This window comes from Burkholderia cepacia complex sp. TUM26381, assembly GCF_057439935.1.
In genome coordinates this window covers 1-57,028 of the sequence record NZ_CM172007.1, presented here as the reverse complement: position 1 = coordinate 57,028, position 57,028 = coordinate 1, and the positions used below count along the sequence as shown (strand labels likewise).

Annotated in this window: 51 protein-coding genes and 1 pseudogene (1 of these 52 cut by a window edge); 29 read left to right on the top strand and 23 right to left on the bottom strand. The window is 66.5% G+C overall.

Annotated features, from left to right (window positions below; genetic code table 11):
• Positions 1-365 carry the 5' portion of an IlvD/Edd family dehydratase gene (locus tag ACWMMN_RS17095; RefSeq protein WP_256087035.1) on the bottom strand. Its footprint begins 1,387 nt before the window's first position, so only the first 365 of its 1,752 coding nucleotides appear in the window; it begins with the start codon at positions 363-365; its stop codon lies beyond the left edge, outside the window.
• Positions 366-479: 114 nt separating this feature from the next.
• Here ACWMMN_RS17095 and ACWMMN_RS17090 point away from each other — a divergent pair, with 114 nt between their 5' ends.
• Positions 480-1,430 carry a LysR substrate-binding domain-containing protein gene (locus ACWMMN_RS17090; RefSeq protein ID WP_059238380.1) on the top strand — a complete coding sequence of 317 codons (951 nt, stop codon included), beginning with the start codon at positions 480-482 and terminating at the stop codon, positions 1,428-1,430.
• A gap of 97 nt (positions 1,431-1,527) precedes the next feature.
• On the opposite strand, the gene ACWMMN_RS17085 is transcribed toward ACWMMN_RS17090, so the two are convergent.
• Entirely contained in the window at positions 1,528-2,172 is a 645-nt protein-coding gene (locus tag ACWMMN_RS17085) for a glutathione S-transferase family protein (protein ID WP_340625561.1), read from the bottom strand.
• 28 nt (positions 2,173-2,200) lie between these two features.
• Positions 2,201-2,677 (bottom strand): OsmC family protein, encoded by a 477-nt coding sequence (locus tag ACWMMN_RS17080; RefSeq protein ID WP_059240867.1) that lies wholly within the window; start codon positions 2,675-2,677, stop codon positions 2,201-2,203.
• Between the two features lie 131 nt (positions 2,678-2,808).
• Here ACWMMN_RS17080 and ACWMMN_RS17075 point away from each other — a divergent pair, with 131 nt between their 5' ends.
• Positions 2,809-3,450 (top strand): GntR family transcriptional regulator, encoded by a 642-nt coding sequence (locus tag ACWMMN_RS17075; RefSeq protein WP_174991698.1) that lies wholly within the window; start codon positions 2,809-2,811, stop codon positions 3,448-3,450.
• A gap of 21 nt (positions 3,451-3,471) precedes the next feature.
• Here ACWMMN_RS17075 and ACWMMN_RS17070 read toward each other — a convergent pair whose 3' ends face one another.
• Complete coding sequence (locus tag ACWMMN_RS17070) at positions 3,472-4,497, bottom strand: LacI family DNA-binding transcriptional regulator (RefSeq protein WP_174991699.1); 1,026 nt, start codon at positions 4,495-4,497, stop codon at positions 3,472-3,474.
• Between the two features lie 189 nt (positions 4,498-4,686).
• On the opposite strand from ACWMMN_RS17070, the gene ACWMMN_RS17065 reads away from it, so the two are divergent.
• The 5 genes from ACWMMN_RS17065 (at position 4,687) to ACWMMN_RS17045 (ending at position 11,027) form a co-directional block, all read left to right on the top strand.
• Positions 4,687-5,835 carry an ABC transporter ATP-binding protein gene (locus ACWMMN_RS17065; RefSeq protein ID WP_486423686.1) on the top strand — a complete coding sequence of 383 codons (1,149 nt, stop codon included), beginning with the start codon at positions 4,687-4,689 and terminating at the stop codon, positions 5,833-5,835.
• Between the two features lie 8 nt (positions 5,836-5,843).
• The gene (locus ACWMMN_RS17060; RefSeq protein ID WP_486423685.1) at positions 5,844-7,835 is read left to right on the top strand and encodes a beta-galactosidase; all 1,992 of its coding nucleotides are present in this window, start codon (positions 5,844-5,846) and stop codon (positions 7,833-7,835) included.
• Between the two features lie 64 nt (positions 7,836-7,899).
• On the top strand, positions 7,900-9,159 hold the full coding sequence (locus ACWMMN_RS17055; protein WP_059238369.1) for an ABC transporter substrate-binding protein: 1,260 nt from the start codon (positions 7,900-7,902) through the stop codon (positions 9,157-9,159).
• Between the two features lie 54 nt (positions 9,160-9,213).
• Positions 9,214-10,158 (top strand): carbohydrate ABC transporter permease, encoded by a 945-nt coding sequence (locus ACWMMN_RS17050; protein ID WP_059238367.1) that lies wholly within the window; start codon positions 9,214-9,216, stop codon positions 10,156-10,158.
• Between the two features lie 17 nt (positions 10,159-10,175).
• Positions 10,176-11,027: a carbohydrate ABC transporter permease gene (locus ACWMMN_RS17045; protein WP_174991704.1), complete on the top strand. Its 852-nt coding sequence runs from the start codon at positions 10,176-10,178 to the stop codon at positions 11,025-11,027.
• 174 nt (positions 11,028-11,201) lie between these two features.
• On the opposite strand, the gene ACWMMN_RS17040 is transcribed toward ACWMMN_RS17045, so the two are convergent.
• The 3 genes from ACWMMN_RS17040 to ACWMMN_RS17030 all read right to left on the bottom strand — a co-directional run bounded on the left by ACWMMN_RS17040 (position 11,202) and on the right by ACWMMN_RS17030 (position 14,827).
• A complete protein-coding gene (locus ACWMMN_RS17040; RefSeq protein WP_486423684.1) occupies positions 11,202-12,515 on the bottom strand; it encodes a DUF3944 domain-containing protein in 1,314 nt (437 codons plus the stop codon).
• Between the two features lie 209 nt (positions 12,516-12,724).
• Entirely contained in the window at positions 12,725-14,338 is a 1,614-nt protein-coding gene (locus tag ACWMMN_RS17035) for a hypothetical protein (protein ID WP_486423683.1), read from the bottom strand.
• Between the two features lie 309 nt (positions 14,339-14,647).
• The gene (locus ACWMMN_RS17030; protein ID WP_059238360.1) at positions 14,648-14,827 is read right to left on the bottom strand and encodes a hypothetical protein; all 180 of its coding nucleotides are present in this window, start codon (positions 14,825-14,827) and stop codon (positions 14,648-14,650) included.
• A 318-nt stretch (positions 14,828-15,145) separates the two neighbouring features.
• On the opposite strand from ACWMMN_RS17030, the gene ACWMMN_RS17025 reads away from it, so the two are divergent.
• Both ACWMMN_RS17025 and ACWMMN_RS17020 read left to right on the top strand, forming a co-directional pair.
• A complete protein-coding gene (locus tag ACWMMN_RS17025) occupies positions 15,146-16,198 on the top strand; it encodes a helix-turn-helix transcriptional regulator (protein ID WP_059238359.1) in 1,053 nt (350 codons plus the stop codon).
• Positions 16,199-16,321: 123 nt separating this feature from the next.
• A complete protein-coding gene (locus tag ACWMMN_RS17020) occupies positions 16,322-16,576 on the top strand; it encodes a hypothetical protein (RefSeq protein ID WP_486423682.1) in 255 nt (84 codons plus the stop codon).
• Positions 16,577-16,741: 165 nt separating this feature from the next.
• Here the strand turns inward: ACWMMN_RS17020 and ACWMMN_RS17015 are convergent, their stop codons facing one another.
• The 3 genes and pseudogenes from ACWMMN_RS17015 to glcC all read right to left on the bottom strand — a co-directional run bounded on the left by ACWMMN_RS17015 (position 16,742) and on the right by glcC (position 19,662).
• Entirely contained in the window at positions 16,742-18,169 is a 1,428-nt protein-coding gene (locus ACWMMN_RS17015) for a DEAD/DEAH box helicase (RefSeq protein ID WP_486423681.1), read from the bottom strand.
• Positions 18,170-18,216: 47 nt separating this feature from the next.
• A pseudogene (locus tag ACWMMN_RS17010) lies at positions 18,217-18,639 on the bottom strand (DUF6306 domain-containing protein); the annotation flags it as partial.
• Positions 18,640-18,891: 252 nt separating this feature from the next.
• The gene (glcC, locus tag ACWMMN_RS17005; protein ID WP_059238354.1) at positions 18,892-19,662 is read right to left on the bottom strand and encodes a transcriptional regulator GlcC; all 771 of its coding nucleotides are present in this window, start codon (positions 19,660-19,662) and stop codon (positions 18,892-18,894) included.
• A gap of 218 nt (positions 19,663-19,880) precedes the next feature.
• Here glcC and glcD point away from each other — a divergent pair, with 218 nt between their 5' ends.
• The 11 genes from glcD to ACWMMN_RS16950 all read left to right on the top strand — a co-directional run bounded on the left by glcD (position 19,881) and on the right by ACWMMN_RS16950 (position 32,414).
• The gene (glcD, locus tag ACWMMN_RS17000) at positions 19,881-21,380 is read left to right on the top strand and encodes a glycolate oxidase subunit GlcD (protein WP_059238352.1); all 1,500 of its coding nucleotides are present in this window, start codon (positions 19,881-19,883) and stop codon (positions 21,378-21,380) included.
• On the top strand, positions 21,380-22,456 hold the full coding sequence (glcE, locus tag ACWMMN_RS16995) for a glycolate oxidase subunit GlcE (protein ID WP_486423680.1): 1,077 nt from the start codon (positions 21,380-21,382) through the stop codon (positions 22,454-22,456). The genes glcD and glcE overlap by 1 nt, the downstream gene beginning before the upstream one ends.
• 24 nt (positions 22,457-22,480) lie before the next feature.
• Entirely contained in the window at positions 22,481-23,701 is a 1,221-nt protein-coding gene (gene glcF, locus ACWMMN_RS16990) for a glycolate oxidase subunit GlcF (RefSeq protein WP_486423679.1), read from the top strand.
• 20 nt (positions 23,702-23,721) lie between these two features.
• Positions 23,722-24,126 (top strand): GlcG/HbpS family heme-binding protein, encoded by a 405-nt coding sequence (locus ACWMMN_RS16985; protein WP_059238346.1) that lies wholly within the window; start codon positions 23,722-23,724, stop codon positions 24,124-24,126.
• A gap of 42 nt (positions 24,127-24,168) precedes the next feature.
• Positions 24,169-26,343: a malate synthase G gene (locus tag ACWMMN_RS16980; RefSeq protein ID WP_256087023.1), complete on the top strand. Its 2,175-nt coding sequence runs from the start codon at positions 24,169-24,171 to the stop codon at positions 26,341-26,343.
• 563 nt (positions 26,344-26,906) lie between these two features.
• Positions 26,907-28,472, top strand: coding sequence for a sensor domain-containing diguanylate cyclase (locus tag ACWMMN_RS16975; protein ID WP_174991711.1), 1,566 nt, complete (start codon positions 26,907-26,909; stop codon positions 28,470-28,472).
• A 154-nt stretch (positions 28,473-28,626) separates the two neighbouring features.
• Complete coding sequence (locus tag ACWMMN_RS16970; RefSeq protein ID WP_256087022.1) at positions 28,627-30,009, top strand: cache domain-containing protein; 1,383 nt, start codon at positions 28,627-28,629, stop codon at positions 30,007-30,009.
• Positions 30,010-30,041: 32 nt separating this feature from the next.
• Positions 30,042-30,686, top strand: a complete 645-nt coding sequence (locus tag ACWMMN_RS16965; RefSeq protein ID WP_059238338.1) for a response regulator — start codon at positions 30,042-30,044, stop codon at positions 30,684-30,686.
• Between the two features lie 206 nt (positions 30,687-30,892).
• Entirely contained in the window at positions 30,893-31,456 is a 564-nt protein-coding gene (locus ACWMMN_RS16960; protein WP_256087021.1) for a PAAR domain-containing protein, read from the top strand.
• Complete coding sequence (locus ACWMMN_RS16955; RefSeq protein ID WP_486423678.1) at positions 31,456-32,082, top strand: type VI secretion system amidase effector protein Tae4; 627 nt, start codon at positions 31,456-31,458, stop codon at positions 32,080-32,082. Before ACWMMN_RS16960 ends, ACWMMN_RS16955 begins: the two co-directional genes overlap by 1 nt.
• A gap of 11 nt (positions 32,083-32,093) precedes the next feature.
• Positions 32,094-32,414 carry a hypothetical protein gene (locus ACWMMN_RS16950; protein ID WP_174991714.1) on the top strand — a complete coding sequence of 107 codons (321 nt, stop codon included), beginning with the start codon at positions 32,094-32,096 and terminating at the stop codon, positions 32,412-32,414.
• 23 nt (positions 32,415-32,437) lie between these two features.
• Here ACWMMN_RS16950 and ACWMMN_RS16945 read toward each other — a convergent pair whose 3' ends face one another.
• A complete protein-coding gene (locus tag ACWMMN_RS16945; protein WP_486423677.1) occupies positions 32,438-33,961 on the bottom strand; it encodes an MFS transporter in 1,524 nt (507 codons plus the stop codon).
• 145 nt (positions 33,962-34,106) lie between these two features.
• On the opposite strand from ACWMMN_RS16945, the gene ACWMMN_RS16940 reads away from it, so the two are divergent.
• Entirely contained in the window at positions 34,107-34,745 is a 639-nt protein-coding gene (locus ACWMMN_RS16940; RefSeq protein WP_059238332.1) for a TetR/AcrR family transcriptional regulator, read from the top strand.
• An 83-nt stretch (positions 34,746-34,828) separates the two neighbouring features.
• On the opposite strand, the gene ACWMMN_RS16935 is transcribed toward ACWMMN_RS16940, so the two are convergent.
• Positions 34,829-35,425 carry an MlaC/ttg2D family ABC transporter substrate-binding protein gene (locus ACWMMN_RS16935; RefSeq protein ID WP_059238330.1) on the bottom strand — a complete coding sequence of 199 codons (597 nt, stop codon included), beginning with the start codon at positions 35,423-35,425 and terminating at the stop codon, positions 34,829-34,831.
• Positions 35,426-35,735: 310 nt separating this feature from the next.
• On the opposite strand from ACWMMN_RS16935, the gene hpnN reads away from it, so the two are divergent.
• A complete protein-coding gene (hpnN, locus tag ACWMMN_RS16930) occupies positions 35,736-38,369 on the top strand; it encodes a hopanoid transporter HpnN (RefSeq protein WP_256087019.1) in 2,634 nt (877 codons plus the stop codon).
• Positions 38,362-39,357, top strand: coding sequence for an MlaA family lipoprotein (locus ACWMMN_RS16925; protein ID WP_059238326.1), 996 nt, complete (start codon positions 38,362-38,364; stop codon positions 39,355-39,357). The genes hpnN and ACWMMN_RS16925 overlap by 8 nt, the downstream gene beginning before the upstream one ends.
• Before the next feature lie 109 nt (positions 39,358-39,466).
• On the opposite strand, the gene ACWMMN_RS16920 is transcribed toward ACWMMN_RS16925, so the two are convergent.
• The 5 genes from ACWMMN_RS16920 to ACWMMN_RS16900 all read right to left on the bottom strand — a co-directional run bounded on the left by ACWMMN_RS16920 (position 39,467) and on the right by ACWMMN_RS16900 (position 44,869).
• Positions 39,467-40,123: a phosphorylase gene (locus ACWMMN_RS16920; RefSeq protein WP_059238323.1), complete on the bottom strand. Its 657-nt coding sequence runs from the start codon at positions 40,121-40,123 to the stop codon at positions 39,467-39,469.
• Between the two features lie 54 nt (positions 40,124-40,177).
• Entirely contained in the window at positions 40,178-42,151 is a 1,974-nt protein-coding gene (gene shc, locus ACWMMN_RS16915; protein WP_226196136.1) for a squalene--hopene cyclase, read from the bottom strand.
• Between the two features lie 11 nt (positions 42,152-42,162).
• Positions 42,163-43,416, bottom strand: a complete 1,254-nt coding sequence (hpnE, locus tag ACWMMN_RS16910) for a hydroxysqualene dehydroxylase HpnE (RefSeq protein ID WP_486423676.1) — start codon at positions 43,414-43,416, stop codon at positions 42,163-42,165.
• A gap of 13 nt (positions 43,417-43,429) precedes the next feature.
• Complete coding sequence (gene hpnD / locus ACWMMN_RS16905) at positions 43,430-44,278, bottom strand: presqualene diphosphate synthase HpnD (RefSeq protein ID WP_059238317.1); 849 nt, start codon at positions 44,276-44,278, stop codon at positions 43,430-43,432.
• A 258-nt stretch (positions 44,279-44,536) separates the two neighbouring features.
• Positions 44,537-44,869, bottom strand: coding sequence for a hypothetical protein (locus tag ACWMMN_RS16900; protein WP_059238315.1), 333 nt, complete (start codon positions 44,867-44,869; stop codon positions 44,537-44,539).
• 192 nt (positions 44,870-45,061) lie between these two features.
• On the opposite strand from ACWMMN_RS16900, the gene ACWMMN_RS16895 reads away from it, so the two are divergent.
• Complete coding sequence (locus tag ACWMMN_RS16895) at positions 45,062-45,946, top strand: alpha/beta fold hydrolase (RefSeq protein WP_059238313.1); 885 nt, start codon at positions 45,062-45,064, stop codon at positions 45,944-45,946.
• 16 nt (positions 45,947-45,962) lie between these two features.
• On the opposite strand, the gene ACWMMN_RS16890 is transcribed toward ACWMMN_RS16895, so the two are convergent.
• From ACWMMN_RS16890 to ACWMMN_RS16880, 3 genes are read right to left on the bottom strand one after another with little or no spacing between them, the layout of a single operon-like run.
• Positions 45,963-46,901 (bottom strand): GGDEF domain-containing protein, encoded by a 939-nt coding sequence (locus ACWMMN_RS16890; protein ID WP_059238311.1) that lies wholly within the window; start codon positions 46,899-46,901, stop codon positions 45,963-45,965.
• Positions 46,898-47,524 carry a chemotaxis protein CheC gene (locus ACWMMN_RS16885; RefSeq protein ID WP_059238309.1) on the bottom strand — a complete coding sequence of 209 codons (627 nt, stop codon included), beginning with the start codon at positions 47,522-47,524 and terminating at the stop codon, positions 46,898-46,900. The genes ACWMMN_RS16890 and ACWMMN_RS16885 overlap by 4 nt, the downstream gene beginning before the upstream one ends.
• A complete protein-coding gene (locus ACWMMN_RS16880) occupies positions 47,517-47,885 on the bottom strand; it encodes a response regulator (protein WP_011548759.1) in 369 nt (122 codons plus the stop codon). The genes ACWMMN_RS16885 and ACWMMN_RS16880 overlap by 8 nt, the downstream gene beginning before the upstream one ends.
• A gap of 471 nt (positions 47,886-48,356) precedes the next feature.
• On the opposite strand from ACWMMN_RS16880, the gene ACWMMN_RS16875 reads away from it, so the two are divergent.
• Entirely contained in the window at positions 48,357-50,606 is a 2,250-nt protein-coding gene (locus tag ACWMMN_RS16875) for a hybrid sensor histidine kinase/response regulator (RefSeq protein ID WP_059238307.1), read from the top strand.
• A gap of 61 nt (positions 50,607-50,667) precedes the next feature.
• On the opposite strand, the gene ACWMMN_RS16870 is transcribed toward ACWMMN_RS16875, so the two are convergent.
• Positions 50,668-51,222 (bottom strand): NADPH-dependent FMN reductase, encoded by a 555-nt coding sequence (locus tag ACWMMN_RS16870; RefSeq protein ID WP_059238305.1) that lies wholly within the window; start codon positions 51,220-51,222, stop codon positions 50,668-50,670.
• Between the two features lie 367 nt (positions 51,223-51,589).
• Here ACWMMN_RS16870 and ACWMMN_RS16865 point away from each other — a divergent pair, with 367 nt between their 5' ends.
• Entirely contained in the window at positions 51,590-52,189 is a 600-nt protein-coding gene (locus ACWMMN_RS16865) for an RNA polymerase factor sigma-70 (protein ID WP_059238303.1), read from the top strand.
• The gene (locus ACWMMN_RS16860; protein WP_486423675.1) at positions 52,167-52,382 is read left to right on the top strand and encodes a zf-HC2 domain-containing protein; all 216 of its coding nucleotides are present in this window, start codon (positions 52,167-52,169) and stop codon (positions 52,380-52,382) included. Before ACWMMN_RS16865 ends, ACWMMN_RS16860 begins: the two co-directional genes overlap by 23 nt.
• Before the next feature lie 123 nt (positions 52,383-52,505).
• On the opposite strand, the gene arsC is transcribed toward ACWMMN_RS16860, so the two are convergent.
• Positions 52,506-52,862 (bottom strand): arsenate reductase (glutaredoxin), encoded by a 357-nt coding sequence (gene arsC / locus ACWMMN_RS16855; RefSeq protein WP_059240865.1) that lies wholly within the window; start codon positions 52,860-52,862, stop codon positions 52,506-52,508.
• Between the two features lie 958 nt (positions 52,863-53,820).
• Between arsC and parA the strand changes: the two genes are divergently transcribed.
• Both parA and ACWMMN_RS16845 read left to right on the top strand, forming a co-directional pair.
• On the top strand, positions 53,821-54,483 hold the full coding sequence (gene parA / locus ACWMMN_RS16850; RefSeq protein ID WP_059238301.1) for a ParA family partition ATPase: 663 nt from the start codon (positions 53,821-53,823) through the stop codon (positions 54,481-54,483).
• A gap of 23 nt (positions 54,484-54,506) precedes the next feature.
• Positions 54,507-55,568 carry a ParB/RepB/Spo0J family partition protein gene (locus ACWMMN_RS16845; protein ID WP_059238299.1) on the top strand — a complete coding sequence of 354 codons (1,062 nt, stop codon included), beginning with the start codon at positions 54,507-54,509 and terminating at the stop codon, positions 55,566-55,568.
• Positions 55,569-55,660: 92 nt separating this feature from the next.
• Here the strand turns inward: ACWMMN_RS16845 and ACWMMN_RS16840 are convergent, their stop codons facing one another.
• Positions 55,661-57,028 (bottom strand): replication initiation protein, encoded by a 1,368-nt coding sequence (locus tag ACWMMN_RS16840; RefSeq protein ID WP_059238296.1) that lies wholly within the window; start codon positions 57,026-57,028, stop codon positions 55,661-55,663.

Genomic DNA, 57,028 nt, shown 5'->3' with positions numbered 1-57,028 from the left:
GCGAGCAGCACGACGGCGTCGATCGGGTTGCCGCGGATCGCTTCCTCGACGTCCATCGACGCGAGGTTGCGCGTGAGCATCGCCGACGGCCGCAGGTTCGATTCGCCGTTCGAGAACACCGGGAATTCGACCGGGAAGCCGCCCGCCTCGGAGATCCCGCGCTTCACGTGCTCGGCGAGCTTGCGGAAGTGCGCATTGCATGGCGTCAGTTCGGACCACGTGTTGCAGACGCCGATGATCGGCCGGCCGTCGAACGCGTGATCGGGGATGCCCTGGTTCTTCATCCAGCTCCGGTACATGAAGCCGTTCTTGTCGTTCGTGCCGAACCATTGGGCGGAGCGCAGCCTCGGTTTTGTTGCCGACATCGTCTGTCCTCGGGTGACGGGATACCGGCGCAGTCTAGGCAGAATTTTGATAACTGGCTAATGACGTTTTTGGCGATTACGATATCGATTCCGATATCGATATAAACCCGTACGATGCCCGAAGCCAGCCCGTGGGGAAACCGTGGCCGCCTGAAGACACGCCAGCTCCTGCTGGTCGTCGCGCTCGCCGACGAAGGCAGCATCCATCGCGCGGCGGCCGCGCTGAGCATGACGCAGCCGGCCGCGTCGAAGCTGCTGCGCGAACTTGAGGAATCGATCGGCGCGGTGCTGTTCGAGCGCCTGCCGCGCGGGATGCGGCCGACGCTGTACGGCGACGCGCTGATCCGCCACGCGCGCATGGCGCTCGGCAGTCTCGACCAGGCGCATGAGGAACTGGCCGCGCTGAAGGCCGGCCATCTCGGCCACGTGGCGGTGGGCGCGATCACGTCGCCGGGGCTGCGGCTCGTGCCGCCGGCCGTTGCCGCGGTGAAGGGCACGCACGCGGGCCTGCACGTGTCGGTCGAGATCGACACCAGCAACGTGCTGCTCGAACATCTCGCGCAGGAGAAGATCGATATCGTGCTCGGCCGGCTCTCTGCCGAACACGACAAGCTGCGCCTGCGCTACGAGCCGCTGACCGGCGAGCCGGTGGCCGCCGTCGTGCGAACCGGCCACCCGCTGCTCGCGCAGGTGCCGCTGTCGCTCGCGGACGTGCAGCGCGCCGCGTGGGTCGTGCCGCCGGCCGGCAGCGTGCTGCGGCATCGTTTCGAGCTCGTGTTCCAGCGTGCGAGCCTCGCGCCGCCCGCCAACCTCGTCGAAACGGCAGCGCTGCTGTTCATCACGCAACTGCTCGAACAGAGCGACATGATCGCGGTGCTGGCCGAGGACGTCGCGCGCTATTACGCGCGGCACGGGATCGTCACGGTGCTGCCGCTGGAGATGGATTGCCGGATGGACGATTTCGGGATCATCACGCGCACCGACCGGCTGCATTCGCCAGCCGTCGCGGTGATGGCCGATGCAATTCGCGTGGCGGCGCGGGAGGTTTACGGCGTCTCGCTGTGACGACGCTGCGGCGGATCGGTTGCCGGGATGCCCGTATCGCCCGTATCGCCCGGCATGCACGCGCGCCGCGTGACGCGCATGCGGCTCCTGCCGCGCGTTACACCCAGGGCGCTGCGAGCCCTTCCGTCTTCAACGCCCGCTGGATCGCCGGGCGCGCAAGCACCCGCTGCAAATAACCGCCGAGTACCGGCCGCTGCCGTGCCGGCGCGGCAAAGCCGCGCGTCCAGCGGCACAGCATCAGCGCGTACGGATCGAGCACCGTGTAGTGCTCACCAAGCAGCCACGGCCCGCCGCCCGTTTCCAGCTGATGCTCGAGTTGATCCAGCAGCGTCGCGATCTTTGCCTCCGCATGCGCGTTGACCTGCGCGGCGCCCGACGCATTGCCCGCATCGACCCAGCGTTCCGGATAGAAATACGCGATCAGCGTTGCCTGCAGCGTGTTGGTGAGCCACATGAGCCACTTGTAGCACTGCGCGCGCGCCGGTGTACCGAGGCCGGGCGCAAGCCGCCGCTCCGGATGCGTATCGGCGAGATGCAGACAGATCGCGGCGGTTTCGTACAGCACGAGATCGCCGTCGACCAGCACCGGGATGAGTCCGTTCGGATTCAGCGCGAGATAGTCCGGCGACTTGTGCTGGTCGTGCGTGCGGTCGACATACGCCAGCTCGAACGGCTTGCCGATTTCCTCGAGCACGAAGTGCGGCGCCATGCTCGCATTGCCGGGGTAGTAGAAAAGCTTCATCGTCGATTTCGTTTGGCGGCTGGCGGCGTCAGGCGGCGGCGAACTCGATCACGGGTTCGCAGCGGATCGGGAAGTTGACCGAGTTCGCGATATAGCATTTCGCATGCGCATCGTGATGCAGATGCGCCGCCTTTTCGCGATCGCCGCCGGCCTGAATGGTCACGTGCGGACGCAGCACGATTTCGGTGAAGCGGCCTTCCTGTGCGCTGTCGAGCATCGTGCCTTCCGCGTGGTCGACATAGGACACCACGCGGATGCCGGCATCGGAACACAGGTGCAGATACCAGAGCTTGTGGCACGCCGATGCCGACGCGAGCAACAAGTCTTCCGGATTCCAGCGTGATGCATCGCCGCGAAACGCCGCGTCCGACGAACCAGGAATATCCGGCTTCGAACCCGCGCGGATCACATGATCGCGGCCGTACTCGCGATATCCCGACGTGCCGGTGCCGCGATTGCCCGTCCACTCCACTGCGACGCGATACTTGTGTTCGCCTGCTGCCATCTCGCTCTCCATTGATGTCGGTTGCTTCGACCGTGCCGGATGCCGTTTTGCAGCACCCGCCTGTGGCCGTCATTGTGGCACTGGATTGCCGCTTGGTATACCATTATTCCAAATTGACGGAACATGCAGGCATGGAAGCCAAACTCGACTCTACGGCAGACGCCATCGCCGCGTCGCTGCGCGACATGATCATCAACGGCGAGCTGGCGGCTGGCGAACGGCTCGTCGAGCGCGATCTGGCCGAGCGGTTCGGCATCAGCCGGATTCCGATGCGCGAAGCGATCCAGCGGCTGGAACGCGAGGGATTGCTGGATATCTTCAGGAATCGCGGCGCCGTCGTGCGGATGCTGAGCGCATCGGACGTACAGGAAATCTACGACCTGCGCGTGCTGCTCGAAGGCGACGCGATCTACCGGAGCGTGAAGCGGCTCGACGACGAGACGCTCGCGCGCGCCGAACTCGTGCATCGCCTGCTCGGCGATGCGGCCGTGCCGCGCAGGCAGGGAGAACTGAATCGCGAATTCCACGCGTTGCTTTACGCGTGTTGCGGCAATGCGCGGCAGTTGCGGTCGATTGCCGAACTGCGCAGTCAGGTCGAACGTTACGAGCGCCTGCAAACCACCCTGCTCGCCGATACGCCGTCGTTCCAGGTCGAACACGAAGAGATTCTGCAAGCGTGCCGCGAACGCAATGCGCGTGCGGCTCGCTCGATGACGGTCGCGCATCTGGAGTCGGCGAGAAACATCGTGATGCGGCTCGTCGAAGGCGGGTGAGCCCGGCTCGCGCGCACGCCGTTATACCGCGCGCCGTACCGGCCCGGTCGTCCCGCGCACCCTCAGTTTCGGCAACGACGCGACACGCACGCGCGACGCCGCGTCGCTCTGCCCGCCCGCCTCGCGCAACGTATTGAGCAGTTCGACCGCGAGGCCGGCCGCTTCGGCGGTCGGGATCGCGACGGTCGTCAGCGTCGGGCGTGTGTCGCTCGCCAGATGAATGTCGGTCAGGCCGACGATCGACAGATCGTCCGGTACGCGCCTGCCGCGATCGGCCGCTGCGTGCATGGCGCCGATCGCCGGCAGGTCATTGGTCGCAACCAGCGCGGTCAACCGCGGATGCGCATCGAGCAGTCGCCCTGCCGCGCGCACGCCGCCTTCGATCGAATCGCGCTCGGCCGCGACGATCGACGCGTCAAGCCCGGCCTCGCGCATCACGTCAACGAAGCCGTCGTAGCGCGCCGCTTGCACGCCGCTCGCTGCGCCGCCGACGATCACGCCGATCTTCTCGTGACCCAGTTCGAGCAGATGCCGCGTCGCGATCCGTCCCGCCTCACGGAAATCGATCGCCACGCACGGCAACCCGTCCGGCGGCGCCTCGGGCCGCTCCCACAGGCACAGCACGACCGGCACGCCGCGTCGCGCGACGTCGAGCAGATCCGGCAGATGCAGGTTCGCGTTGGTCACGAGTATCCCTTCGGAGATCGTGCCGGCGATCTGGTCGAGATACGCGCGCCCCTGCAACGGATCTTCATTCGTATTGCAGACGATCAGGAACTGTCCGTTGCGGCGCACCGCCCGCTCGACCGCCAGCGCGAACTCCGGATAGAACGGGTTCGCGATGCTCGACACCATCAGCGCGACCGTCGGTGCGCGCCCTTCCGCCAGTGCCCGCGCGGCGAGATGCGGCCGGTACCCGAGCGCCTCGACCGCTTCCAGCACGCGCGCCCGCGTCGCGTCGCCCACCCTGCCGCGGCCGCGCAGCACGTTCGACACCGTTGCGGCCGTCACGCCCGCGCGACGCGCCACTTCATCCAGGGTTGCCATCGTATGCTCACTATATGAGACGTCGATCCAGTATTTGCTTCGCTCACCGAAGCGGCGCACTATCGCCGCACACCTTGCCGCCCGTCGAACGGGCGCGACTCGGCCGCGATCGCATCGCCTCTTTTTTTGATCGCGGTGATTAAGCGCTTAATCATGCAGTACGGCGTATTAAAACATGGAGCGGAGACAATGGCGAGCATCTCGATGCGACGCGTGCAGAAAGCCTATGGCGATCACGCGCCGGTCATTCGCGACGTCGATCTGGAGATCGGCGCGCATGAGTTCTGCGTGTTCCTCGGACCATCCGGATGCGGGAAATCGACGTTGCTGCGCATGATTGCCGGCCTCGAGGACCTGAGCGCGGGAGAGCTGTCGATCGACGGCCGCCGGGTCGACGACGTGCCGGCCGCCGAGCGCGGCGTCGCGATGGTGTTCCAGAGCTACGCACTGTTTCCGCACATGACGGTGTACGAGAACATGGCGTTCGGGCTGAAGCTCGCCCGTGTGCCGAAAGCCGAGATCGACCGGAAGGTGCGCGACGCCGCGCGTATCCTGCAACTCGACACGCTGCTCGAGCGCAAGCCGAAAGCGTTGTCGGGCGGCCAGCGGCAGCGCGTCGCGATCGGCCGGGCGATCGTGCGCGAGCCCGGCGTGTTCCTCTTCGATGAGCCGCTGTCGAATCTCGACGCGGCGCTGCGCGGCCAGACCCGCATCGAGATCGCGCGGCTGCACCGGCAGTTCGAACGCGCGAGCGTCGTCTACGTGACGCACGACCAGACCGAGGCGATGACGCTCGCCGACAAGATCGTGCTGCTGCACGCGGGCGCGGACACCGCGCAGCACGGCAGCATCGCGCAGGTCGGTGCGCCGCTCGACCTCTACCATCACCCCGCCAGCCGCTTCGTCGCGGGCTTCATCGGCTCGCCGCGAATGAACTTCCTGCCGGCCGTCGTCGCTGCGTGCGACGCACATCGCACGACCGTCACGCTCGTGCCGTCCGGCGAAACCTTCACGCTGCCGCGCGACGGCTCGGCCCTCGGCGCCGGCACCGCCGTGACGCTCGGCATTCGCCCCGAACACCTGACGCTCGGCGCCGCACCCGACGCAACGACGCTCGCACGCGACGTCGCGCTCGTCGAACGCCTCGGCGAACAAACCTACGTGCACCTCGACGGGCCCGGCGGCGCGCCGCTGATCGCGAAGGTCCCCGGCGACGCGCAGGTGCGCACCGGCGAGCGCGTGCACGTGCATGCGCCGGCCGTGGCCTGCCATCTCTTCACCGAAGACGGCCGCGCGGTGCCCGCGTGCGCCGACGTCCACGTCCACCACTACGCATAAGGATCGGCATGCGCCTCGGAGTCTGCTACTACCCGGAACACTGGCCGGAATCGATGTGGGCCGATGACGCCCGCCGAATGAAAGCGCTCGGCATCGAGCAGGTGCGGATCGCCGAATTCGCGTGGAGCCGCATCGAGCCGTCGCCGGGCGAATACGACTGGGGCTGGCTCGACCGCGCGATCGACGTGCTCGGCGCGGCCGGCCTCGAGATCGTGATGTGCACGCCGACCGCGACGCCGCCGAAGTGGCTGGTCGACCGCCATCCCGACATCCTCGCGATCGGCGCGGACGGACGGCCGCGCGCATTCGGCTCGCGCCGCCACTACGACTTCTCGTCGCCGACCTATCTCGAAGCGTCGCGCCAGATCTGCACGGCGGTCGCCGAACGCTACGGCCGCCACCCGGCCGTGCGCTACTGGCAGACCGACAACGAACTCGGCTGCCATCAGACCGTCGTCAGCTACTCGCCGGCCGCGCTCGTACGCTTCCGTGCATGGCTGAAGGCACGCTACGGCACGATCGACGCGCTGAACCGCGCGTGGGGCACCGTGTTCTGGAGCATGGAGTATCGCCATTTCGACGAAGTCGACGCGCCCGTCGGCACCGTAACCGAAGCGCATCCGTCGCATCGCCTCGACTACCGGCGCTTCGCGTCCGACGAAGTCGCGCGCTATCACCGGATGCAGGTCGACGTGATCCGCGCGCACTCGCCGGGCCGGCCTGTCGCGCACAACTTCATGCAGCTGTTCACCGAGTTCGACCACTACGAGGTCGCCCGCGACCTCGACATCGCGACGTGGGACAGCTACCCGCTCGGCGCGCTCGAGGAGCAATGGTTCGCGCCCGACGTGAAAGCGCGTTGGCTGCGCACCGGCCATCCCGATTTCGCGTCGTTCAATCACGACCTCTATCGCGGCATGTCGAAGCTGCCGTTCTGGGTGATGGAACAACAGCCGGGGCCCGTGAACTGGGCGCAGTGGAACCCCGCGCCGCTGCCGGGCATGGTGCGTCTGTGGAGCTGGGAAGCGTTCGCGCACGGCGCCGGCTGCGTGTCGTACTTCCGCTGGCGGCAGGCGCCGTTCGCGCAGGAACAGATGCATGCCGGCCTGCACACGCCCGACGACAAGCTCGATGAAGGCGGCCGCGAGGCGCAGCGCGTCGCACGCGAGATCGCGGCCGTGCACGACGCCGGCAAGGATGCGGATGCGGACGGCCCGGTGCGCGCACCGGTCGCGCTGGTCTTCGACTACGAAGCGAAGTGGCTGTTCGAAGTGCAGCCGCAGGGCGCCGATTTCCACTACCCGCGCTTCGCATTCGAGTACTACTCGGCGCTGCGCGCGCTCGGCCTCGACGTCGACATCGTTTCGGCGAACGCACCGCTCGACGGCTACCGCCTCGTCGTCGTGCCGCCGCTGCCCGTCGTGCCCGACGATTTCGCGGCACGGCTCGCCGCATCGGGCGCGCATGCGGTGTTCGGGCCGCGTACCGGTTCGAAGACCGTCGACTTGCAGATTCCGCCGACGCTGCCGCCCGGCCCGCTCGCGTCGATCCTGCCGGTGCGCGTGTGGCGCGTCGAGTCGCTGCGGCCGAACGTGACCGAGCGGATCGACGGCACGCTGCGCGACGGTTCACCGCTCGCGGGCGATGCGCGCCACTGGCGCGACTTCGTCGAGCTGCGCGACGACACGCGCAGCGTCGTGCGCGCCCGTTTCGCCGACGGTCATCCGGCCTGCGTATCGCATGGCGTGCTGCACTACTGGGCTGCGCTGTTCGACGATGCGACCACCACGAAGCTGTTCGCCGACGTCGCGGCCGAAGCGGGCCTCGCGCCGGTGCCGCTCGGCGACGGCGTGCGCGTGAGCCGGCGCGGCGGCCTGACCTACGTTTTCAACTACGGCAACGCACCGCACACGATCGACGCAGTGCCGCCGTCGGCATTCGTGCTCGGCGCCGCGCAAGTCGGGCCGCGGGACGTGGCCGTGTATCGAAGCCGTTCGTAGCATCCCGCCACCGGCGCCACGCCGCGCCGGTCACGCACAACGACACACAGGACTGGAGACACGCATGACACATCGCCCCCTTCGCGCCGCCGCCCGGCTCGCCACGGCCGCCGCCGTCGCCTTCGCGTCGCTCGGCATGACGGCGCCCGCCGATGCCGGCACGCTGACGATCAACATCGCGTTCAAGGGCGCGAGCCAGCGCGCGGTCTGGCAATCGACGCTCGACGCCTTTCGCAAGGCGCACCCCGACATCGACGTGAAGGCAACCTTCGTCGACGAGGAAGCGTACAAGGTGCAGCTCCCCGCGTGGCTCACGACCGTCGCGCCGGACGTCGTGAACTGGCACGCGGGTGAGCGGATGGCGTACTACGCGAAGCGCGGGCTGTTCGAAGACCTGAGCGGCGACTGGACGAAAAACGGCTGGGGCGCGATGTATGCGTCGACGCGCGACGCATCGTCGTACAACGGCAAGCAGTACGCGGCGCCGACCGTCTACTACTCGTGGGGGCTGTTCTACCGCAAGGACCTGTTCCGCAAGGTCGGCATCGCCGACGAGCCGAAGACCTGGGACCAGTTTCTGGACGCGTGCAAGAAACTGAAAGCGGCCGGCATCACGCCGATCGCGATCGGCGGCCGCGACGCGTGGACGCTCGCCGGCTGGTTCGACTATCTCGACCTGCGCCTGAACGGCAACGCGTTCCACCAGCAATTGATGGCCGGCGACGTGCCGTACACCGACCCGCGCGTGAAGAAGGTCTACACGACATGGAAATCGCTGATCGATGCCGGCTACTTCATCGACAACGCGCTGTCCTACGATCTCGACGGCGCGCAGCCGTTCCTGTTCCAGGGCAAGGCCGCGATGATGCTGATGGGCACCTTCATCGCGGCCGGCTTTCCGCCGAGCGTGAAGCAGGAAATGGGCTACTACCGGTTCCCGGTCATCGACCCGAAGGTGCCGACCGCCGAGGACGGCCCGGTCGAGTCGCTGCACATCCCGACGAAGGCGAAGAACAAGGCCGACGCGCACACGTTCCTCGCGTTCGTCGAAACGCCCGAGATGGGCGCGAAGCTCGCGGAAGGCCTCGGCTCGCTGTCGGCCAACAGCAAGTCGCCCGAGCCGGCCGATCCGATTTCGCGCATCGGCTTCCGCATCCTTGCCGACACGAAGGGAGGCGTCGCGCAGTTCTACGACCGCGACATGACGAAGGAAATGGCCGACGAAGGGATGAAGGGCATGCAGCAGTTCCTCGCGAATCCCGCGCAGCTCGATACGGTGCTCGCGCAGCTCGAACAGACCCGCAAGCGGATCTACAAGAAGTGACCGCGTGACCCAACCGGCGGCCGCGCGCCGCCGTGTCCGTTCAGGAGGCTTGCCGTGTCCAGTCCGATCACGTCCACCCCGCCCGCCGGCGCCGCGCCGCCGCCGCGCGGGACATCCGCCGCTGCGTTGCCCGCGCGCCGCCCGTCGCCCGCCGTGCGGCGGCAACAGCGCGCCGCGTGGCTGTTTCTCGCGCCGGCCTGCGCGATGGTTGCCGTCTATGTGATCTGGCCGATCCTGTCGACGCTGTGGCTGAGCCTGTACAACTGGGACGGGATGACCGAGCGCACCTTCGTCGGGCTCGCGAACTACGCCGAGCTGCTGCAGGCCCCGACGTTCTACACCGCGCTGCGCAACAACGTGATCTGGCTCGCGCTCTTCATGCTCGCGCCGCCGCTCGGCCTCGCGCTCGCGCTGTACCTGAACCAGGCGGTCGGCGGCATCCGGCTCGTGAAGTCGCTGTTCTTCGCGCCGTTCGTGCTGTCCGGCGTGGTCGTCGGCCTGATCTTCTCGTGGTTCTACGATCCGACCTTCGGGCTGCTCGCGCTGATCGCGGGGCACGGCATCCCGGTACTCGGCGACGCGCGCTATGCGACGCTCGGCGTCGTGTTCGCCGCGCTGTGGCCGCAGACCGCGTACTGCATGATCCTGTACCTGACCGGCCTCACGTCGGTCAACCCGGAACAGATCGAGGCCGCGCGGATGGAAGGCGCGCGCGGCGTCGCGCTGCTGTGGCACGTCGTGCTGCCGCAGCTGCGGCCGACCACGTTCATGGCGATCGTCGTCACGGTGATCGGTGCGCTGCGCAGCTTCGACCTGATCTCGGTGATGACGAGCGGCGGGCCGTTCGAGAGTTCGACCGTGCTCGCGTATTACATGTACGACCAGGCAATCAAGTATTACCGGCTCGGCTATTCCGCGTCGATCGCGGTCGTGCTGTTCGCGATCATGCTCGTCTACATCGTGTTCCAGTTGCGCCGCATGCTGCGCAACGAGCAGTGACCCCGGGGAGGCTCATCATGTTTCCGACACCCGTTGCCCGATGGAAGCCCGTCTCGCGCCGGCTGTACAAGCTGTCGCTGCCCGTCGCGCTGCTGATCTGGCTGCTGCCGATGATCGCTGTGTTCGTCACGTCGGTGCGCTCGACCGAGGAACTCGTCGAAGGCCACTACTGGGGCTGGCCGCGCCACTTCGCGATGATCGAGAACTATCGCGACGCGCTGACGACGTCGCCGATGCTGCATTACTTCTGGAACAGCGTGCAGATCACGGTGCCGTCCGTGATCGGCTCGATCGCGCTCGCGGCGATGGCCGGCTTCGCGCTCGCGACCTACCGGTTTCGCGGCAGTACCGCGCTGTTCGGCACGTTCGTCGCCGGCAACTTCGTGCCGGTGCAGGTGCTGATGATTCCGGTGCGTGACCTGTCGTTGAGGCTCGGTGTGTTCAATACCGTCGAAGCGCTGATCCTGTTTCATGTCGCGTTTCAGACCGGGTTCTGCACGCTGTTCCTGCGCAACTTCATCAAGCAGTTGCCGTTCGAGCTGATCGAGGCCGCGCGCATCGAAGGCGCGGGGGAATGGACGGTGTTCTGGCGGATCGTGTTGCCGCTGATTCGGCCCGCGCTGGCTGCGCTGGCGATTTTGGTGTTCACGTTCGTGTGGAACGATTACTTCTGGGCGCTGTGTCTCACGCAGGGCGACGAGGCCGCGCCGATCACGGCCGGCGTCGCGGCGCTGAAGGGGCAATGGACGACGTCGTGGAATCTCGTGTCGGCCGGATCGATTCTTGCCGCGCTGCCGTCGGTCGCGATGTTCTTCGCGATGCAGAAACATTTCGTCGCGGGGCTCACGTTCGGCGCGACGAAAGGCTGAGCGCGCACCGAACGCGTTTTCGTATCTCCCCCTCCGCATCGTGAGGTTGCCCGCTTCGGCGGGCTTTTTTCATGCTTTTCCTGCGAGATGTCGGCCCGCGTCGAACCGAGCGGCTGCAACGCGATCGACGTCCCGACAAGCTTGCCTGCCTCGGCGCGGCAGGCCCCTTGCATATCAAGCCGCGCGATTCATGCGCAGCGCCCGCCACTCACCGAGTGTTTTATCGATCGCGGATTTGTCGCGCCCACTCAACGCCAGCGTGTCCTCGACGACGCTGTCGAAAAACGCCAAGGATTCCGCGTTGTGTCGACTGACCAGTTCGAACGCTGTCGCGAGATTGGGCGGGGCGCTCGATAGTCGCTCGATTTTTTTGAGAACATGCTCAGGCATCAATCTGCCTCCGACACCCGCGATAAACTCGTTGATCTCGCGTGCTTGCTCCTGGGAAACGTTACCCTCCACCGCAGCACAGGCCAGGCCAATCGCATGGGTCGATACGATGAGTTCGAAGTATTCTTCCAGGCTCTTGGTTCTCACGAACACCGCGGCCACCGCGGCCTCCAGCTTGGCCTGTCGAGCTCGCATTTCGGCGGCAATATCGGGGGGGAGACCCGGTTCCCTGGCAGCCTCGCGCTTGGGCAAAATCGCGTCGGATGCAGCAGCACAAGCGTTCCTGGCGATGGCCGCGCTCACCGCCGCCCAGTAGCCGAACCGCCCACCCGGCGCGCCCACCGGCCGCGAACTCGGCGCGTCGTTGGAAGTAGCTCCGTCTTGATGCATCGCCCGCCGCATGTAGGCGATCTGAATAACGGCGGGGATAGTGACTCGATACGCTGCTCCGCTGATGCTGGGCACCAGGAGGAATGCGGAGGCCGCCAGGCCGAACGGGCCGGCAAACGCACGCAAGACTGCCCCGCCACCCGCGATCAGTATCGCCTGACCGGTCAGCGTGTAGCCGAGTGACGCTGCAAGCGCCCTCACGATTGCAAACGCAACGGGGCCGCCGCCTTGCAAAAGGATCTGAAGCGACAGGAGGCCACTGCCGCCCACCTTGCAAACGCCGCCGACTCCAACCAGCAGCGCATCCTGGTCCGCTGGCGACAGCTTGTCCCACGCATCGGAGATGACCTTGTCGACCACCACCGTCTCGATGTCCGAGACCGATCCCTTCTTCTCTACCTTGACGTTCAGCTTTGCACAGACATCCAGCAGAATTTCTTTGTAGAGAACGCCGGTGCCACGGACCAGGTTGGCGAGTGTGTCCCCGCCGAAATGCTGAAGCTCGCCTGCAATGGCGTCCCAGGATTTCCGGTGACGGTCGGGTCGGCCCTCGGCCTTCCGGAAATCGGGATCACTCAGTAACTCGCTGGCGCGCCTCGGCTTGCCGTCCTTGTCGTGGGTCAGATAGCGCGCGAGTACCGCCAGGTCCTCCTCCGAACTGTATTTCAGAAACGTCAGGTCGTTGTCCGCCCGATACTTGATGCCCATTGTTATCCTTGGTTTGTTCAGTTTTCGTCCAGTTGCCCACGGGCCAATGTCTGGCGCACATGCCGGCACCGGCGTAGAAATAGCCTGGTGGTTTCCCCGTCCCGGATCTGCCAGGGACAAGATGTACTCCGGTTTGGATCGGCCCCGTGATGCATTCGCCGAGCCAGGGCGCCGCCGGCTCAGCATCCGATCCCGCGCGCCAAACCGCCTCAGCCCGCGCTCGCGGCCAGCGCCTGCAACAAGCGTTCGCACTCCGCCATGGACGCCTCGGTGTCTGCCTTCAGCATTTTGCCGACGTGTTCGTCCCGCGTCGTTGCCTCGGCGCCGAACAGATCGAGGTGATCCAGCATGAGCGCGCACAGAAGTGTCGCGATGGCGACGAGGGCGCCCACAATGACCGCGCCGGCGACGTCGGCGATGAGGCCCAGTCCGATCGCCTGGAGTTGGCGCACCAGAACTTCTTCGATGGCAACGCCGCCAATGACCAGCGCCCCCCCGAACGCGAGCTTGGACGCCTCGTGCATGGCTTGCTGGTAGGTCATGCCCTCCGGTCGCACGATGATCGTCTTGAACGCGCGGAACATCGAGAACACCCCTTCTCGAACCATTCTCGCGACGCGCTTGTGCGTCGTGATGAAGGCATTGATCACGACCGTGGCGAGGTTTGAGATGAACCCCGAGAGCGCTCCTTGAAGACCTTGCGACAGGAATGCCCTCCACTTGGAAATGACACTGTCGCGGATCCGTCCGAATCGCTCGTTGAAGTTGAAGTCCTTGCGACCGTTGCGATACCAATCCTGGAGTTCCTCGACGAGCGCGACGAGAAACTCCGCAACGGCCGCGCCGATCATCTGTTGCGCCCCCATCTTGCCGCCTTCGACAAGGCCGCTGCCAAGCACGTTGAACGCAAATTTCTCGCTGGTGTAGTACTGGCGGTTGACCTCGCCGTCCCTGTCCTTGCGTGCCTTCTCGTCGAGTTCCCGGGCGCGGGCTTCATCGACGCTCGCTTGCTGGGTGAGCTTGCCGAGTTCCTTGCGCTCCTTGTCGGAGAGCTCGGGCTTCGCGGCAAGTGCTTCGATGCGCGCGTCTCGGGATTCCTTCCGCTCGGCCAGCCATGCCAGATACGCCGACATGCTCTTGTCCTTCTTCGAGGTATTGATCGAAGTGTGCGTCGGAGCCAGATTGTCGGGACGATTTGCCATGTCCGTGTGGTTCAACTCCGCCAGCGTAATGCCCGCGTCGTCGTGCGTTTCCTTCGCCGAGATCACGTGGTCGAGTTGCTTCTGCTTGTGTCGAAGCGTCTCGCCAGTGAGCGCATCCGTTGCCGTGCCGGCCTTCACGCCTTCCGACGTCTCGGCGTTCTTGGCCTTGTAATTCGCGTGGGTGTGGTAGGGCGTCGAGTCGTACTCGCCCCGGCTCTCGTGCCTTTCCCGTTCGGCGTCCGTTGCCCAGACGCCGTTACGCACGTTGTGAACCGTGTCGACGTTTCCCCCTCGCTTGTCATAGGCGCTGACAAACTTGCCGAGCCCGAACGGGCCGACAATCGACTGAATCACGTCCGATTTGCACTTCTCCAGCGTGGCGTCGAGTCGACCGCGGTTATACGCGTCCGTGACCTCTTTCAGGATCGTGTCCACTTCCGCCGGGAGCACGGAAAAGTCAGGCAGGGTCATCGCATCTGCCCCAAGCGTCGCAAGAAGGGCCTCATCCACGTGACGGCCTGCCGATGATTCCGGAACTCGCGTTTCATTGGCAAGTTCGGTGCTCCGCTCCCGGCCCATCAGGGCCTTGCGTCGCTGGAATCCATCTACGCTAGTCGACATTCATTGTTCTCCAACCAAGCCGGATCTCCGGCGAGAAACGCCGGTCCATGGTTCATCGCTCACCGCCGAGGCGCTCTACCGGAAACGAACGCAAGCTGCTTGCCCAACGGGTGCCGCATCGCTGCGCATTCCGCCCGCCGCTCAGTGTTGAGACGGCTGGCAGATCGGGGTACGCAAACGTGCACTACCAATATCGGCCATCACCGGCGCATCTTTAGCCCGAGATCGAGCGATGCATCGCCAATACACCATGGTCGCGAGCGTCATGAAGGGGTGCCCCTTCGTTTGCAGGTGCCGACCGGGCAACGGTTAAAGGAAGCGCTCCAAGGGGCCTTTCGGAATTGCCTTGTACGCGACCGTGATTGCACATGCGACGGCCGCCACCACAAGCGCGCCGAACAGCGTGGAGGCGAGCCAGGCGCCAAACGCCGCCATGGCGGTATTGAGCAGCAAGGTAAACGTTGCCCAGAATGTGGTGAAAATGATCATCTCGTCGACTCCTCAGGTTGCGCGGTTGCCCGCTCGTTTTACACAGCGCGGCGGTGTGGCCACGTCGTGCCGGACCGTCGACGACAGTGTGGTAGGGCAACCGGACAGATTCTGTCCAGTCGGAGGACGCGGTCGCTTTTTTATCGGACCCGAGGCAGCACGGACGATGCGCCGATGATTTTCCCGCCACACATGCGGGGTGAGTGCCAGCGGTGAAGTACGCCCCTTGCCGGAAGCGCATTGATCCGGTCGCGGCCGATTAGACAAAACCGCGCGTGTCTCGTAGCATTTCGGCCTCAGACTCTGCAATAGACTCGAATGCTCGCGCCCGAACATGAGGCGGTATTGAATGCGATGGCGCCGTCATTGGACCGCTGGTGGACTTCCAGCGAACTGAAGGAAGTCGTGCTGGGTCGTTTCCCGGATTTTCATGAACGAAAAGCCAGACGGACACTGACCGCCCTCGAGCAGATGCGCTGGATCGAGCGCGACGGTATGGGTCCCGCGACTCGCTGGCGCTTGATCAAGCGGGTGCCCGCATCCATGAAGCGGCCATCCGTTGACCTTGCACTGGCTTTGCTGAAGTTGCAACAACTGGCGCAGCACCACCTTCCGCAACGCATGGGGGAGTTTGAAGCGTACTTCGATAGCGCCGCGGGAGTCCTTGCCGAAAGCGCTGCCGACAGCCGGCTTCTCAGCGCACAGGCGTGGATGGGAAAGACGGTGCGCCTGGATGCCGGCTATCCCTTGCTTGCGCCGGAGGTACCGCCTGGCATTTTCGACGCCGTACTGACCGCGCTGTATCGGGACGAGACACTGGCGATACGGTATTGCAAGGCCGACCAGCAGTCCGGCGACGCAAGGGAGTACGTTGTGCTGCCCTACGCAATCGTCGAGAAAGGACCTTGCTGGTATCTGGTCGTGCGAGGCAGACGCTCCAGCGGCCGGCAAGGGGATGCCTTCCTGATCCGCTGCGATCGAATCGTCGCGGTGCGTAATCTCGGCCACGATCTCAAGCGCGAAGACGATTTCGACCTGGAGGCCTTCATCCGCGATGACCGGGTGCTCGAATGGTTCCCCGAGCCGCCCGTGCTGCTGGCGTTGCGCATTCACGAACGGAAGGGCGTGCCTAGCCCGTTCCGGTCGGTGCGGCTTGCTGCCGATCAGCATATCGAAGATCAGACCGATGGCTTCGTGTTACGGGCGACGGTGGCGCCTTCCGTCGCACTGCGCCATCTGCTGTTGCAGCACGCGCCGTCGGTTGAAGTGATCTCTCCGGTTGAATTGCGCGAAGAGATCGCCGGGTTGCTGGACGTGGCACTGCAGCGTTACCGGTTGCCGGTGACGGCCACAATGAAGTGCGGCGATTGATATTAGAGCCGCTCGGGTCGCAGAGAAGACACGGATACATCGCGGCGTCACCGCCGGTACCGGCTGTTGAGCGCGGCGCCGACGTCCGATCGCCTCGGCCAGACCAAGTCCGAATGCCGCTTCATGGCCCAGTACAACCATAAGATGCGACTGCCGTTTCCTGCTGCGATTCCGATGCAAGCCACGCGCCGCGCCGTCGTCGAAATGAAGCTCGACGGCGGCATGCACAGCTTGCTTCAGCGAACGTCGGAGCTTCGGATCGCGGGGAACGTTGCAGAATCCGTTTTGCCGACGACCGATGAATACGGATGCGGACGAAAGCGTGAGGCATCGAAACGAGAGACGGTGCGTCAGTCGACGCGCCCGGCTGCCCCGTAGCGTCCACTGAAGGAACCTGAACCGGTCGCCAACCCGACGCAGGCGCCACGCCATACGATCCTGAACGTCGCGTTGAATGACGCCCGCGCAACATTGATTGCCCGGATTGCCCGTCTTCAGCGCGGGGGATGGGCATGCTATGACACGGTTCGCGAAAGCGACGAATTACCTGGACGGTTTGCCACGGCCACCCGCCGGCTTGCCCGCACCCGCCTTCCCCGCAGGTTTGCTGCGCGGCTTCTGCACGCTAAACGGGCTGCCGATGGTGTAGTCCGTTCCGTTTCCGGCCGGCTTCGCGTGCTGTGCCGCAGGCTTGCGCTGGCTTTCGCCGCCCTGCGGGCGCGGCTTCTTGCCGGGCACCGCCTTGGCGACCGGCACCGCTTGCTGCACTTTGGGCTTCTTCGGCTTTTTGGGTTTCTTGAGAATCTGCCCCGTCGCACTCGTTTCCGGCACGCGGTGTTCGGCTTCGAAACCCGGCTCTTCCTCACGCCGCAGCGTTTGCCGGATCAGCGCTTCGATCGCGGCCAGTTGCGGCGCTTCATCGGCGCACACCAGCGACACCGCCACTCCGCTGGCGCCCGCGCGGCCGGTACGGCCGATACGGTGCACATAGTCCTGCGCGACGATCGGCAGATCGACGTTGATCACCAGCGGCAGATCGTCGATATCGAGCCCGCGTGCCGCCACATCGGTGGCGACCAGCATCTGTACTTCGCGCGTCTTGAAGCGCTCCAGCGCACGCAGGCGCGCGGGCTGCGGCTTGTCGCCGTGGATGGTGTCGACCGCATACCCTGCTTCATCCAGCATGGCCGCCAGGTAATCCACGCCAATGCGGGTCTTGACGAACACCAGCGCGTGCTCCCAGTTGTTTTCGGCCACCAGGTGCATGAAGAGGTCCGGCTTGTTCCGCTTGTCGACCGTCACCACCCATTGCTTGATCTTGCTGGCCGTGACATTGGGCGGGCTGACGCTGATATCGACCGGGCTGCGCAGAATGCTCGCCGCCATCGCGCGGATATCGTCGGTGAACGTGGCGGAGAACAGCAGCGTCTGGCGCTGCGTCGGCAACGCGGCAAAGACGGCATTGAGTTCGCGCGCGAAGCCCAGATCCAGCATGCGGTCGGCTTCATCCAGCACCAGCGTCTGCACCTGGTCGAACTGCACCGCGTTCTGGCGATTGAGGTCGAGCAGACGGCCCGGCGTGGCAACGAGCACGTCCACGCCCTTGCGCAGCTTCATCATCTGAGGATTGATGCTCACGCCGCCGTACGCGGCCAGGAAACGCAGATCGAGGCCTTTGCCGTACTCGACGAAGCTTTGAAGCACCTGTTCGGCCAGCTCCCGCGTGGGCACCAGCACCAGCACGCGCGCGCGATTGCTGGACACCGCCGGGCCATGCTGCACGAGCCGTTGCAACAGCGGCAGCGCAAAACCGGCCGTTTTGCCCGTGCCGGTTTGCGCCGCAGCCATGACGTCCTTGCCACTCAGCACGGCAGGAATCGCCTTGGCCTGCACCGGCGTAGGTGTCTGGTAATTGAGGCCCTGCAGATTGCGCAGCAGCGGCTCGATCAGGCCAAGGGAGGCGAAGGACATGGATGTATTCCGGGCTAAAACCGCAATTCTAGCGGTTACTGCGCCGGTCACGCCCCGCCCGCGCCCCCTCGCAATCGCACATCCACCGCCCCGATGTTCTTCTCGTGCGCGACCAGCATCAGCGACAGCGCGTGATGAATCTCCTGATTCGCGAGCGTCGGCAGCAGCGTCTGCAGCTTGCGCACGACCCAGCGCTGGCCGCGATTCAGGAACGCCATGCGCTCGGCCGGATCGTCGATCGCCATCGCCTTCTCGTAGAACGCGCCGGTCGCGCTTGTCGGGACCGCATCGAGCGAACGAATCGCGTCGACGAGCACGCGGCACCAGTGCGCCTCGTCTTGGCGGATATGCGTGATCAGCCGATGCAGTTCGGGATCGCCGGTGACCTCGGCAGCCGTTTCGGAAGCGACACGCGCACCGGCGCGCTCGGCCTCCAGCAGCTCGTCGAGCGTCGTCAGCAACGCGGCGCGGTCTTCTTGCGGAATCGGATCGGTGCGGGCGGCGGGGCCGTCTCCATGCGGCGGCATCGACATGCGGCATCCTCCTGTCAGGATCGGTGGCGTAACACGCTCGACGTTACGCGACGCGTGTTGCACGAATGTGCGCACATCAACACGGACCGCACATTCAATACATCACATTGTGACATATTTGACCAAAACGCCGCATCGTCAATGCACTCTGCTTGATTTACGTCATCGCCCGCACGGGCCGTCGCCTGCTCACGTCCACCCTTCGAGCCGCAACGTCGAACGCACGAGCCGCTGTTCCTCCTGCTCGATCTCGCGCAGATACTCGACGCACTGGCGGATGTGTTCGCTCGCGGCCTTGCGCGCCTGGTCGGGCAGCCGCCCCGTGACCGCGTTGTAGAGCCGCGCGTGCTGGCGGTCGATCTGCTTCTTCAGCGGTTCGCGGTGATAGAGGTTGTTCACCGATGCGAATACCGAACTGAGCAGCAGGTCGGTCAGCGACTGCAGCGTGTTGACGAGCACGGGGTTGTGCGACGCCTCGCAGATCGCAAGATGAAACGCGTGATCGAGCTTCGCGCGCGCGGCGGGGTCGAGATCCTGCGCATCGGCCGCCGTCATTTCCTCGTAGCGGCGCTTGATCAGGATGAAATCGGCCGGCGTGCCACGCAGCGCGGCAAGCCGCGCGGCCTCGGTCTCGAGCATCCCGCGCACCTCGAACAGGTCGTACAGCGTGCGCGGCTGCGAGCCGAGCAGATGCATCATCGGCGTGATCTCGCGTTGCGGGGTCAGGCTCGCAACGAACGAGCCCTTGCCATGCGTCGTGTCGATGATCCCGCGCGCGTGCAGCAGCTTCATCCCTTCCCGCACGGCCGTGCGCGACACGCCGAGCTTCTCGGTCAGCCGCCGCTCGGACGGCAGCGCCTGCCCGGCCTTCAGCACGCCGTCGACGATCAGCTTCTCGATCCGTTCGGCGACGACGTCGGCCACGCGTCGGGCCGGCCCTTCTCGATCCTGCATTTCCATACTGGTATGACCACTTTGGACGGAGAGCGGAGATTTTCGCACAAAGCCTTGTTCCAATTGGGATTTCCTGAGCTTCGCCGACTATCGACGGAGGGCCGCTCCAAAAACTGGTATGACCACATCGAAGACGTCTGGACAGGCCCGCGCGGCCCGCCAAGAATCCCCTCCTTCCGGCGTGTCGCGCATCGCGCAGCCGCCCGCATGGTGGAGACAGACCAATGAGTTTCATCTACGACGAACGGATCGACGGCCCGCTGACGACCGTCAGCCGCGACACGCTCGTCGCCGCGCTGCACGCGGCGGCGCCCGGCCTCGACGTGCTGCATGAACGCGAGGCGCTCAGGCCGTTCGAATGCGACGGCCTCGCCGCGTACCGCACGGTGCCGCTCGCGGTCGTGCTTCCGGACACGGTCGAACAGGTGCGTGCGGTGCTGCGCGTCGCGGCCGAGCACCGCGTGCCGGTCGTCGCGCGCGGCGCGGGCACGGGGCTGTCGGGCGGCGCGATGCCGCTCGAAAAAGGCATCCTGCTCGTGATGGCGAAGTTCAACCGGATTCTCGATATCGACCCCGATGCAGGCATCGCTCGCGTGCAGCCCGGCGTGCGCAACCTCGCGATCTCGCAGGCGGCCGCGCCGCACGGCCTCTACTACGCCCCCGATCCGTCGTCGCAGATCGCATGCTCGATCGGCGGCAACGTCGCCGAGAACGCCGGCGGCGTGCATTGCCTCAAATACGGGCTCACGGTGCACAACATCCTGAAGGTCGAGATCCTGACGATCGACGGCGATACGCTCACGCTCGGCGCCGATGCGCTCGACGCACCGGGCTTCGACCTGCTCGCGCTATTCACCGGCTCCGAGGGGATGCTCGGCATCGTCACCGAAGTGACGGTGAAGCTGCTGCCGAAACCGCCGAGCGTGAAGGTGCTGATGGCAAGCTTCGACGACGTCGCCGAGGCCGGCGCCGCGGTCGCGCGCATCATCGGTGCGGGCGTGATTCCCGGCGGCCTCGAGATGATGGACAACCTCGCGATCCGCGCGGCCGAGGATTTCATCCACGCCGGCTATCCGGTCGATGCGCAGGCGATCCTGCTGTGCGAACTCGACGGCGCGGCGAGCGACGTCGACGACGACGCCGAACGCGTCGCCACGCTGCTGCGCGACGCGGGCGCGACCGAGATTCGCGTCGCGCGCGACGAAGCCGAGCGTCAGCGTTTCTGGGCCGGCCGCAAGAACGCGTTCCCCGCGGTCGGCCGCATGTCACCCGACTACTACTGCATGGACGGCACGATCCCGCGCCGCGAGCTGCCGCGCGTGCTCGAAGGGATCGCGGCGCTGTCCGCCGAGTACGGGCTGCCGGTCGCGAACGTGTTCCACGCGGGCGACGGCAACATGCATCCGCTGATCCTGTTCGATGCGAACCGGCCCGGCGAACTCGATCGCGCGGAAGCACTCGGCGGCAGGATCCTCGAGCTGTGCGTCGCAGCGGGCGGCAGCATCACCGGCGAGCATGGCGTCGGGCGCGAGAAGATCAACCAGATGTGCGTGCAGTTCAACGCCGACGAAATCACGTTCTTCCATGCGGTGAAGGCCGCGTTCGATCCGCAGGGCCTGCTCAATCCCGGCAAGAACATCCCGACGCTGCACCGCTGCGCCGAATTCGGCGCGATGCACGTCCATCACGGCAAGCTGCCGTTTCCCGAACTGGAGCGCTTCTGATGCGACGCGACATCGAATCGATCGACGACAGCGCGGCGCTCGTCGCGCAGGTCGACGCGGCAATCCACGACCGCCAGCCGCTGCACATCCGCGGCGCCGGCACGAAGGCGTTCCTCGGCCGCCCTGTCGAAGGCCGCACGCTCGACGTGCGCACGCATCGCGGGGTCGTGTCGTACGACCCGACCGAACTCGTCGTCACCGCGCGCGCGGGCACCCCGCTCGCCGATCTCGAAACGATGCTCGACGCGGCCGGCCAGATGCTGCCGTGCGAGCCGCCGTCGTTCGGCGGCACGGCAACGGTCGGCGGGATGTTCGCGGCGGCGCTGTCGGGTCCGCGCCGCCCGTGGGCCGGCGCGGTGCGCGACTTCGTGCTCGGCTGCCGCGTGATTACCGGCCACGCGAAGCACCTGCGCTTCGGCGGCGAAGTGATGAAAAACGTCGCGGGCTACGACGTGTCGCGGCTGCTCGCGGGCAGCTTCGGCTGCCTCGGCGTCGTGACCGAAGTGTCGTTGAAGGTGCTGCCGAAGCCGCGCGCAACCTGCGATCTGGCGTTGCCGCTTGCCGCCAGCGAAGCCGTGCAGCGCATCGCCGCGTGGCGGCGCGCGGGGCTGCCGCTCGCAGGCGCGTGCCACGCGGACGGCGTGCTGCGCGTGCGGATCGAAGGCGGCGAAGGCTCGGTGAAGGCTGCACGCGACACGATCGGCGGCGATCCGATGGACGACACCGGCGACGCATTCTGGGCCCGGCTGCGCGACCTCGCGCTGCCGTTCTTCGACGATCCGCGTCCGCTGTGGCGCGTGTCGGTGCCGGCCGCCGCGCCGCTCGGCGCGTTGCCGGGTGCACAGCTCGTCGACTGGGGCGGCGCGCAACGCTGGCTGGCGAGCGACGCGGCGCCGGCCGACGTGCAGCGGCTAGCCGCGCAATGGGGCGGCCACGCGACCTGCTTCACGCCGGGCTCCACCCACGAGCCGTTCCAACCGCTGCCGCCTGCGCTGATGCGCGTACATCGACAACTCAAGGCACAGCTCGATCCGCATGCGATCTTCAATCCCGGCCGGCTCTACGCCGGCTTCTGACGCGAACCCGATCCGGACCCGCCGATGCAAACCAATCTCAGCGAAGCAAGCAAGGCCCTCGCCCGGGCCGACGAAGCGGAAGCGATCCTGCGCGCGTGCGTGCACTGCGGCTTCTGCAATGCGACCTGCCCGACCTACCAGGTGCTCGGCAACGAGCTCGACGGGCCGCGCGGCCGCATCTACCTGATCAAGCAGCTGCTCGAAGGCGAGCCGTGCGGCGAGCGCACGCAACAGCATCTCGACCGCTGCCTGACGTGCCGGAACTGCGAGACGACCTGCCCGTCCGGCGTGCGCTATCACACGCTGCTCGACATCGGCCGCGCGGAAGCCGAGAAGCGCGCACGGCGGCCGGCGCGCGAGCGCCTGCTGCGCGCGGGGCTGCGGCACGTCGTGCCGCGCCCGGCGACGTTCGCCGCGCTGCTGAAGGCCGGTCGCGTGCTGCGCCCGCTGCTGCCCGGCACGCTGCAGGACAAGATCCCGGCCGCTGCCCCCGCGGCCGCACCGCGCCCGGCCGTGCGCCACGCGCGGCGCGTGCTGATGCTCGAAGGCTGCGTGCAGCCGTCGCTGTCGCCGAACACCAATGCGGCCGCCGCGCGCGTGCTCGACCGGCTCGGCATCAGCGTCACGCCGGCGCGCGAAGCCGGCTGCTGCGGCGCGACCGAATACCACCTGAACGCGCAGGACGCGGGCCTCGCCCGCGCGCGCCGCAATATCGACGCATGGTGGCCCGCGATCGAAGCCGGCGCCGAAGCGATCGTGCTGACGGCGAGCGGCTGCGGCGCGTTCGTGAAGGAATACGGCGACCTGCTGCGCTCCGACCCCGTCTATGCGGAGAAAGCGCGGCGCGTCAGCGCGCTCGCGCGCGATCTCGCCGAAGTGATCGCGGCCGAGCCGCTCGACGCGCTGGCGGACGAGACGCCCCGCCGTGTCGCGGTCCACTGCCCGTGCACGCTACAGCACGCGCAGCGCCTCGGCGGCGCGGTCGAAAGCGTGCTGACGCGCCTTGGCTTCGACCTGACGAGTGTCGCCGACGGCCATCTGTGCTGCGGCTCGGCCGGCACGTATTCGCTGACACAACCCGAACTCGCGACCCAACTGCGCGACAACAAACTCGATGCGCTCGAAGCCGCGCGGCCAGACCTGATTGTCACGGCCAACGTCGGCTGCCAGACTCACCTGAACGGCGCGGGCCGCACGCCCGTGCGCCACTGGATCGAGCTCGTCGACAACCGACTCGTCAACTGACCTGATTCCGGAGGACCTCCATGCAGACGAAACCCGAACTCGAACTCGCCGATGCCGACCGCATGCTCGCCGCCGCCCGCGCGGAAGCGGAACGCCACGGCTGGGCCGTGTCGATCGCCGTCGTCGACGACGGCGGCCACCTGCTCGCGTTCGCGCGGCTGAACGGCGCCTCGCCGGCCAGCACCTACATCGCGCAGGACAAGGCGCGCGCGGCGGCGCTCGGCCGTCGCGAGACGAAAGCGTATGAGGATATGATCAACGGTGGCCGCACCGCGTTTCTCAGCGTGCCGCTGACGGGGTTGCTCGAAGGTGGCGTGCCGGTCACGGTCGGCGGCCGGATTGCGGGCGCGATCGGCGTGTCTGGCGTAAAGTCGGAGCAGGACGCGCAGATCGCTCGCGCCGGCACACAGAGCGTCGCGGAATAACCAGCCAAGCCGCGCGCGCATTTTTCCCCGGGAGGATTCACGATGATCGACCAAGCAGGACTGCAAGTCGCGCCAGCGCTCAGCCAGTTCATTGAAAACGAAGCGTTGCCGGGCACCGGCATCGACAAGGCCGCGTTCTGGAGCGGTTTCTCGGCCCTGGTGCATGACCTGGCACCGCGCAATCGCGAGCTGCTCGCGGAACGCGATCGCCTGCAGCAGGAACTCGACGCATGGCACCGCGCACACCCCGGCCCGGTGCGCGACCATGCCGCGTATCGCGCATTCCTCGAGAAAATCGGCTACCTCGTGCCGGTCCCGCCGAACGTCGCGGCAGCCACCGCGAACGTCGACAGCGAGATCGCCACGCAGGCCGGCCCGCAGCTCGTCGTGCCGCTGTCGAACGCGCGCTATGCGCTGAACGCCGCGAACGCCCGCTGGGGCAGCCTGTACGACGCGCTGTACGGCACCGATGCGCTGCCTGAAGACGGCGGCGCCGAACGCACCGCAGTCTACAACCCGACGCGCGGCCAGCGCGTGATCGACTACGCGCGCAACGTGCTCGACAACGCGGCGCCGCTCGCGAGCGGCTCGCACCGCGACGCGCTGCGCTACCGCGTGCAGGACGGCCAGCTCGCCGTCGAAACCGCGCAAGGCATCGTGTCTCTCGCGCAGCCGGCACTGTTCGTCGGCTACCAGGGCGCGGCCGACGCACCGTCCGCGATCCTGCTGAAGCACAACGGCCTGCACCTCGAGATCCAGATCGATGCATCGACGCCGATCGGCCGTGCCGATCTCGCGAACGTGAAGGACGTCGTGCTCGAAGCCGCGGTCAGCACGATCATCGACTGCGAGGATTCGGTCGCGGCGGTCGACGCCGACGACAAGGTCCAGCTCTACCGCAACTGGCTCGGCCTGATGCAGGGCACGCTGGTCGAGGAAGTCGCGAAGGGCGGCAAGCGCTTCACGCGCCGCCTGAACGCCGATCGCGAATACACGACGCCCGACGGCGGCACGCTGTCGCTGCACGGCCGCTCGCTGCTGTTCGTGCGCAACGTCGGCCACCTGATGACCAACGGCGCGGTGCTCGACCGCGACGGCAACGAGATTCCGGAAGGGATCCTCGACGGCGTCGTCACGACGCTGTGCGCGCTGCACGACCTGAAGGCGAAGCGCAATTCGCGCACGGGCTCGATCTACATCGTGAAGCCGAAGATGCACGGTCCGGTCGAAGTCGCGTTCGCCGATACGCTGTTCGCGCGCATCGAGGATCTGTACGGCCTGCCGCGCAACACGCTGAAGATGGGCATCATGGACGAGGAGCGCCGTACCAGCGTGAACCTCGCCGCGTGTATCGCCGCGGCCGCCGCGCGTGTCGCGTTCATCAACACCGGCTTCCTCGACCGCACCGGCGACGAGATGCACACCGCGATGGAAGCAGGCCCGATGATCCGCAAGGGCGACATGAAGTCGTCGGCGTGGATCCAGTCGTACGAGCGCAACAACGTGCTCGCGGGCCTGTCGGCCGGCCTGCGCGGCCGCGCACAGATCGGCAAGGGCATGTGGGCGATGCCGGACCTGATGCACGCGATGCTCGAGCAGAAGATCGCGCATCCGCGCGCCGGCGCGAACACCGCCTGGGTGCCGTCGCCGACCGCCGCGACGCTGCACGCGTTGCACTACCACCTCGTCGACGTGCAGGCCGTCCAGCAGGCACTCGAGAAGACGCCGTACGCGAGCGAACGCGACGCGCTGCTCGAAGGGCTGCTGACCGTGCCGGTCGTCGAGCGCGCGGAGTGGAGCGACGCCGAGATCCTCAGCGAAGTGGAGAACAACGCGCAGGGCATCCTCGGCTACGTCGTGCGCTGGGTCGAACAGGGCGTCGGCTGCTCGAAGGTGCCGGACATCCACGACGTCGGCCTGATGGAAGACCGCGCGACGCTGCGCATCTCGAGCCAGCACATCGCGAACTGGCTGCGCCACGGCGTGATCACCGAGGCCTTCGTGCTCGACGTGTTCAAGCGGATGGCCCGCGTCGTCGACCAGCAGAACGCCGGTGACCCGAACTATCGCCCGATGGCGCCGGGCTACGACCAGTCGACCGCGTTCAAGGCCGCGTGCGCGCTCGCACTGCAGGGCACGTCGCAACCGAGCGGGTATACCGAGCCGCTGCTGCACCGGTTCCGCCTCGCGTTCAAGGCGCAACAGCACGGCGCGTAAGGTTGCGCATGCGGGTCCGCCCGCATGCCGGCCTGACGAAACGGGCGGCCCTCTCGGCCGCCCGTTTTCATTTTCGCGTTCACACGGTCGTTGAATGGGTCCGTTTAAACCGATAATCGGTACATATTGCGCGCTTTCGTTTGTGGCACGCGCCCGCCGTTAAAACCCCGGGCTCGGCGGCCACGCGCGGCGCGACTTCTTCTGCCATGCCGCAAAACCTTGCACAGCAACGTTCTGCCCGATATGCGCAAGTTCGGGAATGCACTGAAATTTGATCCGGATCAACGGGTCGCAACATTTTCCTCGCGCGCGAACGCGCGCGCTATACTCCGATGGATTCGCATCGCCCGATTCGTCGGATCGTCGAATCGCGAGAGATGTCACCTATGAATAAGTGATTTATCGGTTTATCCAGTCACGATTACCGATAATCGGTGTCCGTTTTCTCCGCTGAACGGGAGGAATGCGCGGGAAGGGCGCGCAGCGGATCGCCGCCGTCACGTCATACGAACAATCGCATCGGCCCGCCGCCAGGCGACGATGCCCATCGATCCATACGGACCATGGCAGAAACCGACTACGCAATGCCCAGCGAAACCGGCCTGACGAGCCGTGTCGCCGCGCATCTGCGCCGGTTCCTGCTGCCGCACCTGATTTTCTATACCGGGCTGCTGATCGCGCTGCTCCTGCTGCTGCTGTGCGGGATCGTGCTGTACGAAGGCCGCATCGACGCGCGCGACCGCTCGGCCGCGATGCAGCAGAACCTTGCGCTGATGGCGTCGTGGGACATCGAGCGCAACATCGAGATCTATTCGCTGTCGCTGCAGGCCGTCGTCGAAGGCGAGAACGACCCCGAGGTCGTCAGGCTGCCGATGTCGCTGCGCCGCCAGGTGCTGTTCGACCGGGCGACGACGGCCAAATACCTCGGCGGCATCTACGTGCTCGACGCGAAGGGTGACATCTCGGTCGACGGCAAGAGCGACGTGCCGCGCAAGGCCAACTTCGCCAACGAACCGTACTTCGCCGTGCACCGCGATCACCCTGACGTCGGCCTGTACGTCAGCCCGCCGTACCATTCGCGGCTGCGCGGCGGCTCGCCGAGCATCGCGCTCAGCCGGCGGATCACGAAACCCGACGGGTCGTTCGGCGGCGTCGCGGTGATGTCGATCCGGCTCGAATATTTCCAGAACCTGTTCTCGCGGCTGTCGCTCGGCGATCGCGGCTCGATCGCGCTGATCAACACGGACGGCAGGATGCTCGCGCGCGAGCCATACGACCCCAAGATCGTCGGCCGCGACATCAGCCGTGCCAGCACGTTCCGGCGCTTCATGACGGCCAGCGAAGGCAGCTTCGCCGACACCGCGTCGATCGACGGCGTGCGACGCCTGTACGTGTTCCGGCACCTCGACCACCTGCCGCTCATCATCATGGTCGCGCGCTCGGAAGCCGACACCTACGCCGCGTGGTACGACCGCGCGATTCCGATCGGCTCCGCGATGGCCGCGCTGGCGATCGGCTTCGTCGGCCTGTCGCTGCTGCTCGACGTGCAGTTGCGCAAGCGCCACCGGGCAGAAACCGAATTGCAGGCGCTCGCGCGCACCGATGGCCTGACGGGCCTCGACAACCGCCGGATGCTCGACGTGACGCTCGCGCGCGAATGGCGCCGCGCCGCGCGCTCGCAGCACGCGCTGTCGCTGCTGTTCATCGACGTCGACTACTTCAAGCGCTACAACGACACGCAGGGCCACCAGGCCGGCGACGACGCGCTCGCCGCGGTCGGCCACTGCATCGCCGGCTGCCTGCGCCGCCCGGCCGACTACGCGGCACGCTACGGCGGCGAGGAATTCGTCGTGGTGCTGCCCGACATCGACACGGCCGGCGCGGTGACGATCGCCGAAACGATCCGCACCGGCATCCTCGATCTCGGCATCCGGCATGACGCCGGCACGGTCGGCCGCCTGACCGTGAGCATCGGCGTGACGACGAGCTATCCCGAACACGACGACGACATGCAGGCCGCGCTGAAGCTCGCCGACGACGCGCTGTATCGCGCGAAGGAAGGCGGGCGCAACCGCATCGTCGTGCAGACGACTTCGCCCTCCGACAGTTTCGAGTCGCGGCAGGCCTGAGCGGGGCCGCATCGGGGCCGCATCGGGGCCGCCGCCGGGCCACCGCCGCCCGCGCGCAAAATCACCGACAATGTCGGCTCGATACGCCACCGCACCGCCGCGCGGTTGACGCGCCCGGCCGGCCCGCGCCGGTTCGCGGCCGCTTCGCACCACCATGAGACTCAAGGCAAAGATCTTCCTTCTGGCCATCGTGCCGTTCCTGCTCGCGATCGCCGGCATCGGCTTCGGCGTGCGCCAGCAGGCCACGTCGCTCGCGCGCACGCAGCACGCGACGATCCAGGCCGCGTACCTGTCGAGCAAGGAAGTCGAGCTGAAGCACTACGTCGAGCTCGCGACGAGCGCGATCATGCCGCTCTACGACGCGAGCGGCCGCAATGCGCGCGACGACGCGCTGCTGCGCACGCAGGCGCTCGCGATGCTGCAGAAGATGGATTTCGGCCCGGACGGCTATTTCTTCGTGTACGACCTGCACGGCAATTCGCTGATGCATCCGCGCGAGCCCGAACGCGTCGGCCACAACTACTGGTCGATGCGCGACCCGCAGGGTGCGCTGACGATCCAGAAGCTGATCGGCGCGGCGTCGAGCGGCGGCGGCTACGTGCGCTACGCATGGCAGCGGCCGTCGACGGGCCGCGTGGCGCCGAAGCTCGGCTACGTCGTCGCGCTCGAACGCTGGGGCTGGATGGTCGGCACCGGCATCTATCTCGACGACGTCGACACCGCGCTGCAGCGCATCGACGCGCGCGCGTCCGCGAACATCGAGCGCACGATGAGCTGGCTCACCGCGATCGCACTGACCGGCGCGGCGGCGATTGCCGTGTGCGCGCTCGTGCTGAACGTCAGCGAGTCGCGCAGTGCCGACGCGAAGCTCAAGCTGCTCGCGCAGCGCGTCGTCGAATCGCAGGAGCAGGAGCGGGCGCGGCTGTCGCGCGAACTGCACGACGGGATCAGCCAGATGATGGTGTCCGCGAAGCTGATGCTCGAATCCGCGCTCGCGCGCTTCGAGCGCGGCACGGCGCGCATGCCCGAGGCGGAGCAGGCGCTCGCGTCGGGCGTCGGGCGGCTCGGCGATACGCTGCGCGAAGTACGGCGCATCTCGCATGCGCTGCGGCCGTCGATGCTCGACGATCTCGGTCTCGCGGCGGCACTCGAGCAGCTCGTGCGTGAACTCGGTGCGGAAAGCGGCATCGATATCGGCTATACGCAGGTCGCACACAGCGGCACGCAGCCGCTGCCCGAGGCCGTGAACACCGCGCTGTTCCGGATCGCGCAGGAAGCGTTGAGCAACATCGTGCATCATGCGCAGGCGTCGCGCGCGGCCGTCACGCTCGACGTCGGCGCGCACGCCGTGACGCTGACGATCGCCGACAACGGTTGCGGCTTCGATGCCGAACGCTCGCAGGCCGATGTGCGCCGCGGCATCGGCCTGCGCAACATGCGCGAGCGCCTCGACGCGCTCGGCGGCATGCTGACGATCTCGTCGCAGGTCGGCCACACGATCGTCGCCGCGCGCGTGCCGCTGCGCAGCGCGGCGTGACGACACGCACCATAACAGGAGACCTTTGACGCATGAGCGCCCCCGACACCGCCCGGCCCGCCGCCCGACTGCTGCTCGTCGACGATCACCCGCTCGTGCGCGACGGCCTGCGGATGCGGCTCGAAGCGGCCGACCTGTCGGTGGTCGGCGAAGCCGGCAACGCCGACGAGGCCCTTGCGCTCGCCGCGTCGCTCGAACCCGATCTCGCGCTGATGGACGTCGGCATGAACGGGATGAACGGCATCACGCTCGCGGGCGTGTTCCACGATCGTTTTCCGGGCATCCGCGTGCTGATGCTGTCGATGCACGACAACGTCGAATACGTGACGCAGGCCGTGCGCGCCGGCGCGAGCGGCTACCTGCTGAAGGATTCGCCGGCGAGCGAGATCGTCCGCGCGATCGGCGCGGTACTGGCCGGGCAGACGTTCTTCAGCGAAGGGCTGGCCGCGCGGATGATCCAGGCCAGCGCGACCGCGTCGCCGCTCGACCGCTTGACGCCGCGCGAACGCGACATCCTCGACGCGCTGGCGGAAGGGCTGTCGAGCAAGCAGATCGCGCAGCAGACGGGGCTTTCCGTACGCACGGTGGAGACGCACCGGCTCAACCTGAAACGCAAGCTGGAGATCGAAGGGCAGGCCGAGCTGATCAAGTTCGCGGTCGAGCATCGGCGGCGGTAGGAGCCGCGCGCCGACGGCGTCGCTACCTCGCAATTCGTCGTCCAATTTCATACTCGTCCAATCGACCTCTCCCCGGGTCGATGAAATCCTTTCGCTTGCCGCGGCGAGCGACATCCTCACAAGCCACGCTTTCGAGTGCGCGACGTCGTCACGCGGCACACGGTATCGCCAACATGGGTTGGTGACCGGAACCGAGGAGCGAAATCATGATGCGCCGTATCGCGGTGGTCGGCGACGCGCTGGAAACCGGGGGAAGGATTCTTGCCTACGCGGGGCCGACATTCACTTTCGGCAATCCTGGCCACCAGGTTGCACTGATCGGCGGTCTCGCATTCTGCGATGCATGTAGAGGCACCGGACCGATCGCCAAGGCCGGCGGGCCACGGCGCCTCAATTTCATGGGTGAAACGGCCGCCGACGGAGACATCGTCTTATGCGGCTGCCCGACGCCGCCACGCATCAAGGCAACGCTCGCTGGCGAATCATGGTGCGACGACATGGCGGAAACATCCGGCGTGGTTGCCTCCGGAAAAAATCGCGAAGGCGCGGTTGTGTCTGTAGTCGCGGGCATTTTCGACGAATCCGTTCACGCCATTGGGAGCGGTGCATCGACAGGCTATCCATACGCTATCGAAACGTCGGACGGGCGCATCCACTCGGGTCAACTCGACGATAGCGGGCATTTACCTCGCATTCATACCGCCAACGAGGATGAATACGTTGTCTACTGGGGTGACGAAGCCCTCGCACGATTAAACGGGGGCGCGTAATGCCGAACAGAAAGACCGTCGTCAGGACGACCGCGGTGCCGAAATCGCACAAGGAAGTCGAGTTGAAGTCCGTGACGTTTTCCGAGCTTTGGAACAACTATGCTCACGGAAACCCGTACGATGATCCCAACGGGCATTACCAGAACCAATGCGCGATCCGGATGAGCGTAACGCTGCACAACGTCGGCATCGAGATGAAATCGTTCTCGCAGAAGCAGATCCAGCCGATGCCGGGCAAACCAACGCTGGGCCGCCTTCTGCTCAACGGCAAATCAACAGCCACGCGCGCATACGAATTCGCGGAGTGGTTGAAACTGCGTCCGATGGCAGGGTTGCCTGCGCCGGAAAATGTGACAGGAGCCGATTGGGAAAACAAGGTCAGAGATCGAACCGGCATCATTTTCTTCTTCGGGTACTGGCAACAACAGGGAGACGCTGCCGACAACTTGAGCGGCGGACACGTCGACCTCTGGAATGGCGCTCGCCTCCCGGTATCCAGTACGCGAGGCCTCTTCGCCTCGATAGGCAGACAGATCGGAATTTCCAGTCTGCAAATTCCGTTCACTGACTTCGGTTACTCCGATCTGGCAAAATCGAAAACCATTCTTTTCTGGGAAATCAGGTGAGACGCGCCGGCTTGTCGCTTGCCTACTGGGTAGCAGGCCTGATCACGACCTGGTTTGCATTCTGGATCGGGAGTCGGATCGATTGGAGGATTCATACCGGTTTGCGACTGCACTTCGGCCGCCATTCCTGCCACGAAATCGACCTCTGCTCACCACCCTGGCCAATTTTCGCGCTACTCATCGCGATTCTGCTCGGCCCGTCACTTGCATTCGCCTTCGCAGGTTGGAAGATCGGTCGTCAGCGCGTCACAGCACGAAAACTGGTACTTTCCTTGATCGCATTGGCGACGCCCACGATGCTGTTCTACATCGCTTCATACGTGATTCGATAGCATCAGAGGTTGATCGGCCACGTTCATTCCGGCCGTGATTGCGTCGCGCACGGCACCGGCGCAATACCCTGTTGCCGACTGACTTCACGCCGCATCATCAGCATCACCGCCACGCCAACACTCAGGATTCCAGAACACAAGACCGCGATCGAAAACCCGTGCGCCATCGCCTCCCGATACGCACCGAGCATGTCCGGCCGCCCCGCCGCGAACACATGCTCCATCACGGCCTGCCGCGCCAGCGTATCCGCGTGCGCGCCGCCCGCCGCCTGCATCGCGGCCGTCATCCGGTGCAACGCACCGACGCTCATCATGCTGCCCAGCACCGCGATGCCCATGCTCATCCCGGTCTGGCGCAACGCATTCATCGTCGCCGACGCCATCCCCGCGCGCTCGGCCGGCGCCAATTCCATCACGGACATGCCGGTCGCCGGCACCGCGAGCCCCATGCCGACACCGAGCAGCGCCAGCGCGACTCCAACCGCCATGTAGGGCGTTCCCGCCCCGAAGCCGGCCATCACCGCGAGCATCGCACCGATCAGCCCATACCCGGCCACCACCAGCGTGTGCAACGGAACGCGCGCCGCGATGCGCCCGAACAGCATCGACGTGATCGCCGTCATCACGAACTGCGGCATCAGTTGCCAGCCGGCCACGGCGGGCGCGCGCCCCTGCGCCTGCTGCAGGAACAGCGACAGGAAGAACAGGCTGCTGTACCCCGAGAATCCGAGCACGAACGACGCGAGATTGGCGCGCACCAGCCGCCGGTCGCGGAACAGCCACACCGGCAGCAGCGGCCGCTCGACGCGCGTTTCGACACGAACGAACAACGCAAACGCCACTGCGGCGCCCGCCAGCGGCGCAAGCACCTTCGCATGCGCCGCGCCGGCTTCGCCGATGCCGATCAGCCCGTACGTGAGCAACCCGAGCCACACCACGCTCAGCGCCTGCCCGAACGGATCGAACGCCGCGTGCTCCGGATGCCGCCGCTCCGGAATGCCCCATGCGCCGAGCAATACGGCCACGATGCCGATCGGCACGTTGACGAGGAAGATGTCCTGCCAGCCGCCATGCTCGACGAGCAGGCCGCCGACCAACGGCCCGAGGATCAGCGCGAGCGCGCTGAACGCGGACCAGCCGCCGATGACGCGGGCGCGTTCGCGCGCATCGGGAAACGCATGCGTGAGGATCGGCATCGCGCCGGGAATCAGCAACGCGCCGGCGAGCCCCTGGATCGCGCGGCCGATCAGCAGCGGCCCGAGCCGTCCTGCACATGCGCAGACGATCGACCCGGCCGTGAACAGGATCACGCTCGCGAGCCACACGCGCTTGTGACCGTAGCGGTCGCCGAGCGGCCCGGCCGACAGCATGAACGCTGACAGCGCGAGCGCATACGCGTTGACGACCCACTGCAGGCCGCCGATATCGGTATCGAGCGCCGTCTGCAGCGTCGGCAATGCGACGTTGACGATGCTGATGTCGAGCGTGGCGAGAAAGGTGCCGAGACAGGCGGCCAGGACGAGTGCGGCGCGACGGTAACGAGGCATGGCGGTCGGCCCTCGACGGGCTCAAGAATAAGAATGATTCTTATCTTATATATCGACTGACCGTCGGTCAATGGATTGCATTGCCCGTGAGCGGAGGGCTTGGCCTAAACTGCGGGCTTTGCACGAACGGGCGTCGAGCCGCGCGATGACGGACAGGACAAAGGCAGAAACCAGGACAGCGAATGACGACGTGCCGGCAGGCAAGCCGCGTACCAAGCCGGCGGAAGTCCGCCTCGACGAATTGATGGCCGCGGCCGAGACGCTGTTCCTCGCGCAGGGCGTGGAAGCGACGACCATCAGCGAGATCGTCGAGCACGCGCAGGTCGCGAAAGGCACGTTCTATCACTACTTCGAATCGAAGTCCGACATGCTCGCCGCGCTCGCGCAGCGCTACACGGCGTCGTTCCTCGACCGGCTGCAGCACGCGGTGGACGCGTGCGACGCCGACGACTGGCTCGCGCGCCTGCGCGCGTGGATTCGCGCCAGCATCGAGACCTACGCAGCGACCTACCGCACGCACGACATCGTCTACACGAACCATCACCACCACGATCGCACGAATGCCGACAAGAACGCGATCCTCGAGCAGCTCGGTGCGATTCTCGACGGCGGCGTCCGCGCCGGCACCTGGCAGCTCGCGCACCCGCAGGTCACCGCGCTGCTGATCTACGCCGGCGTGCACGGCGCGACCGATCACATCATCGCGGCGCCGGAAACGGATCGCGCCGCGTTCGTCGCCGCGGTGGTCGACGATTGCCTGCGGATGCTCGGCGTCGCCGCCTAATACGCAGTCAACGCGCCGCCGCCATGAAAAAGGGCGCCCGAGGGCGCCCTTCATGCATCCGGATCCCGGCCTTGCAGCAGCCGTCAGTTCGTCCGCGAATTGTGCTTCTGCAGATACGCGATCAGCCCGTCGATCCCGCCCGACGCGAGCTGGCTCTTGAACTGGCCCTGGTAGACCTGGATCAGCCACGCGCCCGACATGTCGATGTCGTAGATCTTCCAGTCGTTGCCGACCTTGCCGAGACGGTAGCCGACCGACTGGCTGTCGCCCGGCGTCGTGACCGTCGACTGCACGAGCGCGTCGGCGCCCGACGCACCGCCGGCCTTGAACGAGAACTTCGCGTCCTGGCTGCCGAGCTGCGCGAGCGACGCGGCGTAGGTGCGCGTCATCAGCAGCTTGAACTGCTTGTACAGCTCCTGCTGCTGTTGCGGCGTGGCCTGCTTCCATGCGTCGCCGACCGCGATGCGGGTCGTGCGCTCGAAGTTGGTCGCGGGCAGGAAGCGCTGCTCGACGACTTGCGTGACCTTCGTCATGTCGCCGCCGCGCGCGGCCGGGTCGGCCTTCATCGCGGTAACGGTACCCTCGACCGCATTGCGGACGATGTCGACCGGCGCGCTCTGCGCGAAAGCGGAAACCGACACGGCGGCGGCCGCGACGAAAGCAAACAGATGACGTTTCATACGGATATCGCACTCGATGAGAAAAAACGACCGGCTCTTTGCATCGGCCGGTGGAGCAAAGTATACCGGGCCTGACGCCCGGCTGCCGCACGGTGACCGACTGTTACCTTTCGGCTTCATTTGTCACACGCAATGCAGCCCCGCACCGATTATGTAAATATCCCCATACAAATGAACCGGTCGCCGGTATCGATTCCGCCGCCGCGAACAAATCTCCTTCCCGCCCCGAAACCCCCAACGTCACGACCGCCGCCACGCCGCGCCGGTATACTTGGCTACTTTGCCCTTGCCAGCCGCTCCCCACCGCCACATGGTGACATCTCTCATCGTCCGACTCGTTGCGTGGTCGGTGCGCCGCCCCGTCTGGGTCGTCGTCCTGTCGCTCGTCATCGCCGCCTTCAGCGGCGTCTACGTCGCGCAGCATTTCAAGATCAACACCGACATCAGCAAGCTCGTCGATGCGGAACCTCAATGGGCCGCGCTCGGCCAGGCCGTCGACAAGGCGTTCCCGCAACGCAACGGCACGATCCTCGCGGTCGTCGAAGCGCCCGCGCCCGAATTCGCGAATGCCGCCGCGCATGCGCTGACCGAAGCGCTGCAGAAGGACGCCGATGCCGGCCGCATCGGACAGGTCGCCGAGCCCGGCGGCGGCCCGTTCTTCGAGCACAACGGTTTGCTGTTCCTGTCGCCGCAGGACGTCTCCGATACGACGTCGCAGCTCGCGAGCGCGCGTCCGCTCGTCAACGAACTCGCGAAGAACCCGAGCCTCACCGGGCTCGCCACCACACTGGCCACCACGCTCGGCCAGCCGCTGCTGACCGGCCAGGTGAAGCTGTCCGCGATGGCGAAGCTGCTCGCGCGCAGCGCCGCGACGGTCGACGACGTGCTGGCCGGCAAGCCGGCCGCGTTCTCGTGGCGCGCGCTGGTCGACAACGATGCCGCGCGGCAGCCCGCGCGCGCGTTCGTCACCGTGCAGCCGGTGGTCAACTACGGTGCGCTCAAGGCGGGCGCGGAAACGAGCCAGGTGATCCGCGACGCGGCCCGTTCGCTCGACCTCGAAACGCGCTACGGCGCGGCCGTGCGCCTGACCGGCGAACAGCCGCTCGCCGACGACGAATTCGCTTCGGTCGAAGACGGTGCCGCGCTCAACGGTGCGCTGACGCTGCTCGCCGTGCTCGTGATCCTGTGGCTGGCGCTGCGCTCGAAGCGGATGATCGGCTCGGTGCTCGTCACGCTGTTCGTCGGTCTCGTCGTGACGGCCGCGCTCGGCCTCGCGATGGTCGGCTCGCTGAACATGATCTCGGTCGCGTTCATGGTGCTGTTCGTCGGCCTCGGCGTCGACTTCTCGATCCAGTACGGCGTGAAGTACCGCGAGGAACGCTTCCGCGATCCGCGCATCGATCACGCGCTGATCGGCGCCGCGCACTCGATGGGCATGCCGCTCGCGCTGGCTACCGCGGCCGTCGCCGCGAGCTTCTTCTCGTTCATCCCCACCGCGTATCGCGGCGTGTCCGAGCTGGGCCTGATCGCGGGCGTCGGGATGTTCGTCGCGCTGCTGACCACGCTCACGCTGCTGCCTGCGCTGCTGCGCCTGTTCGCGCCGCCGGGCGAATCGAAGACGCCGGGCTTCCCGTGGCTCGCGCCGGTCGACGATTACCTCGATCGTCATCGCAAGCCGATCCTGATCGGCACGCTCGTGGTCGTGATCGGTGCGCTGCCGTTGCTCGCGTTCCTGCGCTTCGACTTCAACCCGCTGCACCTGAAGGATCCGAACAGCGAATCGATGGCGACGCTGCTCGCGCTGAAGGATTCGCCGGAAGCCGCCGTCAACGACGTGACGATGCTCGCGCCGTCGCTCGCCGAAGCCGACGCGGCTGCGAAACGCCTCGACGCGCTGCCCGAAGTCGGCCGCACGACCACGCTGTCGACCTTCATCCCTGCCGACCAGCCCGCCAAGCGCGCGGCGATCGCCGCGGCCGCGAGCGACCTGCTGCCCGCGCTGACGCAGCCGGCCGCACCGCCCGCGACCGACGCGCAGCGCGTCGCCGCGCTCAAGCGCGTGTCGGACCTGCTCGGCTACGCGGCCGAGGATCACCCGGGCCCGGGCGCGGCCGCCGCGCAGCACCTGTCCGCGTCGCTCGCGAAACTCGCGGCCGCCGACAGCGCGACGCGCGACCGTGCCGAGCGCGCGTTCGGCGACACGCTGCGCATCGCGCTCAACCAGCTCGCGTCGCTGCTGCAGCCGCAGGACATCACGCGCGAATCGCTGCCGCCGCAACTCGTGCGCGACTGGGTCGCGCCGGATGGCCACGCGCTCGTGCAGATCTCGCCGAAGGTGCCGAAGGGTGTCGACCCGAACGACGACACGATGCTGCGCCGTTTCGCGAAGACGGTGAAGGCCGCGGAACCGGGCGCGACCGGCGGGCCGATCTCGATCCTGCATTCGGCCGACACGATCATCAACGCGTTCCTGCATGCGGCGCTGTGGTCGATCATCTCGATCACGGTCCTGCTGTGGATCACGCTGCGCCGTTTCGGCGACGTGCTGCGCACGCTGGTGCCGCTGCTCGTGTCGGGCGTCGTGACGCTCGAGATGTGCGTCGTGCTCGGCATGCCGCTCAACTTCGCGAACATCATCGCGCTGCCGCTGATGCTCGGCGTCGGCGTCGCGTTCAAGGTGTATTTCGTGATGGCGTGGCGCGCGGGGCAGACGGGGTTGCTGCACTCGAGCCTCACGCATGCCGTGCTGTTCAGCGCCGCGACGACGGCGACTGCATTCGGCAGCCTGTGGCTGTCGCACCATCCGGGCACGTCGAGCATGGGCAAGCTGCTCGCGCTGGCCCTGACCTGTACGCTGATCGGCGCCGTGGTGTTCCAGCCCGTCCTGATGGGCAAACCGCGCGTCAAACGCGCCAAGAACCAATCGCAAGGAATCAATGAATAAGGTGCGAATCATTGCGGCGACCGTCGCCGCCAGCGCGATGCTGTCCGGCTGCGCGACGGGACCGAACCGCAATCCCAACGACCCGCTCGAGCCGATGAACCGGGCGATGTACAAGTTCAACGACACGGTCGACACGAACATCGCCCAGCCGATCGCGAAGGGGTACCAGAAGGTCACGCCGACCCCGGTGCGTACCGCGATCAGCAACTTCTTCTCGAACCTCGGCGATCTCGGCAACATCGCGAACAACCTGCTGCAGCTGCGCATCACCGACGCGACGGAGGATCTGATGCGCGTGGCGATGAACTCGCTGTTCGGCGTCGCCGGCCTGATCGACATCGCGACGCCGGCCGGGCTGCCGAAGCACCACCAGGATTTCGGGCTGACGATGGCGCGCTGGGGCGTGCCGTCCGGCCCCTACCTCGTGCTGCCCGTGTTCGGGCCGAGCACGATCCGCGACGGCGTCGGCCGCGCGGTGGACGTGCGTTTCAACCTGCTGAACTACATCGAGCCGGCCGCACGCAACCCGATGTACATCGCACAGTTCATCAGCGCGCGTTCCGACCTGCTCGGTGCGACCGACCTGCTGAAGCAGGCCGCGCTCGATCCGTATTCGTTCGTGCGCGACGCGTACCTGCAGCAGCGCAAGTCGCTGACGTACCGCAGCCAGTCTTCATCGGCCGCGCTGCCGACCTACAACGAACCGGGTGAGTCGGGCACCGTGCCGGCCGCGACGCCGGCCGTGCCGGGGCTGCCGAACTACGAGGATCCGGGCGAGTCGGGCGGCGCATCGGGTGCCACGCCGAACAGCGCGCCGGCTGCGCCGGGGTTGCCGCAGTATGACGATCCGGGCGCGGACAACGCGATGCCCGCGAGCGCGCCTGCTGCAGCACCGGCAGCAGCGTCGGCCGCCGTACCGGCGTCGTCCGGTTCGGCGACCGTGCCGGCCGCACCTGCCGCACCTGCCAGCGGTCCGGCCGCGCAGTAACGCCGCAACGGCGACCGCGCAAAGACAAAGAGCGCTGCATCATGCAGCGCTCTTTTTTTGTCCGTACGTAGCGGGAAGCGGGGAAACGGGGAAGCGGGGAGAAAGTCGCTCAGACGATCCGCATCGCGCCCGTACGCTCGAATGCGTGCCGCGCCTGGATCAGCGTCGTGCGCGCCGCACGCGCGTCGCTTGCGACCTGCAGCAGCGGGCCGAGCTGCGACGGTTGCTTCAGCAGTTCGCGCAGGATCGGCAGGATCGCCGTGCTGCCGTCGTCGCGCAGGCCGGCCGTCGCCGCGCGCGGCAGCGTGCGCCACGCCGGATCGACGATCGCGCGGCACACGGCGAACGGCACGCCGCGCGCCGCCGCGAAGGCCGCCGCGATGTGCGACTCCATGTCGACCGCGAGTGCGCCTTTCGCCTGATGCAGCGACGTCTTCTCCTGTTCGCTGACGACCGGCGCGCCGACGGCCGCGATCGTGCCGCGCGTGACGCGCGCCCAGACCGGCGTGTCGTGCAGCGAGGCGACGAGCCGTGTGCTCCAGCCCGCATCGGTCTCCACGCGGCCGAACGGCCCGTCGATCGCGTTCGCGATCACGAGCGCGCCGGGCACCAGGTCGGGCGCAAGCCCGCCCGCCGTGCCGAAGCTGATGATGCCCGCGCAACCGCGCGCGGTCGCGTCGGCCAGCGCACGTTCGAGCCGGTCGGCCCGCGCGGCGAACACGGCCTCGACGCCATCGCCGCGTGCGATGCGCGCCTCGAATGCCATCCCCGTCACCGCGATGACGGGCAATGCGCCGTTGTGTCGTGACACGCCCACGCGTTACATCCCGACCGTGACGCGCGTCGCGTTGTCACGCTTCAGGTTGCGGTAACGCGCCAGCGCCCACAGCGGGAAGAACTTGCGATAGCCGTGGTAGCGCAGGTAGAACACGCGCGGGAAGCCCGTCGCCGTGAAGCGCGTCTCGTCCCACAGGCCTGCTTCGTTCTGCTGGGCAATCAGATAGTCGACGCCGCGCGCCACGGCCGGGTTGTTCACCTCGCCGGCCGCCATCAGGCCGAGCAGCGCCCAGGCCGTCTGCGACGCCGTGCTCGGCGCCTGCTCGAAGCCGCGGTAGTTCAGCTTGTAGCTGTCGCCGTCCTCGCCCCAGCCGCCGTCCTTGTTCTGGATCGACAGCAGCCACTGCGCGCCGCGCTTCATGCGCGGATCGTCCGGCGTCAGGCCGGCCGCATTCAGCGAGCACAGCGCGGTCCACGTGCCGTACACGTAGTTCATCCCCCAGCGGCCGTACCAGCTGCCGTCCGGTTCCTGTTCCTTCAGCATGTAGTCGAGCGCGCGGCGGGCCGGCTCGCTGTTCAGCGGCGTCTCGCCGAGCTGCGACAGCATCGACAGGCAGCGGCCCGACACGTCGGACGTCGGCGGATCGAGCAGCGCACCGTGATCGGAGAACGGGATGTTGTTCAGGTAGTACTGCGTGTTTTCCGGTTCGAACGCACCCCAGCCGCCGTCGCTGCTCTGCATGCCGACGACCCATTCGCGCGCACGCGCCATCGACTCGCGATACGTGTCCGATTGCTCGAGCTTCTGCGCACGATCCATCGCCATCACGACCACGGCCGTATCGTCGACGTCCGGGTAGTGCGCGTTCGCATACTGGAACGCCCAGCCGCCGGGCCGCACGTGCGGGCGGCGCGAGATCCAGTCGCCGCGCACGTCGAGGATCTGCAGCGGACGCAGCCATTCGAGGCCGCGCATCACCGCCTGTTCCGCGCGTGCATCGCCGGTCTCGAGCAGCGCATGCGCGGCGAGCGACGTGTCCCACACCGGCGACAGGCACGGCTGGCAATACGCTTCGTCCTCGTGCACGACGAGCAGCTTCTCGAGCGCCTTGCGCGCGATCGCACGGTTCGGATGATCTTCCGCGTAGCCGAGCACGTCGTACATCATCACCGCGTTGGCCATCGCCGGGTAGATCGCGCCGAGGCCGTCCTCGCCGTTCAGGCGCTCGTCGACGAACGACACGGCCTGGCGGATCGCGCGTTCGCGCGTGTAGCTCGGGAACAGGCCGTCGACCGCGCGCAGCGCATGGTCGACCACGCGGAAGAACGCGAACCAGCCGGCGCTCTGGTGGCCCTGGCGCGGCAGCAGCCCGGCGTTGACGGGCGGATCGATGAACAGTTCGTCGATGCGCACGCCGCGCGGGTTCTTCGCGATCGGACGCTTCGCGTTCAGCACGAGCAGCGGCACGATCACGGTACGCGCCCAGTACGACACCTTCGACAGGTGGAACGGGAACCACTGCGGCAGCAGCATGATCTCGACCGGCATCATCGGCACCGCGCGCCACGGAATCGCACCGTACAGCGCGAGCTGGATGCGCGTGAACACGTTCGACATCTCGGCGCCGCCCATCGCGTGGATCGCCTTTCGTGCGCGCTGCATGTGCTCGGCGTTCTCGTCGTCGCCGATCACCTTCAGCGCGAAATACGCCTTCACGCTCGCGCTGATGTTCGGCGCGCCGTCGGTGAACAGCGGCCAGCCGCCGTCGGCCTGCTGGATGCGGCGCAAATACTTGCCGATCTTCTGCTCGAGCTCGAGGTTCGGCGTCTCGCCGAGATAGTGCACGAGCAGCACGTATTCGGCGGGAATCGTCGAATCGGCTTCGAGCTCGTAGACCCAGTGTCCGTCCGCTTGCTGCGCGGCCAGCAGCGCGTCGGTCGCACGTGCGACGGCCGCGTCGACGCCGGCCGGCACGGCGCCGGCGGACAAGGTAGCCATTTCGGTGAGATCGTTCATCGGTCCCTCTCTTATTGTGTCTGGAGCACGTCCGCGGCCAGCTGGCCGGAACGGATCGCGCCCTCGATCGTGGCGGGCAAGCTGGTGGCAATCCAGTCGCCCGCCAACACAAGATTGGTCCAGCGCGTACGCACGGCCGGACGTTTCATTTCCTGCGACGGCACCGCCGCAAAGCCCGCGCGCGGCTCGACGACGAGCTGCCACGCGGGGATGGTTTCCGGGTTCGCGCCGGTCACGCGCGCGACGTCTTCCCAGATGCGCCGCGCGAGCGTATCGCGCGGCGTGTCGAGCCAGCGGCCCGCGTCGCGGATCGTCGCCGCGAGCTGGCCGCCGCCGGTGCGCACCGCATCGACGACGCCGTTCACGACGGTCGTCTGCAACGCTGCGCCGGCCGGCGATTCGACCGCGAAATACGCGGTCACGACCGCGCTGAACGTGTCGGGCGCGGCGAGTTCGGGTACGAGCGGCTGCGCGACCTCGGGCGGCACGGCCAGCACGACCGCGTCGCCCGGCGCGAGATCGATACGCTCGCCGCCGACCGAAACCGCATCGACCGCATTGCCGTGCGCGCCGAATTCGAACGCGTCGAGCCGCGAATTCAGCCGGATCTGCGCGCCGCCATGCTGCAGCATCCGCAGCGCGGGTTCGACGAATGCGCTGCCGAGCCCGTGGCGCGCGACGAGCGGACGGCAGCCGGGGCCGCCTGCGGCAAACGTGCCGCACAGCGCGGCGCGCGCGAGTTCGGCGCTCGCATGGCGCGGCTCGACGTTCAGCACACCGAGGAAATACGGCCGCAGCCAACGATCCCACAGCACGCCGTCGCATCGCATCGTCTGTGCGAGCGAGCGGCCCGTGCGCGCGAACGCGAGCGGGGCAAGCGCGAGGTAGTCGAGCGGCGTCGTGCCCGGCGCGCGCGACGCGGCATCGAACAGCCACGACGGCCAGCGCCCGTTGCCGAAGCGCAGCGTCCAGCGCTGCTGCGACGCGACGTCCACGACCGGAAACTCGGGCAGCGCAGGCCCCGCGAGCTGATCGGCCGCGCCGATCGCGCGCAGGTAGCGCTGCGTCGCGGGCTGTCCCGCGAATACCGAGTGCAGCCCGCTGTCGAGCGTCGTGTTCAGCGTCCCGTCGAACCACGAACGGCAGCGGCCGCCCGCGTGGGCATGCGCGTCGTGCAGCACGATGCGCCGCCCGCGGCGTTGCAGCTCGACCGCGGCCGACAGGCCCGCGAGTCCGGCGCCGATCACGTGGACGGTTCTGGGCATCGACGCAGTCGACTCAGAACAGCGCGTAGCGCGCGGCGATCATCAGCATGCGTGCCTTCGGCTTGCGCAGCGGCGCGCGCGGCGCGGCAAAGCCGCGTGCGATCGCGGCTTCGAGAATGCAGCGATACGCGCCCGACATGATGCGCGGCGCCTTCACCTGCGCACGCGGGCAGGTATCCATCACGGCGTCGGCCTGACGGAAGTGCTCGAGCGCGCGCTCGACGAGCGTCGCGCACACGCGCGGCAGCGCCGGATCGCGCACGATCGTCGCCGGATCGGTGATCGCGATGCCTTCGCGCGCGAGCAGTTCGCGCGGCAGGTAGCAGCGGTTGATCGCCGCATCGTCGTCGATGTCGCGCAGGATGTTCGTCAGCTGCAACGCGCGGCCGAGGTGGTGCGACAGCTTGATCCCTTCGGCTTCCGGCATCCCGAAAATCCTCACCGACAGCCGGCCGGCCGCGCTCGCCACGCGATCGCAGAAGAGGTCGAGCGTCGGCTCATCGGGCGCGCAGATGTCTTCGACCGCATCCATCGCCATCCCGTCGATCATCGCGTGGAAATCGTCGCGCTGCAGGTTGAACGCGTGGATCTCGCGGTCGAGCGCGGCCAGGTGGCGCGGCGGACGGCCGGCGAAACACGCGTCGATGTCCGCGCGCCAGCGATCGAGGCCCGCGTTGCGCTCGGCGCGCGGCAGGTCGCTGTCGGCGATGTCGTCGACTGCGCGGCAAAACGCATAGACCTGGAACATCGCATCGCGCTGCACCGCAGGCAGGATGCGCATCGCCAGATAGAAGGAACTGCCCGATGTGGCGGCAGCGGCGTCGGTTTCTTGTTCGTCCACGACGGAATTGGAAACGGCCAAGACGAGCTCCACGGAGACACCCACGCGGGGCGATTGAAGAAGCCATGCCCGGCTGGGATGGTCAGGGTGTCAATGCGTGCGAGATATGCGAACGATCGACGCAGACAGGCACAAATTACCGGCCGGAAGCCGGAATTGGGCGAAAGTATAGCAATCTTTGAAGTTCGATGGCGGACACGCGCCGCGCCCGGCGGGGCGCCGGGCACCGCTGTCGGGCCGGCGCGGCGGCCTCGGCGGCAACGGGTGCCGCATGGCGCGTCAGCCGTAAACGACGTCTCGCTGCAGGTCGAGCGCAATGAGCCCCATTTCACGCGTGAGCTGCAGCATCGAGCGGCGCTCGAGGCGCGAACCCATGAAGCTCGTCACGCGGCCGTCGGGCTCGGCAGTGAACTGGAAAACCGCGCCGCCGGTGCCGAACCACGCGCCCGGCACGTCCGGCGATTCCCGCCAGTCGATTTGCTCGAACACGCGCGCGATACCCGCGCGCACCAGGTCGCCCGGGCCGATCGGCGGTGCGATGTCGCCCAGGTCGTCGAGCGAATAGGGGCCGGGCTTGTCCGGCTTCCGGTAGAAGAGATAGTCGACGTTCATGGGGCGCAATCGCGGGCAAAGTCACAAATTAGCGCGCTTCGGCACAAATTCAAATCGTATCCGGATGAAATGTGGCCTGCGCGAGACAAAGGGGTTGGATCGAAGCCGGACACGCGATCGCGCTGCGCGTTCGCGTCTGGATGCCGGCGGGTTCGTCTAAGATGACACCTTTCTCGAAAAAATACGGACACCATGGAGACGAACGACACCGCCCCCCCGCAGTCCGGCCATCCCGTTTTCGTGCTCGTGCACGGCGCCTGGCATGGCGCGTGGTGCTACGCGCACGTCGCGGCTGCGCTGGCCGCGCGCGGCCACCTGTCGATCGCGCGCGACCTGCCCGCGCACGGCATCAACGCCCGCTTTCCCGCGTCGTATCTCGCACGGCCGCTCGACAAGGACGCGTTCGGCGCCGAGCCGTCGCCGGTCGCGAACACGACGCTCGACGATTACGCGACGCAGGTGATGCAGGCCGTCGACGACGCATACGCGCTCGGCCACGGCAAGGTCGTGCTGGTCGGGCACAGCATGGGCGGCCTCGCGATCACGGCGGCCGCCGAACGCGCGCCGGAAAAGATCGCGAAGATCGTCTACCTCGCGGCCTTCATGCCGGGCTCTGGCGTGCCGGGCCTCGACTACGTCCGCGCGCCCGAAAACAAGGGCGAGATGCTCGGCCCGCTGATGCTCGCAAGCCCGCGCGTGGCCGGTGCGCTGCGCATCGATCCGCGCAGCGGCGATGCCGCGTATCGCGACACGATGAAGCGCGCGTTGTACGAAGACGTGCCGCAGGCCGACTTCGACGCCGTCGCGAACCTGATGACCTGCGACGTGCCGGCCGCGCCGTTCGCGACCGCGATCCCGACGACCGCCGCGCGCTGGGGTGCGATCGACCGTCACTACATCAAGTGTCTCGAGGATCGCGTGATCCTGCCCGCGCTGCAGCAACGCTTCATCGACGAAGCCGACGCGCTCGCGCCCGGCAATCCGACTCACGTGCACCAGCTCGACAGCAGCCATTCGCCGTTCATGTCGCAGCCGGCCGTGCTAGCCGGCGTGCTCGCCGACATCGCGAAAAGCTGAGCGAAGCGGGCGCGGTCTACGCGTAGGCGACCGAACGATCGCGCCCGAGCCGCTTCGCGCGATAGAGCGCGGCGTCGGCCTCGTTGACGAGCACGTCGCTGGTCGGCGCGCCCGTCTTCGCGCATGCGCCGCCGACGCTCGCCGTCACGGGCACGCTGACCCCCTCGGCATCGACCGGCAGGCTGCCGATCGCATCGCGCACCTTGTCGGCCACCAGCATCGCCTCGTCGAGATTCGTGCACGGCAGCAGCAGCGCGAACTCCTCGCCGCCGAAGCGGCCGAACGTATCCTGCGCGCGCACGATCGACGCGACGCGACGCGCCGTCTCGCGCAGCACGGCGTCGCCGGCCGCATGCCCGAAGCGGTCGTTGATCGTCTTGAAGTGGTCGAGATCGAACAGCAGCACCGACATGTCGCCGCCGTAACGCTGCCAGCGCGCGAATTCGTCGCCGAGCCGCGCCTCGAAGAAGCGCCGGTTCGCGATACCGGTCAGCCCGTCGCGATTCGCGTGTTCGCGCAGCTTCGCGACCGCTTCCTCGCGCTCGCGCTGCATCACGCTCACATGCGTGACGTCCGAGATCGTCACGCACACGGCCTCGACGTCGCGGCCGCGCGTGAGCGGCATGAACGTGCAGTCCTGCTGCATGTAGTCGACGCCGCCGGTAATCGGGCGGTCGTGCTCGAAGCGGAACAGGTAGGGGCGCTGCTCCCATGAACTGAAGGCGAAGCTGCCGAGCTGGAACACGCTCTCGAGCTTGCGCGACAGCCACGCGTGCGGCAGGTCCGGAAAGCGGTCGAACAGGTTGCGGCCGATCACGTCGGCCGCCGGGATGCCGCTGTGGTCCTGCATGAAGCGATTCCACATCAGCACGGTCATCGAACGGTCGAGCACGAACAGGCCGAAGCCGACCCGCTCGATCACGAGGTCGCTCAGCGACGGGGCGGCGGCCGTCATAGCGCGGACAGCAACGCGTCGAGCGCGTCGCCCATCAATCGGATCGAATCCTCGGCCATCAGCATCACGAAGTGGGCGCGGAACGTGTGGTCCTCGAGCCCGAAGTTCACCTCGAGCAGCAACGCGACGCTCCACGCAAGCATGTTCGGCTCGAAGACGTCGTCGAACGACACGTTCGCGCCGAGCAGCCCAGGCGGAAAAAACACGGGCTTGCGGCCGAGTTCGTCGAGGATCGACGCGACGCACGCCCCCATCAGCACGTTCGCGACGTCGAACACGAGCTCGTCCGGCGTCGCCATCCCGCCATACACGCCGTCGCCGAACGTGCGGTCGACGACCGACATGAGCCGCGCGACGCCCGACGTGCGGCACAGCACGATCGCCTCGCCCTTGATGTCGGAACGGAAGCCCTGGCGCACGGCGGTCACGTTGTCGTGAATGCCCGTCATCTCGCGCAGCGCGTTGCCCGCGTCGGCCGCTTTCACGACGCGCACGCGCGGCACCGACAACTCGATGAAGCGCCCGAGCAACAACGCAAGCCGCGCGGCGGCGCGGCCCATTGCAAGGTTGGCGATCTCCTGCAACGCGTCGCGTTGCTCCGCCGTGAACACCGATTCAGGCATACAACCCATACTCCTTGAGAATGGGCAGCAATGCCTCCGACGTCACGGGCTTGGCAACGAATGCGATCGCGCCCAATTCACGCACGCGTGCTTGCGCCTGCGGCTGGATATCGGCGGATACCACGATCACGAACGTGTTCAGATCTTCGTGGCGCAGTGTTTCCAGGACCTGATATCCGCTCATGTCGGGCATCGTCAGGTCCAGAAACATCACGGAAGCTTTGCCGTCACGATAGAGCGCCAAGGCCTCGCGACCATTCGCTGCATACGCGACGTCAACGTCCCAGTCTCCCGGCAGCGCCTTTGTCAGAAGTTTGCGAGCGAGCAGCGAATCGTCGGCAATTACAATCGGCAAAGGCATGGGGCGATGCGGTATACGGAATGGTCTCTCTCGCGTTAACGACCGCGCGGCGCACTTCTTTAGGGGGCCATGCGTTCGGGCGCGGGCAACCGCCTTGCGGCCGTGCGCGGGCGTCGCGACGCAGGTGCGCGCGACGCCCGCGCGGCGATCGCCGGCGGGCGCATATATCTGTCATAGGGAAAGCAAGGCGCGATTCTCGGAGTAAACCGGAGGCGATGCAACTCGCCATTTTCACCATTTCGAACAGAATCGGTCCGATCCCACGCCATTCCGAAAACAGCCCCGATCATTTTCGAGATAAGCACGCAAAATTTTTCCTTGTGTACGTTTGCGCTGCCGGATTCGTCGCGTTTTCAATCTAACAGTTTCCCTCTGTCAGATTCGACAGGATCTCGCACGTCCGGCGCGGCGCGGCGGGCTCCCCCAACTCGTTTATGATGGCAGGCACCTCTGCCTCACCCGCTTTCCTCGATGACGTCCGAACGGCCTGCCGACTCCCACGCTCCCGCCCATCCGCCCGCCGACGACTGGCAGGACGACGGCAGCTACGCGTCCGGCGCACCCGAGCACGATTTCGCGGTTCGCCGCGTGACGCTGATCGTGCTGCTCGTCGCGGCGATCGTGCTGCCGTGCATCTACGTGGTGGTGATGGCGTACAACGACCTGAAGGCGCGCGAGGCCGCCGCGGGCGACGTGACGATGCGCACGGTGCGGGTTGCCGAGGAACACGCGCTCAAGGTGTTCGACCTGAGCGAGACGCTCGATGCGCGCATCGTCGACCTCGTGCAGGACATGGACGACGCGACCGTGCGCAACAAGGAATCCGACATCCACGAAGCGCTGAACACGATCGGCGGCGGCTATCCGCAGGTGGCCGCCGTGTCGATCTTCGGCGCGAGCGGGATGCTGCTCGCCAACAGCCTCTACTATCCGGCACCGTATGCGTCGATCGCGAACCGCGACGACTTCGCGGGCATCCGCGACGGCAAGGTCATCGAACACATCTCGCGGCTGATGATGGGGCCGCTCAAGCTCGAGAACATTCCGGTGTTCAACACGGGCGTCGCACGGCGCCATAGCGACGGTTCGTTCGCCGGAATGGTGTCGATCGCACTGAAGTCGTCGTATTTCAACGCGTTCTACCGCGACCTGCTCGGCGGCGCGGGCACACCGATGACGATGGCGCTCGCGCGTTCGGACGGCGCGGTGATCGCATCGTATCCGCCGCCGCCGTCGCTCGCGCACACCGATCGCTCGGTCACGTTCGGCGACACGCGCAACGATGCGCGTGCGGGCGTCGTGCGCGTGCGCCACGATGGCGCGAGCAGCGAGATCGTCGCGTACCGCCAGGTCGGCAGCTACCCCGTCTACGTGACGTGCGCGTACCGCACGTCGGCAATCTGGCATGAATGGTACGAACACCTGAGCGTCCTGTTCATCTCGATGTTCGCGCCGTCGGTCGCGCTGTGGTCCGTGATCTGGCTGTCGCTCAAGCGGCTGAAGGCGGAAGAGGAGGCGTGGGACCGCTGGCAGGCCGAAGCGTCGATGCGGCGTTCGATCGAGTCGGCGTACCGGCAGTCGCGCAAGATGCAGGCGCTCGGCAACCTCGTCGGCAGCGTCGCACACGACTTCAACAACCTGCTGATGATCATCTCGAGCAACGTGCAGATCGCACGGCGGCGCGGCGTCCAGCATCTCGACAAGGAACTCGGCGCGATCGAACGCGCGCTGAAGAACGGACAGTCGCTCACGCGCCAGCTCCTCGGCGTCGCGCGCAAGCAGCCGCTGCACAACGAGACGATCGACGTCGGGCAATGGGTCGGCACGTGCCGCGAATTGCTCAAGACGTCGCTCGGGTCGAAGTCGTCGCTGGTCGTCGCGATCGAGCCCGGCGTCTGGCCGATCCGTGTCGACGTCGCGGAGCTCGAGCTCGCCGTGATCAACCTCGCGGTCAACGCGCGCGACGCGATGGCGACGGGCGGGCGCTTCACGGTCGGCGCGCGCAACGTGACACTGCGCCGCGAGGACGGCTTTCCGCTGACCGGCGATTTCGTGCAGATCTCGCTCGACGACACGGGTTCAGGCATGGCGCCCGACGTGCTCGCGCGCGCGTTCGAGCCGCTGTTCACGACGAAGGCGCAGGGGATGGGAACGGGGCTCGGCCTGCCGCAGGTGTTTGCGTTCTGCGAACGCTCGGGCGGCCTCGCGACGATCGACAGCGCGGTCGGCGCCGGCACCTCGGTGCGCCTCTACCTGCCGCGCGCGCGCGCCGAGGATGTCGTCGCGCGGCCGCCGGCCGTCGCACACGAAGCAGGCACCGGCGCGCTCGCCGGCCTGCACGTGCTGCTCGTCGAGGACAACAGCGAAGTCGCGGCCGGCACGGAAGCGCTGCTGTCGCTGCTCGGTCACCGCGTGACCTATGCGCCCACCGCCGACGATGCGCTGCGCCTGATCGAAGGCGCGGCCGCGAACGATGCGTTCGATCTCGTGATTTCGGATATCCACATGCCGGGCAGCCTGAACGGCATCGACCTGGCCGAAGCGGTCGAGAAGCGGCCGGGGAAGCTGCCCGTGATTCTCGTCACGGGTTATGCGGAGGAACTCGACCGCACGCGCACCGTCAACGTCCGCGTGCTGTCGAAGCCGTTCGACATCGCGCTGCTCGACGAGATCCTGCTGGGCATCCGCGAAGCGCGCGACGCACGGCACGCCGGCACGTGACCCGCTGTTGTGCGGGCCGGCGCCGGCGGTGTGAGCGGGGGAGCCGATCAGGCCGGCGTCATCAGGCCGATTTCAGCAGGCGCACCCAGCCCGCGTAGCGATCGACGAACCCCTGCAGGAACTTGCGGGTGTCCTCGCTGACGATCTGGCCTTGATCGTCGATGCGCGCCGGGTCGTGCTTGACGAACATCTCGGGCTGGCCGAGCGTCTTCACGTCGAGGTATGCGAGCACGTTGCGCAGGTGCTGCTGCGCGAGCGCGGTGCCCGCGGCGCCCGGCGACGTGCCGAGTACCGCACCCGGCTTGCCCGACCACGAGTTGGCCCCCCACGGGCGCGAGCCCCAGTCGAGCGCGTTCTTCAGCACGCCCGGGATCGACCGGTTGTACTCGGGCGTGACGAACAGCAGCGCGTCGGCGGCTTCGATCGACTGCTTGAAGCGCTTGGCGACTTCCGGGAAATCCGCGTCGTAGTCCTGGCTGTACAGCGGCAGTTCGCCGATCTCGACGAACTCGAACGAAAAATCGGCGGGGGCGAGCGAGATCACGGCGTGCGCGAGCGCACGGTTCGTCGATGCGCGGCGCAGGCTGCCGACGACGACCGCAATACGATAGGACATGGCATTCTCCTTCCAGTGAGTGAGGAATCGGATCGATTGCTTCCGAATGGGCGACAAAGGTCTGTTTATAGGCAAGCCAGCCCGCGAGCCGTCCCACGGGGCCGTCCGGCCGACTTTCCACAAGGTTTTCCACAGAAATTGTGGATAACTCGACCGTTATGTTCTGACGTTACAGATTGCCTGCCGCGCGGCGCCGTCGACGCGCGAGCCGGGGTTCGGCAAGCATAGCGCAGCGCGCCGGCCGGTTTCGTGAATTCGTGACGGAACATGCGTTGCAGGGTGGCGATGCGCCCAGTAAGCTGCTCGCACGGCGACGCGCCCGCTCCATGACGTCCGCGCGATCGCTTCGAGACACTGCAACCCAGACATGCCGTCCACCTACGACGATCCCGTTTATCTCGCGCAACTGCGGCGCGACCTGCTGCGCTTCGCGCGGCTCCAGCTCCGCGATGCCGACGCGGCCGAAGACGCCGTGCAGGAAGCACTGACCGCCGCGTGGTCGCACGCGGGCGATTTCGCAGGGCTGTCGGCCCACAAGACCTGGGTGTTCGGCATCCTGCGCAACAAACTGATCGACGTGCTGCGCGCGCGGCAGCGGACGGTCAGCCTGGCCGCGCTCGACGCCGAGCTCGACGGCGAATCCGTGCTCGATCGCGAACTGTTCAAGGAAAACGGACACTGGGCCGCACATGCGAAACCGCGACCGTGGCCGAAGCCCGAAACGCTGTTGCAACAGCAGCAGTTCTGGACGCTGTTCCAGGTCTGCCTCGATCACCTGCCGGAGCAGATCGGACGCGTGTTCATGATGCGCGAGTTTCTCGATGTCGAGATTGCGGACATCTGCAGCGAATTGACGCTGACGACGAATCATTGCAGCGTGCTGCTGTATCGGGCGCGCACGCGCCTGCGAACCTGCCTGAGCGAAAAAGGACTGACGACCGAAGATGCTGCCGGGGAAATGTACTGACATCACGCGACTGCTGTCGGATGCGCTCGACCGGCATCTGACGCTGCACGAGCGACTACAGGTGCGCTTGCATCTGCCGACCTGCAGCGGATGCAGAGCCTATCGTGGGCAGATTTCGCTGTTGCGGACGGCCGCGAATGCGGCGGCAGGGCGGGAGCCGGACGATGACGGTACGTCGTCCGGGGAGCGCTAGGGCGCTCGTGTTGTGCCGCTACCGTTCGCGTCGCGAGCGGCGGGCTGCCCGGCGATCGCATCGGCATCGCGTGCCGGTGCGTGTGCCGGGCTGATGCTGTAAGAAAAATACACCCATCAAGAATTATTCGAACAACGCCTTCACCGATTCGGGCGGCCGGCCGATGGCTGCCTTGCCGCGGTATACGACGATAGGCCGTTGCAAAAGAATCGGGTGCGCGGTGATCGCTGCGTAGGCTTCCGCGTCGGTCAGATCTGCGCGAGCCAGATCGAGTGCCTTGTACGGCTCCTCGCCGTCGCGCAGCATGTCGCGAACCGGGCGGCCGAGCTGCCGATGCAGCGTTTCCAGTTCCTCGACCGTCGGCGGCGTCTTCAGGTACTCGACGACGTTCAGCGGCGTGCCAGTGGTATTCAGCGACTCGACCAATGCAAGCGTCTCGCGCGACTTCGAGCATCGGGGGTTGTGGTAGATCGTGATCATCATTCAGGCCTGGATGGTAGAGCCCAGTATTGTAGCCAGTCTGTGTCGAGCGGCCGGTGGGATGGGCCAGGCCAGGCCAGACCGGTCGCGGATTCGGCCACGCGCTATACGGTCGAGCGACGTAGTGCGTCTTGAGCGCGAGAGGGGAGTGCCACAGGGCACACTTCAAAGCGTGGGTGTGTTTATGCGCATAAAGCCGGGGGGCACTATCTCGAGGTGATGGATGGCGACCCGCGAGCCAATGCCTTGTGACGGCCGCCTTGGGTGGAGGGAGGCTCGGATAATCGCGACGCAAGTCGGTTGGTTTATGCGCATAAAGCCTGCGATCGTCGGGTGAGATGCCTCACGATTCTGAGCGCAGCCGTATGCCGATGTGCCACCGCACCGAGGGTCTCGTTGGATCGGTATGTCGCCCCGTAGCGGTATCGTTGCCCTCGGATTCAGGCGACGTCGGCCCGTGCACCTTCGACTCTCGCCATCCATTGCCTCCGGTTTATGCGCATAAACGTCGCTTCCGGGCAATGCGTTGTGCCGGCGCACGTCGGTTCAGTGACTCGCCACGAGCCTGCGTACCTGGCCACGGTGTGCAGATCCCGATCCTCGCTCGCGCATGCCTGGCAATCTCGCACCCAGATCCGCTCTCTCGGTCTCCGCAGAGTTTATGCGCACAAACCCGTTCGCTCGCCGACAAGACCACTCCCATCCAGCGGAAGGGCAGCGCGTGAGCGACGATCGGCCCTCCCCGACGATGCAGCACGTCAAGGCAGAATCAGCGAGTAGCCCATCGACCTCTTCGAGCATCAGCCACGCCCTCAAAAGCCGGCCACCGATCTCCGCCGGCTCGTTTATGCGCATAAACCAATAGCCCGAATGGCTAATGTGTAGTTGTTGAACGACAATTTCATTGAAATTCAAATATCGTCCTGTAGAATTCCAACGACCAAAACAGGAGTGAAAATTGGCCGCGGAAATCATTGCAGTCACTCAACAAAAAGGTGGCGTCGGCAAAAGCACGATTGCCATGCACCTCGGCGCCGCGTTCCATGAAAAAGGGAAGCGCGTCCTCGTCATCGACGCAGACCGTCAAAACACGCTGGTTCACTGGTCGAGCGCATCGGGCGACAGCGAAAACGGCATTCCGTTTCCGGTCGTCAACCTTGCCGAAGCCGACGGCCAGATCCATCGCGAGATCAAGAAGTTCATCAACGACTACGACATCATCGTCGTGGACTGCCCGCCGTCGATCACCGAGAAAGTCTCCGGCGTCGTCCTGCTGGCCGCATCGATTGCCGTGATCCCGACATCGTCGTCGCCGGCCGATTACTGGTCGAGCGTCGGGCTGGTCAAACTGATCCAGCAGGCGCAAGTCATGAACGAAGACCTCCGCGCAGTCTTCCTGCTGAACAAGACCGAAGAGAAGCGCATGCTGACCCGCGAGCTCAAGCGTGCGCTCGAGGAACTCGGCTTCCCGCTGCTGAAGACGCAGATCCCGACGCGGGAGGCGTACAAGCAGGCGATGGCGCTCGGTCAGACCGTGCTGCAGATGAACGATCGCGGCGGCAAGCTGGCCGCTGCCGAAATTCGCGCATGTGCCGACGAAATCGTCGCCATGCTGCCCTGACTTTATGCGCACAAAGGAGTCACATGAAACCTTCCCAATTTGCCAAAGGATTCCAAGCGCGCCCGGATATCACGACGAGCGAGAAACGCACGGCGCTTGATCGGCTCAACGCGATTGACGGCATCGTCAAATCCGAGACGCCCGCCGCGGCACCGACCAAATCCGCGAAGAAAGACATCGCACCGCCGCCGGCGCCAGAACTCACGATCGATCCGTCGATCGACGAATCGCAGCAATATCGCGCGTGGCGCCTCGAAAACCGCTATGCGCCGGGGCAGGTGATCGAGCTGTCGCTGAAGGCGATCAAACATAGCCCGTTCAATCCGCGCCACTTCTATCTGAAGTCGTCGATTGCCGAACTCGCGGTCAACCTCGCGAAGCAGGGGCAGCAGCAAGCGATCCACGTGATTCCGGATTACGACAACCCGGGCACGTATTTCGTCAGCGACGGTGGCCGTCGCGTGCGGGCACTGAAGGAAGCGAACAAGGAAGCGGTCAAGGCGATCGTGATCGATGTGCCGATCGGTATCCAGAGCTACAAGCTCGGCTACGACCTCAACGTCCAGCGCGATTCGCAGACGGTGTTCGACAACGCCGTCGTGTGGCGTCGCTTCCTCGACGACAAGCATTTCCAAAGCCAGAAGGAGCTTTCCGAGCACCTCGGCCTCGACGAGTCGACGGTGGCCGTCGCGCTGTCGATCGGCAAGCTGCCTGAAGCGATCATGCAGGAAATGGTTGCGCGTCCCGATCGCTTCGGTTCGAACATGGCGTATCAGGTCGGCCGCTATCACAACGCGCGCGGTACCGAGGCCACGCTGCGGCTGATCAACAAGATCGTGTCGGACGATCTCAGCACGCGCCAGGTGTCGGACATCGTCAAGGGTCGCGTCGCGGCGCAAGAGACGCCGAAGGCAGCAGGCCGCCAGCGCTATGCGCAGCGTCTCGAGATCAAGCTCGGCGGCAAGTCGGTCGGCGACCTGAAGTCGTATGGCGAAGATCGCATCGAATTGCGCCTGCGCGGCCTCCCGAAGGACAAGCGCGACGCGATCCTCGAGCAGCTCGAGCGGATGCTGTTGTCGGAGTGATGGAAACGGCCGGCAGGGCCTGGTGAAGACGCCGGGCCCGCCCGACTGAAGGGCGGGGCCGGCGGCGGCCCGTCAGCGGGCCTGAGCGGGCCTCAGGCGGCCCGCGACTGGTTCAGCGTGAACGACAGCAGATCGCCGTCCGTCGGCTCGCCCCAGGTCTTCTGGGCCAGCCAGTCGAAAAATGCCGTCTCGGCCAGCTTGGAATCGAGGCCGCGCTTGCGCCAGTCGTCGCGCAGATGCGAACCCATCGTCGGCAGCGCCTCCGCTTCGAACGACTCGCGCGCCACTTCGCGTTCCGCGTCGCCCTGCTCTTCGTACAGCACCTTCGCTTCCTTGCGGCGGAACGCCGAGAACTCGCTCAGCAAACGCGCCTTCAGATCGTCCGGCTGGGCGGCCACGACCTTCGCGGACGGCGTGCCCGCAGGCAGCGCGTCGACCGACTCGACCGGCGGCGCATAACCCTTCTTCAGCGCATCCTTGAACAACGCCGGCGCGCTGCGCACCGGCGGCAGCGTCGTGCTGCGCATCCGCTGCTCGGTCATCTGCAGTGCGGCACGAATCCGGTTTTCCTCGCTGTCCGCGTACAGCGTCTGCGCTTCCTTCAGCGGGATCCCGAGTTTCACCATCCGGTCGACCAGCGTGCTGTCGAACACGTTCGGGTGTTCATCGAGCGCGAGCATCGGCTGCTTGCGTTCGGTTACGCGGAACTGGATCTCGGCGACCCGACGCCCTTCGCGATGCTCGATCAGCTCGACGAAGATGTTGGTGACCGCGTTGACTTCCGCGATCGCGGGGCGCAGGTAGTCGCGCTTGAAGTACTTGTACTCGCGCTTTGCCTCGTCGCCGGCTTCCGTGTCGGGCGTACCCGACAGGATCGGCCGCCACCATTCCCACGGCTCGCGCATCGTCAGGTGGCTCGGGTTCGTCAGGTAACGCACGCAGATCTCGTACAGTGCGAGACCGGCGCTGCTGCGCAGCTGGCTCTGGAACTGCAGGCTCAGGCGCGCATACTGGACCGGGTCGAGCAGCTTCTTCTTGATCTTCGGCGCGAACGAGAATTCGACCCACACGCGGCGGGTCGTCGGATCCTCGAGAATTTCCGCGTCGGCGATCAGTGTGGAGATCCCCCACTTGCGGCCGGGCTTCTGGCTCGACGTTCCCGTGCTCCATTCGACCTGCACCGACACCATGCGGCGCAGGTGTTCCTTCACCAGAGCGGTGTCGTTCGAATCGAAAGCGGAGTTGGCGACGATGTCCGACAGCAGCGCGCGATACGTATCGCCCGAGTCGTCGGCCTGCTGCGCGACGGCCAGCAGGACATTGAACAGCTTGCGAGTGAGGAGCGTGATCTTGCCGCTTTTCGGCTGAATGGCAATCGCCTCGACGGCCTTGCGCAATTCGGCTGAACTGGCACTCACCACATCCACATCGGTTTTCTTGGCGCGCTTCGTCGTGGCCAT

Coding starts and splice junctions, on each gene's coding strand:
- ACWMMN_RS17070 (WP_174991699.1), bottom strand. CDS start 4,497: ATGGCAACCCTGGATGAAGTGGCGCGTCGCGCGGGCGTGACGGCCGCA.
- ACWMMN_RS16880 (WP_011548759.1), bottom strand. CDS start 47,885: ATGCCTTTGCCGATTGTAATTGCCGACGATTCGCTGCTCGCTCGCAAA.
- ACWMMN_RS16940 (WP_059238332.1), top strand. CDS start 34,107: ATGACGGACAGGACAAAGGCAGAAACCAGGACAGCGAATGACGACGTG.
- ACWMMN_RS16960 (WP_256087021.1), top strand. CDS start 30,893: ATGATGCGCCGTATCGCGGTGGTCGGCGACGCGCTGGAAACCGGGGGA.
- ACWMMN_RS16985 (WP_059238346.1), top strand. CDS start 23,722: ATGCAGACGAAACCCGAACTCGAACTCGCCGATGCCGACCGCATGCTC.
- ACWMMN_RS17025 (WP_059238359.1), top strand. CDS start 15,146: ATGCTCGCGCCCGAACATGAGGCGGTATTGAATGCGATGGCGCCGTCA.
- ACWMMN_RS17020 (WP_486423682.1), top strand. CDS start 16,322: ATGGCCCAGTACAACCATAAGATGCGACTGCCGTTTCCTGCTGCGATT.
- glcC (WP_059238354.1), bottom strand. CDS start 19,662: ATGGAAATGCAGGATCGAGAAGGGCCGGCCCGACGCGTGGCCGACGTC.
- hpnN (WP_256087019.1), top strand. CDS start 35,736: ATGGTGACATCTCTCATCGTCCGACTCGTTGCGTGGTCGGTGCGCCGC.
- ACWMMN_RS17055 (WP_059238369.1), top strand. CDS start 7,900: ATGACACATCGCCCCCTTCGCGCCGCCGCCCGGCTCGCCACGGCCGCC.
- ACWMMN_RS16885 (WP_059238309.1), bottom strand. CDS start 47,524: ATGCCTGAATCGGTGTTCACGGCGGAGCAACGCGACGCGTTGCAGGAG.
- glcE (WP_486423680.1), top strand. CDS start 21,380: ATGCGACGCGACATCGAATCGATCGACGACAGCGCGGCGCTCGTCGCG.
- ACWMMN_RS16965 (WP_059238338.1), top strand. CDS start 30,042: ATGAGCGCCCCCGACACCGCCCGGCCCGCCGCCCGACTGCTGCTCGTC.
- ACWMMN_RS16870 (WP_059238305.1), bottom strand. CDS start 51,222: ATGTCCTATCGTATTGCGGTCGTCGTCGGCAGCCTGCGCCGCGCATCG.
- ACWMMN_RS17045 (WP_174991704.1), top strand. CDS start 10,176: ATGTTTCCGACACCCGTTGCCCGATGGAAGCCCGTCTCGCGCCGGCTG.
- ACWMMN_RS17090 (WP_059238380.1), top strand. CDS start 480: ATGCCCGAAGCCAGCCCGTGGGGAAACCGTGGCCGCCTGAAGACACGC.
- hpnE (WP_486423676.1), bottom strand. CDS start 43,416: ATGCCCAGAACCGTCCACGTGATCGGCGCCGGACTCGCGGGCCTGTCG.
- ACWMMN_RS16935 (WP_059238330.1), bottom strand. CDS start 35,425: ATGAAACGTCATCTGTTTGCTTTCGTCGCGGCCGCCGCCGTGTCGGTT.
- ACWMMN_RS16895 (WP_059238313.1), top strand. CDS start 45,062: ATGGAGACGAACGACACCGCCCCCCCGCAGTCCGGCCATCCCGTTTTC.
- ACWMMN_RS16925 (WP_059238326.1), top strand. CDS start 38,362: ATGAATAAGGTGCGAATCATTGCGGCGACCGTCGCCGCCAGCGCGATG.
- ACWMMN_RS16865 (WP_059238303.1), top strand. CDS start 51,590: ATGCCGTCCACCTACGACGATCCCGTTTATCTCGCGCAACTGCGGCGC.
- ACWMMN_RS16860 (WP_486423675.1), top strand. CDS start 52,167: ATGCTGCCGGGGAAATGTACTGACATCACGCGACTGCTGTCGGATGCG.
- ACWMMN_RS17040 (WP_486423684.1), bottom strand. CDS start 12,515: ATGGGCATCAAGTATCGGGCGGACAACGACCTGACGTTTCTGAAATAC.
- ACWMMN_RS17060 (WP_486423685.1), top strand. CDS start 5,844: ATGCGCCTCGGAGTCTGCTACTACCCGGAACACTGGCCGGAATCGATG.
- ACWMMN_RS16970 (WP_256087022.1), top strand. CDS start 28,627: ATGAGACTCAAGGCAAAGATCTTCCTTCTGGCCATCGTGCCGTTCCTG.
- ACWMMN_RS16890 (WP_059238311.1), bottom strand. CDS start 46,901: ATGACGGCCGCCGCCCCGTCGCTGAGCGACCTCGTGATCGAGCGGGTC.
- ACWMMN_RS17080 (WP_059240867.1), bottom strand. CDS start 2,677: ATGGCAGCAGGCGAACACAAGTATCGCGTCGCAGTGGAGTGGACGGGC.
- ACWMMN_RS17030 (WP_059238360.1), bottom strand. CDS start 14,827: ATGATCATTTTCACCACATTCTGGGCAACGTTTACCTTGCTGCTCAAT.
- ACWMMN_RS16920 (WP_059238323.1), bottom strand. CDS start 40,123: ATGGCATTCGAGGCGCGCATCGCACGCGGCGATGGCGTCGAGGCCGTG.
- ACWMMN_RS16980 (WP_256087023.1), top strand. CDS start 24,169: ATGATCGACCAAGCAGGACTGCAAGTCGCGCCAGCGCTCAGCCAGTTC.
- ACWMMN_RS17075 (WP_174991698.1), top strand. CDS start 2,809: ATGGAAGCCAAACTCGACTCTACGGCAGACGCCATCGCCGCGTCGCTG.
- ACWMMN_RS17065 (WP_486423686.1), top strand. CDS start 4,687: ATGGCGAGCATCTCGATGCGACGCGTGCAGAAAGCCTATGGCGATCAC.
- ACWMMN_RS16945 (WP_486423677.1), bottom strand. CDS start 33,961: ATGCCTCGTTACCGTCGCGCCGCACTCGTCCTGGCCGCCTGTCTCGGC.
- shc (WP_226196136.1), bottom strand. CDS start 42,151: ATGAACGATCTCACCGAAATGGCTACCTTGTCCGCCGGCGCCGTGCCG.
- ACWMMN_RS16840 (WP_059238296.1), bottom strand. CDS start 57,028: ATGGCCACGACGAAGCGCGCCAAGAAAACCGATGTGGATGTGGTGAGT.
- ACWMMN_RS16900 (WP_059238315.1), bottom strand. CDS start 44,869: ATGAACGTCGACTATCTCTTCTACCGGAAGCCGGACAAGCCCGGCCCC.
- ACWMMN_RS16845 (WP_059238299.1), top strand. CDS start 54,507: ATGAAACCTTCCCAATTTGCCAAAGGATTCCAAGCGCGCCCGGATATC.
- ACWMMN_RS17085 (WP_340625561.1), bottom strand. CDS start 2,172: ATGAAGCTTTTCTACTACCCCGGCAATGCGAGCATGGCGCCGCACTTC.
- ACWMMN_RS16875 (WP_059238307.1), top strand. CDS start 48,357: ATGACGTCCGAACGGCCTGCCGACTCCCACGCTCCCGCCCATCCGCCC.
- glcF (WP_486423679.1), top strand. CDS start 22,481: ATGCAAACCAATCTCAGCGAAGCAAGCAAGGCCCTCGCCCGGGCCGAC.
- ACWMMN_RS16975 (WP_174991711.1), top strand. CDS start 26,907: ATGGCAGAAACCGACTACGCAATGCCCAGCGAAACCGGCCTGACGAGC.
- ACWMMN_RS17035 (WP_486423683.1), bottom strand. CDS start 14,338: ATGTCGACTAGCGTAGATGGATTCCAGCGACGCAAGGCCCTGATGGGC.
- glcD (WP_059238352.1), top strand. CDS start 19,881: ATGAGTTTCATCTACGACGAACGGATCGACGGCCCGCTGACGACCGTC.
- arsC (WP_059240865.1), bottom strand. CDS start 52,862: ATGATCACGATCTACCACAACCCCCGATGCTCGAAGTCGCGCGAGACG.
- ACWMMN_RS16955 (WP_486423678.1), top strand. CDS start 31,456: ATGCCGAACAGAAAGACCGTCGTCAGGACGACCGCGGTGCCGAAATCG.
- ACWMMN_RS17015 (WP_486423681.1), bottom strand. CDS start 18,169: ATGTCCTTCGCCTCCCTTGGCCTGATCGAGCCGCTGCTGCGCAATCTG.